Origin of the sequence: Bacillus sp. V2I10, from assembly GCF_030817055.1 — a bacterium.
Classification (GTDB): domain Bacteria; phylum Bacillota; class Bacilli; order Bacillales; family Bacillaceae; genus Bacillus_P.
Genome location: NZ_JAUSYV010000001.1, coordinates 918,961 through 976,631, shown reverse-complemented (window position 1 = coordinate 976,631; position 57,671 = coordinate 918,961). Strand labels below are relative to the sequence as shown.

Genomic DNA, 57,671 nt, shown 5'->3' with positions numbered 1-57,671 from the left:
GGCGGCTTGAAACTCCCGGATCGCATGATCTCAAGCGAATACTTGACGATTGAAAAGAAAAAGTTATCAACGAGCGGAAATTGGGCCGTTTGGGTTCCGGATATCCTTAAGGATTATCATCCGGACTCCATCCGTTATTTCTTGACCATTAATGCACCTGAGAAGCGAGATACCGATTTTTCATGGCGTGAATTCATCCGCTCTCATAACAGCGAGCTGCTCGGTGCATTTGGAAATCTCGTAAATCGGACATTTAAGTTTATCGAAAAGTCTTTTTCTTCAATAGTAAGACCAGCTGTTCTTGACCACGAAGTTGAACGGGAAATAAAGCAGCTCTATCAAACGATTAGCAGCCAAATCGAAAGCGGACAATTTAAAGCAGCTCTCGATCATCTCTTTTCTTTCATTCGTCGCATAAATAAATTTTTTGACGAGCAAAAGCCTTGGATTTCTGTTAAAGAAAACACTGCTGATTGTGAAAAAACACTCTTTACTTGCACCGTCGCCATTGCAAACTTATCTATTTTACTGCAGCCATTTCTGCCATTTTCGAGCAATGAGATTCAAGAAATAATGGGCTTTTATGCTGATGCGTGGACCTATACTCCGCTTGATTCAGTAATTGAGCTAAGCGACGTTAAACCATTATTTGAACGGATTGATTTAAGCCGGATTGAAGAGGAAGTTTCTAGATTGGGATCTTGAATCTCTCGGAAGACCAGGGCGGAGAGCTCCTGATTTTTTAGGGTATCTCATTATCTTTTGACAAGCCCGATTCGAGGGAGTTTGTCATATCAGACGAAAAAAGGCAAGATGATCAGCCTATTCCTGAAAATACACGGTTCTTTGACGTATGCAGAATTTACTTGTATTCTTTCTATTAATAAGTTCAATAGTTTATAAAATTAAGAAAAAAAGGATTTAATAGTAGGAGGAATGCTGCCTGAAGACGATAAAAATACCTTTACAGATTAAAATACTCGGGCTGGTTCTATTATTGGGATTATTATTGATCCTGCTGCTGACAGGATTTTTCAGCTATATGGAAAGCAAACAAATCGAAGAAAATAAAGGAAGAATGGCACTGGAGTTATCAAAAACTGTCGCTCTCATGCCAACCATTATCGATGCATTTCAAACTGGCAATCCTTCCGAAACGATCCAGCCTTTAGCAGAAGAGATCAGGGAACAAACAGGTGCTGAGTTTATTGTAGTAGGGAATAAAGATGGCACACGTTATTCACATCCCATGAAGTCAGAAATTGGGAGAAAAATGACGGGAGGAGATAACGATAGAGCCATTATCAAAGGGGAATTTTATGTTTCAAAAGCTAATGGTTCACTTGGCCCGTCTCTTAGAGGGAAATCTCCTATTTTTAACAAACAGGGAGAGATTATTGGTCTCGTTTCAGTAGGATTTCTATTAGAAGACATCAACCAGCAAATCATGAAGAACTTCGTTAAAGTCCTGCTTGTTTCTCTTTTTGCCCTTTTTATATCCGTTATCGGAAGTATTTTGCTGTCAAGCAATATCCGCAGGGACACTATGGGGCTCGAACCGTATGAAATTGCTGCTCTTTATAAAGAAAAAAACACTGTGCTGCATGCGGTAAAAGAGGGCATTTTAGCCATAGATAAAGATGGCTTCATTACAATGATGAATCAGCCGGCTAAGAAACTCCTTCATATTAACGGATCTGTCAGGCATATGAAAGTGGATGGACTGTTTCCTTCCGATTATCTTTATGAGGTTTTAAAACATGGTAATCCGCAAGTTGATAAAGAAATGGTTTGGAAAGATAAAACCGTTATCGTAAATACCACTCCACTCATTGATGAAAATGGGATAAGAGGAGTTGTTGCTTCTTTTCGCGACAAAACCGAAATTGAGCAGATGATAAACACCGTATCGGAAGTCAAAAGATATTCAGAAGATCTCCGTTCCCAAACACATGAATTTACCAATAAATTATACGTGTTATCTGGCCTTCTTCAGCTTGGTGAATACGATCAGGCGATTAATATGATAAAAAGTGAAACGCAGGTCCTGCAATTTCAAAATTCAGTAGTCTTTAACCAGATCAAAGATACCAAGGTACAGGCTATCCTTTTAGGGAAGCTCGGAAAAGCGTCAGAAAAGAAGCTGAAATTTGATATTGCTTCTGACAGTTATTTAGAAGAATTGCCATCACACTTTAAGCTTTCCAGCTTAATCGTTATTCTTGGCAACTTAATTGATAACGCTTTCGAAGCCGTTTATGGCGTGGAATCTCCGGCGGTTAAACTTTTCGTTACAGACATCGGAAGTGATATCATCTTTGAGATTGAGGACAATGGCAAAGGAATAAGCGAAAGAGACATTCCTCTTCTATTTGACAGAGGCTTTACATCAAAAGATGGAAATGAACCGAGGGGCTTTGGTCTATCGAATGCAGAAGAAGCTGTACAGGAAATGAACGGGATTATTGAGGTACAAAGTAATTCAGAAGCAGGGACTGTATTTACGGTGTATCTTCCTAAGAAATAGGATGGGAGCTGAGACTTGAAATGATAAAAGTAGCCATTGCGGAAGACGACTTCCGAATCGCCGATATACATGAAAAGTTTTTAGAAACATTCAACGAAATCATTGTGGTCGGAAAATCACTGAATGGAGAGCAAACTCTTCAATTACTGAAGATGAAAGAACCCGACTTACTTCTTCTAGATGTGTATTTGCCTGATATGCTGGGATCTGAGCTGCTTCCCCTCATACGTGAGATGTTTCCGAAGGTAAGCATCATTATGATAACAGCTGCAACAGATAAGGTGTTCCTCGAAAAAGCCCTGAGCTATGGAGTAGAGAATTATTTGATCAAGCCCGTAAGCAGGGAGAGATTTGACGATATCATTCAGAAATTCATAAAAAAGCACTCTCTCCTGTCTTCCGATCAACAAGTGAATCAGAAATATATCGATCTTCTTTTTAGCAAGGGGAAAAATGAAAAATCCGGAAAAGGGACAGGTTTGCCAAAAGGAATTGATGAAATCACACTTGGTAAAGTGAATGCCGTTCTTCAGGCAAAAAGAGAAGGGCTTTCTGCCGAAGAAGTGGCTAAGGAAATAGGCGCTTCCCGGATAACGGCACGCAGATACCTGGAATATCTCTCCTCTGTCAATCAATTAAAGGCGGAAGTGGTGTACGGAATTGTCGGAAGGCCTGAGAGAAAATATTATCCTGTTTAAGGGGATGATATAGAAACTTAAGGGATTCTGTTAATAGTTCAAAACGTTAACCTGTATTCATGTTAAATACAAATAAACCAGCAACTTTAAAAATTTTCATTTTCTTCCCCCTGAATCTAAAGATATAGTTATATTTCACCACCCGACTAAAGATTTGAGGAGATTTTTTAGTGTTCTTTCTTAGCTGCCCTTGCTTAACATCAATTTTTTCAAAACCAAACGATTTACTCAATAATTTATTACATTAATAAGGCGCTATCCTAGTTTTGGTATGCTCCCCTTATAGTAGACACATTTAAAAAAGCGCATTAATCTGTCTACTAGGAGGGGGTATTTTTTATGGAGAAAAAAGCAGAGACTTATGATATATCGTTTAAGAAAAAAGCGGTGGATTTATATCATCAAAAGAAGAATTATTCAGCTGTTTCCAGAGAATTAAACATTCATCGAAAAAACATACAACGGTGGGTTAAACAGTTTAGTGAAGATGGAATTGTTGGTCTTAGAGAGAAACGCGGAAGAAAAAGTGGGTCTGGTAAAGTCTCTTCATCTACTATTGAAAATCCTCAAAAGAAAATAAAGCGATTAGAAGCTGAGAACGAACTGTTAAAAAAGCTTTTAAAGATGTGAAAGGGGGAATTGATTTAGAACCTAGTAATCTATTTCAAATCATTGATGATTTATCTAATCATTCTATACAGCTACTTTGCCATCTGGCTAAAGTATCAAGAAGTGGATACTACAAGTGGGTAAAGCGTAAAGCATTACCTTCGGAAAAGCAGATAGAGGATGAGAAGCTAAAGCAGAAAATAATAGAATGTCATCAGAAATATAAGGGCATCTATGGCTATAGAAGAATACAAATTTGGTTAAAGAGGACCTATGATATTCACATTAATCACAAAAAAGTTCAACGGTTACTAAGTGAGCTAGGTATTAAAGCAATTATCAGGAAGAAACGAATTTATTACGGTAAGAAAGAACCTTATCTTATCTCGAATAATTATTTAAATAGAGCCTTTTACGCTTCTCGCCCTAATGAAAAGTGGGTAACTGATATTACGTACCTCATTTTCAATGGACAGAAACTATATTTGTCTGCCATCAAAGACCTATATAATAACGAAGTTGTTGCGTACCAAATTAGTAGACGCAATGATTATAAGCTAGTCTTGGATACTCTTAAAAAAGCCATAAAAGGAAGGAATGTAAAAGGAATCCTTCTCCATAGTGATCAAGGATACCAATACACGTCCCATAACTATAATCAGCTACTCACAAGAAATAAAATGAAAGCTAGTATGTCTAGAAAGGGCAACTGTTGGGATAACGCTAGTATGGAAAATTTCTTTAGTCATTTAAAAACAGAATGTTTTAACCTTCATACTTTTAAAACTTCACAAGAGGTTAGAAGGGCTATTAAAGACTACATTCTCTTTTATAACCACGAAAGGTTTCAAAACAAGCTAAACAACCTGACTCCTATCGAATATAGAAGTCAGGCTTCTTAACTGCGCTTATTTTTTGTGTCTACTTGACAGGGGTCAGATCAGTTTTGGATAAGCGCCCTATCGTATTATAAGTTCATCCAGAATATATATATGGTTGGCCTATTTTTAATAGGTTTAGTCCATCTTTTGTTATTTCTACTGAACCAAACTATAATTTTCATACCCCTTCCATTAGATGCCATAATTTTTTATTTAATCTAGGAGTATACATGACTAGGAAGCCAGATCGTCCAATAGTATAGACGATGAAGGCAAGCCATAGGCCATGATTATGCCAGATAGGAGTTATTGTGATTTGTATGATGATATAGATAATCATTGCGTAAATCATAGAGTTTCGAACGGGGGCAATTTCAGTTGCTCCTGTAAAGACACCGTAAATGACAAGGCCAAAACAAGCAGCAAACGGGTAGATGATGAGCCATGCTCCATACTTTGTTGAAAGTTCGATAACACTAGGTAGATTTGTAAAAAGTTCAATAATCTGTTCTTGAAATAATCCATATACGCTAGCTATGATAAAAGCCGTTATCACAGACCATTGCCTTGATAAAGTAAGTGTTTTTTTATATAATTTTTTGTCATTTGATCCTACCGCTTTGCCGACGAGAATACTAGAGGCGTTTGCGAACCCATCAAAGAAATAAGCCATTATGTAATGGATTTGAAATAATACAGCATTTGCAGCTAGAAATTCTGTACCAAACGAAGCACCTTTTGCTGTAAACATATTAATAACGACTAATAAACAAATTGTTCGAATAAACAAATCCTTGTTAACGTTAAACATCTTTTTCATAGACTGTGTATCTATAAGTGCTTGAATGGATGGTATTTTCCATTCAAAAGGTGATGCTTTCAAAACAATGAGTAATCCTAATACGAAGGCTGTAATTTCAGCCATCAAAGTGGCCGCAGCGACCCCTTTTACAGCAAAAGAAAAGACATGGACAAAAAGAATGGCCAAAATCATATTCAAAACATTCATTAACACTTGCAAAAATAAGGATTCTTTAATCTTAGCCATCCCCATTAACCATCCAAGAATAACGTAGTTCATCAATGTGAAGGGAGCTCCCCAAATTCGAATTCGAAAATATTCAACTGCAAACTTACTCACATCCGAATCAGGGGCAATCAATGTAAGAGCAGCATATTCAATCGGCCATTGTAAGAGAATAAAACATATACCTACAATTACAGCTATTAAAAATGGACGGGTTAAAGCAAGTACTCCTTGAGATGAATCGCTTGCCCCGTTAGCTTGTGCGGCAAAAGCAGATGTGCTAACCCGTAAAAAACCGAATACCCAATACAAAGTATTAAAAATAAGGGTTCCAACTGCAACACCTCCAATATATGCTGGATCAGGAAGTTGCCCGACAACGGCTGTATCGACAGCACCTAATAAAGGCGTCGTCATTGTTGAAATCGTTAGCGGGATCGCCAAAGCAAGGTACGCACGATGATTCATCCGACTTTCCTCCTTCTAAAATTTTAAGGTAAAACTAAAAACAAAAGCCCCGATTATGTGAATGAAATCGAGGCATTCGAATAAATATATGAATACTTTTAAATTAAGTTTGGCTAACCCTTGTTCTAATCGATCGAAAACATGGGTGCTCAGCAAGTATGGAACCTCTCATCTCTTTTACTACAGGATGTTCTGAAGTAAAAAACTGATTTTTTGAATCGTAAAGCTCGACTAATTCTCCTTTTTCTAGTACACCCAATATATCACTAATCGTATTGGCAGCTTTAATATCATGTGTAATAAAGAAATAAGATAGCCCGAAGTCTTCTTTTAGCTCCTTTAGTAATTCTAAAATAAGTGTTTGGTTAACCATATCTAAACTACTAACAGATTCGTCTAGGACTATCAGCTTTGGTTTGAGGGAAATCGCTCTTGCAATATTGATCCTCTGCAATTGCCCGCCGCTAAATTGGTGCGGGTATTTTTTTAAGTCGTCTTCACTCAATCCGACCCTTTCCAATAATTCAACAATGGTTCGTTTTTGTTCAGCTACTGTAAGCTTTTCATAGTTTTCTAAAGGCTCTGCAATAATACGTTCGGCTGTCATGCGGGGATTGACTGATGAGTATGAATCCTGAAAAACAGCTTGAAGATCTCGGCGGATTTTTTGACGAGTATGCTTATCTGCAGTATAAATATCATGCCCTTGAAACAGAATTTGTCCACTTTGTGGTCGTTCCAAACCAAGAATCACTTTGCCTAAAGTACTTTTACCGGCTCCACTCGTACCAAGCAATCCTAAGCATGTTCCTTCTTCAATAGAGAGGGAAATACCCGAAAGTACTTTTTTAGAACGGTCTTTCCAGTTAAAAAACGATCGGGACCCGTAGCTATGAGTTACTTCATTTACTTGTAATAAACTCATTTTTTCACCCCTTGTAAAGGCTTATCATATTTCAAGCCAAATGGATGATAGATTCATCTAAATGTAATATTGAGCGTGCATTTAATAGTTTTTTCGTATATTCATGCTTTGGCTCATCAAATAGTTGAAACACATCCGCTTTTTCTACTATTCTGCCATTTTGCATAACGGCTACTTCATCTGCCATTTCAGAAATAACTCCGAGATCATGAGATATTAATAAAATGGCTGAATCATATTCAGAGCGAATTTTATCTAAGTGGCGCAGTACTATCTTCTGATTATTTACGTCAAGTGCGGTTGTTGGTTCATCGGCAATAATAACGGCTGGATGTAAGCATGCTGCAATAGCGATCATCACCCGTTGAAGCATACCCCCACTCAGTTGAAAGGGATAGTATTTTAATAGTTTAACAGGATCTGGTAAGTTCACATGATGCATCGCCTCAATGGCAAGCTCTGCTGCTTCTTTTTTATTACAAGGTTTATGTGAGCGAATTGTTTCAATAAATTGATGGCCAATAGTAAAAACAGGCGTAAAAGCATTCATCGGATTTTGCATAATAAAGGCTATATCCTTGCCACGGATCTTACGCATTTCTTTATCGTCTAAATCGTTTAATTCACGTCCTTGTAATACTATACTACCTTCAATCGTTGTCGTTTTCCGATCAAGAAGCTGAAGAATGGACATACTTGTAACGGTTTTACCGCATCCGCTTTCTCCAACAAGACCAAGTACCCTCCCACGCTTTAGTTCAAAATTTATATCTTGGACGAGGGTGGGAGTACTATTTTTTGTTTTTACCTTTACATGTAAATCTCTAACTTGTAACACATTCGACTGTTCTGTTCCCAATAATCTCATTCCCTTTTAAAATCGACGTTTGACACCGTATCGATCTGATAAAGCTTCGCCCAATAAATTGAATGTTACAATAACGAGCATAATGATCAAACCTGGATAAAGCATTAATTCTGGATTCGTCCGAATATACGATTTTCCTTCGTGAATCATTGCTCCCCATTCAGGTGTAGGGGGTTGTACTCCTAATCCAAGAAACGACATGGCGGATATATCCATGATGGCCCAGCCCATTTCTAATGTTCCCATTACGACAAGTGGAGGGAGAACATTTGGGACAATATGATTTTTAATAATCTTCCATTGAGAAGAGCCGCTTATTTTCGCAGCAGCAATAAAGTTATGTTCTTTCAGACTAAGTACCATTCCTCGGAACATTCTCGCGTAATAGACCCATTGCACAAGCATCAGTGCTAAGATGACTTGCGGAAGTCCAGGTCCGAATATACCAACCAGTCCAAGAATAAGGATAAGATTTGGGAAAGCCATAACACCATCGCAAAATCTCATCAAAACATGATCAACCCAGCCGCCTTTATACCCAGAAAAGGTTCCAACGATTAAACCAATGGCTATTGATGAAATGAAAATGAGCATGGCAAAGCCTAATGAAATGCGTGCCCCATATAAAATGCGTGATAAGGTACATCTTCCTAAATGATCGGTCCCTAATGGGAAATTCCAGGATGGGGGCTGAAGTTTATAAGCTAAATTGACAGCAATTGGATCATTTGGTGCTATCCAGGGAGCAAATATGGCGATGATAAAAAGAATACCTAATATCATGGAACATATAGGAATCACTTTTTGACTTTTGAACATCTTACGTATACTCGTTATCATCGATGATGCCCTTCTTTCCTGGAAATGCGCGGGTCAATATACATTTGAATAAGATCAACAATTAAGTTGCTAAATATAAATAAGCTAGCTGCAATTAGCACATAGCATTGGATGACAGGTATATCACGATTAAAAATAGCTTCAATAAAATAACGGCCAAACCCGGGCCAAGAAAAAACCGCTTCAACGATAATCGTTCCAGTCAGTAGTTTTCCAAGGTTCATTCCAAGTCCAGTAATCATCGGGGAAATAGCAATCCTCAAGACATGTTTTGCCATAATGGTTTTTTCATTAATTCCCCTCGTCCGGGCAAATAGCACATATGGCTCTTGCAAATTTTCAAGAACGCTAGCGCGCAACAATCTTGTATACATCGCAATTAAGGGGAGAGCCAGCGTAACGGAAGGCAGAACAAGATGCTGCCATGTTCCAATTCCTTCAACTGGAAAAAGATCAAGTCTAACAGAAAAGAAAAAAATTAATATATAACCTAGCCAAAAAGAGGGAATGGATGCCCCGAAAAAGGAGAGAAAACGGCTAAAATGGTCAATTAGGCTATTTTTCTTTATTCCAGCAAGGAAGCCTAAAGGGACACTGACCAGCACCGCAATTACGATACTCCCTAAAGCTAGCTGGATGGTAGCTGGCATTCGGTATATAACCTCATCCCAAACAGGCTTATTCGAAACATAAGATATGCCAAAATCAAGTTGGCATATCTTCATAATAGAGTTTACATATTGAATGAGGAATGGTTGATCTAAACCAAACTCATGTCTTTTCTGAGCCAAAATCTCATCAGTCGGTTGGATATGGGCAGCTGTTAAATAAGCCTCAGCCGGATCCACCGGTGAAAGGTGAATCATTCCAGTCGTAAGAAGTGTGGCCAAAAGAAAAACTGGAATAATGGACATAATTCGTTTCAAAATATAAGTGCCCATGAAAGCCTCCTGATACTTACTGCTTGATGCTAATTCCTGTGAATGGATGTTCGTCACGATTAGCAGGGAAAGTAAAACTAGTGACATCTTTTTGATAAATCGCTGTTTTCTTAATATAAGAAATAGGAACAATAGCTCCCTGGTCTTGTATTGATTTTAAAATAGAAGAGTAAAGCTGTTGGCGATGTTTCTCATCTGTTGTTTGAGGAACCTCTGCAATCTGTTTGAGTAATTCATCTTTGTTCGGATAGGCTGAAATTGCCTCATTAAATCCAAATCCTTCAGATGCAACAATGTTTAAAAAAGTATGTGGATCATAAGGAGCACCATAGTTACTAAAGAAGTTAATGTCAAATTCATTTTCTTTAAATCTTTGAATTTGATCTGTTAGTTCAACCCCAACAATGTTTAATTTAACACCAATGGCTGCCCACTCAGATTGAAGCGTTTCTGCCATTGCTTTTTGAATCGATTCTGCTGAATCATACATCAGCTCGAATTCAAGAGACTTTCCATCTTTTTCACGAACCGTTTTCCCTTTAGGGAGCGTCCATCCTGCTTCATCTAATAACGATTTCGCTTTTTCGACATTATATCCAATTGACATTACATCAATGTCTTTCGTGTAAGGGAAATTTGTCGGTAAAATATGATCTGCTTTTTCTTCGAGCCCAGAAGTGATTCCTTCAACCATTGCTTCTTTATTAAAACCATAATGTAACGCTTGACGTACGCGTTCATCTGAAAGCTGTTCTTTCTTCGTATTTATAACAAGTTGCCTCGTTGCGACTGGTTCAGAAATGCTAGTTTCATAATTACCAGTGGATTCCAATTGTTTGAAAGCATCTAAACTGATGACACCTTCTCCATAAATAAGATCTAGCTCACCTTTTTCAAAAGCAAGTACCCTGGTTTCCGCATCGGGAATGATTTTCACTTTTATTTTTTCTACTTTTGGAAGCTCACCCCAATAATTTTCATTGCGTTTGTATATAGCATATTCATCAGCTTTATGTTCTTCCAAAATCCATGGACCTGTACCGATCGGTTCAACAACACCTTTTGAGGTATCACCATCTTCAGGGAATCCAGCTTCACCTAAGAAACGAACTGGTCGAACAACAGCTAACTCCTGAATCGTTGGATAATATGGTTCAGTTAATGTCAGTTTAAAAGTATTTTCGTCGATTACATCTGTTCGATCTATTTTCGAAATAAAACCTAACCAACTATGTAATTCAACATTATTTAAAATAGTATCAAAATTCTTTTTCACAATTTCTGCATTAAAGCTTGTTCCGTCGGAAAATTTCACATCTTGACGCAGATGAAACGTATATACTTTGCCGTCGTCAGAAATTTTCCATGATTCAGCTAGATGCGGTTTTAAATTGCCTCCATCTTGGTAGCTTACTAACGGTTCATAAACCATCGACTGAGCAAATAATTGTGAAGGATTATAAACATGAGGATTCATTTCTCCTACATCTCTCGGCCAAGTCATCATTAACATGTTGTCATGATCGCTTTTTGGCGCTGAAACATCGCTAGCTTTTGTACAACCAAGTAATATAGTTGGTAATAATAAAATAAATAAAGTTATTAATAACATTTTACGGCTATTTCTTCCATTAAACATAATGCTCTTTCCTCCAGATCGCTAATGATAATCATTTTCAATTGTAATCATTGTGCATGATACTGTCAATACAATGTCAGAAACTTTCGAAAGTAATATAATACTATTCAGCTCTTTCTGGATGACCGATATGGTCACCTTTAACTTTAACCCTTCTTCAACAATCTGGTCCTTTTACGAAATAACGGTTATTACCTTTTTAAAATAAATGTCCAAAAACCCACCCCATTTAATTTGTTAAATGGGGTGCTAAATTCATATGATTTACTGTTTTGCGCCTCTTAACTGAAACCGTTACAAGCATTTTAATCATGTATTAATCGGCTCGCAAACTAAAATTTTGCTGCAGATATTTAATCCTTTCTGTGAACTTAATGTACAAAATATAGTTTACTTACTTTAATAACTTTATTTTGTAAACGTTTTCATTTCAGAATATTTTGTTTACACTTTATTTATTAACAAAAGAGGTGAAGAGCATGCTTGCATTATTAGGATTTTTAATGATAATCACATTCATGATTTTAATTATGACAAAACGTCTAACGGCAATGATTGCACTGATGGTGGTTCCAGTTGTTTTTGCATTAATCGGCGGATTCGGAAAAGAAATTGGACCCATGGCGCTTGATGGCATAAAAAGTGTAGCACCCACAGGCATTATGATCCTATTTGCCATTCTCTTTTTCGGCATAATGATTGATGCAGGAGTATTTGATCCTATTATTTCAACCATCTTGAAAGTTGTAAAAGGAGATCCTGTAAAGATAGCCATCGGTACGGCAGTCCTCGCTTTGTTGATTTCCTTAGATGGTGATGGAACCACAACATATATAATTACGATTTCAGCCATGCTGCCTTTGTATAAACGAATTGGCATGAGGCCGCTGATATTAGCAGGGATTGCCGTATCTGCTTCAGGTGTTATGAACCTCCTTCCATGGGGAGGACCTACTGCCAGAGCCATGACGGCATTAAATCTTGAGATGTCGGATATTTTCACTCCGGTCATTCCCTCAATGGCTGGAGGAGTATTATTTGTATTATTCATGGCTTATTGCCTTGGGAAAAAAGAGCGCAAAAGAGTGGGTATACTTGAAATTGATTACAGCACAATGGCCATGCAGCAGACAGCGGCTTCTTCAGAGGAAGCTGGTATTAAAAGGCCAAAACTAATTGTCGTGAATTACCTGTTAACCATCATGCTTTTAGTGGCGCTAATCAACGAAGTCCTGCCAACTACTGTCTTGTTTATGATTGGATTTGCCATTGCTATCACGATGAATTATCCAAAATTAAGTGACCAGAAAGCGCGGATTTCAAACTATGCTGATAATGCATTATCAGTCGTTTCCATGGTGTTTGCAGCAGGTATTTTTACAGGTATTCTCTCAGGGACTAAAATGGTAGATGCCATCGCAAACACTATGATTACGCATATACCTGATGCCCTTGGTTCACATTTAGCTCTTATTACAGCAATACTTAGTGCTCCTTTTACATTTTTCATGTCCAATGATGCTTTTTACTACGGCGTTTTGCCATTGCTCGCCAAGGCAGCTGCCGGATATGGAATTGATCCTGCATTTATTGGACGTGCATCACTTCTTGGATTGCCTGTCCACCTATTAAGTCCGCTAGTACCGTCCACGTACCTATTAGTCGGAATGGTTGGAGAAGATTTCGGGGACTTGCAGCGCACCTTCCTGAAATGGGCCTGCGGATCGACTGCCGTTATGATTTTAGTAGCTCTTGCCTTATCAATTATCCCTTTTTAACTAGTAAAAAGAGCATTCAACCGTAAAAAATAGAGGAACCCCGGATGTTTTTTTATGCAGGGTTCCTCATTCTATTTAGTTTATAGAGTGCTAAAAACTAAAAACCTATCTCTGAACATCCACTCCTCAGAAATAGGTTTCTATCATCAGGCACGTTTTTCAATTCCTAAATCCCTTTTAGAAACGAGTGAATATATTTACTTTCGACTCTTGCAACCTGTTAAAAAGGTTAAGACACAGTAAGCAGCCAAACGGCTCGTCATATCCCGAAAATCGAGTGTCGGGTCAATTTCAACAATATCCATTGCTCTTACAGCTGGAACTTCTCCCAAAAATCGCATGGCTTCAATCAGCATGCGTGAATCCATCCCCCCTGGACCTATGGCAGGGCAGCCTGGTGCAAACGCCTGATCCATTACATCCATATCAAGTGATACGTAGATGACGTCAACTTCTTTCAGGAGCTCACTCACACTCTCTTGTAAAATTGAGAGGATCCCTCTTGTGTACACGTCCTGCATGGTGAAGATATGAACACCATTTTCTTTGCCATAATCGGTATATTCTTTGCCATTTGAAAAGTCACGGATGCCAATTTGATGGAGGTGTTTTCCCTGCAGTACACCTTTTTCGATCAGCTGTCTAAAAGGTGTTCCATTTGACGGTCCTCCATCTTCAAGGTTCCGCAGGTCGTGGTGCGCGTCGAACTGAATAATCCCAGCCTTTCCTTTTTCTTTTTGAAAGGCTGTGAAAATCGGCGCTGTAACAGAATGATCGCCGCCAAGAAAAATAGGAACCATTAAAGGATGTTCACCCAAAACTCCTTCCACCGTCGTTTCAATCCTCCGGTGCGATTCCGAAAGGTCTGTTACATGCATGGATATATCACCAAAGTCTATGATTCTCTCTTCTTTTAAATCTGTATTGTCCTGAACTGAGTAGGTGGTAAAAGCGTTCATCATTTTTCTTATTGTTTCAGGAGCAAAAGATGCCCCTGAATGACTGATCGATGGCTTCGATAATGGAACTCCCACTAACCCAATGCCTTCGGCAATTTCATGATCCCGTTTTTTCAATAACGTTCCCGCCCGTGAAATCCCGCGGTCTACGAATCTTGCATCATGTGAAAGAAAGGGAAGATGGCTCACAGTGATCCCCCTTTTCATATATTATGGCACCTTTCTTGATAACGGTCCCTGCGTGATTGACTCCGAAATGATAAGGGATATATTCATAGTTTCCCGCATCCCAGATGACAAGGTCCGCCTGCTTCATTGGTGCGATTATCCCCCGTTCGCCGCCTAACCCGATGGCATGGGCTGCATTAATGGTGACAGCATTCCAAATTTCTTTCACCGTCATTTTATAGATAACCGCTGCAAACGACATGATCAGCTGCAGATTCTCAGTCGGACAGCTCCCGGGATTAAAATCAGTCGCAAGAGTCACCGCCACTCCTTCCTCGAGCATCTTTCTTGCTTTGGCATGATCCGGTTTGTTCAGATAAAAAGAAGTACCGGGCAGCAGGCAGGCGATAACCCCTTTTGCAGCCAGCTGCTTAATGCCTTCATCTGAAGTTCCAACTAAATGCTCTGCACTGACGGCACTGAGCTCAGAAGCCAATTCTGCCCCTCCTAATGGATCAATTTCATCGGCATGAATTTTCACCTGAAATCCTTTTTGCTTTGCTTTTGATAAAAAAACTCTGGACTGTTCGATCGAGAAAACGCCTGTTTCACAAAAGATATCTACAAATTGGGCTAATTCTTCTTTTTCAATGACATCAAGCAGCTGAACCATTTCTTCTAAGAAAACGTCCGGATGATGCTTATGCTCGGGAGGTATGGCATGCGCACCCAAAAAGGTTGAAACAACTTCGGCTGCGTGCTCTGCGTTTAATTTTTTTGCGGTCCTAAGCTGCTTCAGCTCTGCTTCTGCGTTCAGCCCGTATCCGCTTTTCGCTTCAACCGTCGTCATTCCATATGAAAGCATCCGGTCAAGATGGCCTGCTGCTTTTTCATAAAGCTCCGCTTCACTTGCAGCCCGCGTTGCTTTTACAGTCGAAAGAATGCCGCCGCCCTGTTTCAGGATTTCCAAGTAAGGAACGCCCTGCTGCTTCAGTCCCATTTCATGCTCACGGGATCCGGCAAACACTAAATGAGTATGTGGATCAATGAGGCCAGGTGTAACAAGCTTCCCTTCACAATCCATTCTTTTTTCAGCTGTCCACTTAGCTGCTTCTTCGTTTGAGCCTATCACAGCAATTCTCCCATCAGCAATCGCAAGTGCCTTGTTTTCAAGGACGATCAGCTCATCCATGTCCTTGCCGCAGAGTGGACCTTCTTTTTCATAATCCATTGTTAAGAGCTGGCCTATATTTTCAAGTATTAGATCATATTTCATGAAAGAACCTCCCTCTATTCCTGCATTGGAATACGTACATTATGTTCTTTTGCAAAAGTCTGTGCCTCTTCGTAGCCCGCGTCTGCATGACGGATAATGCCCATCCCGGGATCAGATACGAGAACTCTTTCTAATTTACGTTTTGCTGTTTCCGTTCCGTCAGCAACAACAACCATTCCAGAATGCAGAGAATAGCCCATTCCTACTCCGCCGCCATGGTGGAAGGATACCCAGCTTGCTCCGGCTGATGTGTTAACTAGTGCATTTAACACTGCCCAATCTCCAATTGCATCGCTTCCGTCCTTCATCGCCTCTGTCTCGCGATTTGGAGAGGCAACAGAACCGCAGTCAAGGTGATCGCGTCCAATGACGATCGGTGCTTTCAGTTCTCCCGTCCGGACTAATTCATTAATGGCGAGGCCCATTTTCACCCGTTCACCGTAGCCCAGCCAGCAAATACGTGCCGGCAGTCCCTGAAAAGCAACATGCTCATGTGCCATATCAATCCAGCGCAGCAGGGCTTCATTTTCAGGAAAAAGCTCTTTAATCAGCTGATCTGTGCGGTGGATATCTGCAGGATCTCCAGATAGAGCTGCCCATCTAAAAGGACCTTTGCCCTCACAGAACAGCGGACGAATATAGGCTGGCACAAAGCCCGGAAATGCAAATGCATTTTCCACTCCTTCGTCTTTAGCTACCTGTCGAATGTTATTGCCGTAATCAAAGACGATGGTTCCGCTCTTTTGAAGCTCTAACATGCATCTTACATGCTCGGCCATTGATTTTTTGGATTTCTCAACATACAAATCCGGATGATCCTTTTTTACCTGCAGCGCTTCATCCATCGATATACCATGCGGAAAATAACCATTTAACGGGTCATGTGCGGATGTCTGGTCAGTAAGGATATCAATCTTTATGTTTTTCTTAATCACTTCATGAAGGACATCTACAGCATTTGCCACTAATCCAATCGAAAGGGCTTTGCCTTCTGACCTAGCCTCCATCGCCCACTGCACCGCTTCATCAAAAGAATGAGTCAGCCTGTCACAATACTTTGTCGAAAGTCTCTTCTCAATTCTGCTTTGATCAATATCGGCAGCAATAACAACTCCGCCGTTCATCGTTACGGCAAGAGGCTGTGCCCCTCCCATTCCGCCAAGGCCTGCCGTTAATGTAATTGTGCCTTTTAAGCTTCCGCCAAAATGCTCCTTTGCCACAGCAGAAAACGTTTCATAGGTTCCTTGAAGAATTCCCTGTGTTCCGATGTAGATCCAGCTTCCCGCTGTCATTTGCCCATACATAGTGAGGCCCTTTTGATCAAGCTCGTGGAAGTTTTCCCAATCTGCCCATTTAGGAACGAGAACAGAGTTTGAAAGCAGAACCCGCGGGGCATGTTCATGCGTTTTAAAAATCCCGACAGGCTTTCCCGATTGAATGAGAAGCGTCTCATCATGCTCCAATGATTTTAAAGATCGGACGATTCCATCCAGTGACTCCTGATTTCTCGCAGCCTTTCCAATTCCTCCATAAACAATGAGCTCCTCCGGCTTTTCTGCAACCTCAGGATCCAAGTTATTCATCAGCATGCGAAGCGCTGCCTCCTGCTCCCACCCTTTACAGTCCAATTCTGTTCCCCGTTTTGCTCCTGTGAATTTTGCTGTCATGATAAAATTTCCCCCTTTGTGTCGTTATAATCTTTTTTAAATCTCTTTACATCTGCTTTTTTCAGCCAGGCCGCAGCTGCCTCTATATCCTTTGAAAATACTCTGTCCTTCGTAATAGCCGGGACAACAGTTCTTCCATGAAAATAAAATGTTCTTGTCGTTTCGGACATTTTCTCAATTCCCCGGTAGGCTGCTGCCTCCATTGCACAAATCAATTCAATGGCAAGCACACGTCTGCAGTTTTGAATAATTTGATAGGCGTGCCTTGAGGCAATCGTACCCATGCTGACGTGATCCTCCTGATTGGCTGATGAAGGGATTGAATCAACACTCGCCGGGTGTGCAAGCGTCTTGTTTTCAGAGACAAGCGACGCAGCACAATATTGCATGATCATCGCTCCGGACTGGAGACCGGGCATTGGACTCAAAAACGGCGGCAGATCATTGAGCTGCGGATTGACAAGTCTTTCGATTCTTCGTTCCGAAATATTCGCAACCTCGGCGATGCCCACCTTCAAAAAATCCATGGCAAACGCAATTGGCTGACCGTGGAAATTCCCTCCTGACAAAACCTTTTTGCCTTCATCAAAAATCAGCGGATTATCGGTAGCTGCATTCATTTCAATTTCAAGCTTATCTCTTACGTAAGAAAGGACCTGAAGACTTGCCCCATGAACCTGCGGGATGCACCTTAAGGAATAGGCATCCTGAACTCTCAGCTCTCCCTGATGCGTCACCAGATAGCTGCCATTTAAAATCCCTCTGATTCGCTCGGCTACTTCAATTTGTTCTTTGTAGCCCCGGGCAATATGAATGTCCTCATCAAACGCATCAATGATTCCTCTCAGACCTTCAATCGTCATCGAAGCAATGTAGTCTGCCTGCAGCGCCACCGCTTCAGCTTCGATGTAATTGACAAGCCCCATTGCCGTCATTGCCTGTGTACCATTGATTAAAGCCAGACCTTCTTTAGCCTGCAGCGTAACAGGGTGAAGTCCCGCTGTCTGAAAAGCTTCTGCTGTTTGCATTTTCCGCCCCTGGTAAAAAACCTCGCCTTCACCTACAAGGACAAGTGCCATATGAGACAAAGGCGCCAAATCCCCGCTCGCGCCAAGTGAGCCCTGCTCGGGCACAACAGGATGAATTTCATGATTCAGGAGTGAAACAAGTAAAGATAATACCTCTCTGCGGACACCGGAAAAACCTTTCAATAATGCATTAAGCCTAAGCAAAAGCATCCCCCTGGAAACCTCTTCAGGAAACGGATCTCCGACACCGCATGCATGACTTCGAATCAAATTGATTTGCAGCTCTTCTGCATGTTCCGCATCAATCAGCACATCGCTGAACTTCCCAAATCCCGTCGTAATACCGTAAACGACCTTCTTCTGAGCCACTATGTTTTCAACCGCTTTTCTGCTCTTTTCGACCTTATCCCATACATAGTCAGGAATATGGATCATAGCTTTTTCATATAAAACCTTCTTTGCGGATTCAATTGTGAGTGTACTTCCCGTTAATTCGATCATAATCTGCTCCTCTTTTAATCAAAATGAAAAACAAAAAGGAGGCCATACCAATAGAAACACGTTAAACCGTGTTTTCTACCGATACAGCCCCCTGCTATCTATTAACTATGGGCGCATCTTATATATGATTAATTCCCAAACCCATTGCCTCATGCTCTGATCCTTTGACAGGAGCACCTATTGTGCCGTACAAAGCAATCGCAATCCATTCGCCTTCTGTTTCTGCCTCGTAAGGCTTCCCCCTGACAATGGCAAATCGAAGACCAACTGTGCGCAAAACACTTCCAAGCTGAACCTGCCCTCTTGTCACACCATGAAGCGCTTCCATGATGGCATGATATAAAGAGTGTGTTTCGCGGTATCCATCAGGTGATATCACACCTGAACGCTTAGCTGCAGTTTCAATGGCCGCCACTACTTTATGCGTCTCCATTGAACCCGTTTTCCCCTGGCAAAATTGAAACCCCTGCTCTGTCAGCTGTTCCCCGTAAAATTGATCGTCTTCACCGAGCAAAACGAGCTGCATGGCATTTTTCCCAATACGATGATCCGGTTGTATGTTCATATCCATTCTCACTTCATACTGAATTTTCTGATAAACTAATGTCTACCATTAGTGTATGATTGAAATGGATTTATGTCAAGATGCCTTTGGCTGTTTTTACCGATTTTCCAATGAGGAATCATCCTTTAAATTTATCATTCCATACATCTTACAACAGAGTATAATTTATTGTCGATTCCGCCATCCTTATCGCGGTAATAAAGAAAAAGGGCTGAACCATAATTGGTTTGCCCTTATCTGTCAATTTTCAGATACTTAAAATCAAGTTGCAATCGTTGTATTTTGATCGATCAGCAATGCGAAAGTTTCCTGATCGGATTTAGATGGGAGTTCATAGTCTTCCTTATACATTTCGCTCCCTTTTCCGGTGACAAGGATCCAATCTCCTGCTTCTGCCATATCCCAGGCTTTTTTTATGGCAAGTGTCCTGTCAGGGATGATTAGATCTGACGCTTTGCCGGAAGCCTCACGATATTTTTCAAGCTCTGCTTTCATATCGGTTTGATCAATTCCATTTAGATCATCTAACGTCAGAATTGTGCAGTCACTCATTTGCGATGAGACAGCCATCATTTCATCCCGTTTGCTTTCATCACGGTCTCCCCTGAATCCAAATACATGAAGGATCCGTTTTGCCCCGCAGTCACGGGCTGTTTTTAAACAGTAAGAAAACGCATCAGCTGTATGCGCGTAATCAATGACAGCCGTGGCATCATTTTGATGACTGTACATTTCGAACCGGCCCGGAATTCCCGGAAATGTTTTAAATGCATCAATCAGCCGGTCAGATTCAATCCCTATTTTTCTGCCGGTCAGATAGGCCATGGAAGCATTATAAATATTATGAAGACCCGGGATTGTCATCTGAAAATGAAGCTGTTTTCCAGACTCTGCAACTTCGAAATCTGAGCAGTGAACATCACTTTCAGAATCAAAAATAAGATCGTCCTTTTCTGTTTTTCCAAAGGTCGACACCTTAATCTTTCTCTGGTTTAACAAATCCTTAAGCTTTTCCCCCCACTCATCATGAGTGCTGATAATAGCTTGTCCGCCTTCTTTTAACTTTGAAAAAAGCTGCTGCTTCACTTCAAAATATTCTTCGATCGTATCATGATAATCCAAATGCTCATGAGCAAGATTTGTAAACAGACCGATGTCATATTCAATGCCTTCCAGCCTTTTTTGGGCTAAGCCATGTGAGGATACTTCCATAATGACAATATCATCATTGCTTTTGGCTAAAAGCCTTTGTAATTCCAGTGGATCAGGTGTTGTATTTTTCGAATCATAGGTCTGTCCATTTATTACATTGTGTACTGTTCCAAACAAGGCACAAGAATAACCTGCACATTCAAGGATATGTCTGAGCATAAAAGAAGTTGTAGTTTTCCCGTTTGTACCAGTAATTCCGATCAATATGTGTTTGGCAGACGGAAAATCATAGAAATATGCCGCCAGATTAGCCAATGAATCACGGCTATTCTTAACTCTTACATACGGTACGGTCAAATCTGTCAGATTCTGCTCTCCAATTACTGCCGCCGCACCTCTATCTATTGCATCCTGTATATAATCGTGCCCGTCACGCTGATATCCTGTAATGGCCACAAATAAATAGCCCTCTTTTATCCTAGAAGAATTTGCTTCAATTCCTTTAATATCAACAGATTCCAGTTCTTCGCTGAAGAAAGCAGAATGACCGGTCTCCTCTAACATTTTTTGTAGTTTCATGATTGAACTCCCTTGTATGATGGCATCCGTTCATATTTCGGTTATTTTATGTAACTTTAGGCAATGTTATTTGCGTGCATGAATTTGCGTTATCATATTTGTTCGTAATGATTCCTGTTTTATGAGGGAAGATGCGGGAAGAAAATGCTGGATGATTATTGTGGGGATGCCTCAAAAAGAAGGGAATTTTGACTTCTTACCTTGTTTTTATAACCTCTCGGCATTAGTATCTGACGACTTTAATCGGATTTGTGGCCGCTAATCCAATTACCTCCTTAATCTCGTATCAGATCCCTTCGAGTCCCGGTTTACAGCAAAACAAAAAAACAGCCCCGAAAACCGGGGCTGTCCAAAGGGGGGTAATCTATATTAACTATTCACAACCTCTTTCTGAGACAAGGTTACTTTTTCTGTTACCTTCTCTCCCTGGCGGTAAAATTCAATATCAATTTTATCGCCGATACTTGTTTGTGAATAGAGGAATTTTCGAAGCTCATTTGAATTTTTAATCTTCGTTCCATTCATTGCAACAATGACATCGCCTTCCTGCATTCCTGCTTCTGCAGCTGGTGAAGACGGGCTTACTCCCTGAACGAAGACTCCTTCTGTAATTTCATTCGGAAGCTGAAGTGTATTTGTACGGTATTGTTCAGGCACTTCGCTTAAGTCAAGCAGACCTACTCCTAAGAATGGACGATCAACTTTTCCTTTTTCAAGCAGTTCATCAACGATTGGCTGAAGGTCGTTGCTTGGTATAGCAAATCCTAATCCCTCAACACCATCCTGTGTGATTTTCAAGCTGTTGATGCCAATGACCTGACCGCTCATGTTCAGCAAAGGTCCACCGCTATTCCCAGGGTTAATTGCCGCATCCGTCTGTATAACATTCAATTCCCAGCTGCCTTCAGAAGTTGAGATGGGAATGGTACGGTCCGTTCCGCTTATAATCCCTTCAGTAACGGTGCGGGAGAAATCCAGTCCCAGCGGATTTCCGATCGCAACGACTCTTTCACCTGCACGAAGCTGACCTGAATCGCCGAAGTCGGCAACCGTTTTTGCAAACTTGCTGTCAATTTTAAGAACGGCTGTATCTGTCAGCGGATCAGCTCCAACAAGCTCAGCCTGCGATTTTTCTCCATCTGAATAGGAAATTTCGATACTGCTTGCTCCCTCAATTACATGGTTGTTTGTAATAATATAGGCTGTTTCTCCATCTTTTTTGAAAATAACACCGGAACCCGTGCCTGCTTCAGCATCCTGTGTTCCGCCGCCAAACCCCTGCTGCTGCTGTTTGTTTGATATCCCGACAATCGCAGGTGACAGATTTTCCACCATATCCGCAATGTCGCTCGTTTGACTGATAGGCTGTGTGTTCACAGTACTTGAGTCGTTTTCTTCTTCTGCCGTATTAGAATCAATGGAATAAGAAGGTTCCTTTGTGCTTGTCTCATCATCAAGGAAAGGCTGTACCCCAAGCACCAGCGCTCCGCCGACTACCCCGCTGATAACAGATGACATAACCGCTCTCCATCTGGACTGTTTTTTTTGAGGCTGTCCCGATCTGACCATGATCTCGCGTGAGTCCGGGTCTAATAATGGATCTTTTCGTTCTGTATCGTCGTAATATCCCATCCTGATTCCTCCTAGTGAATTTCTTTGTTAACCCTACTATAAAAAATCATTTTGGGAGAAAGATGAAAAGATTATGTGAAATTGTCAAATGATGACCTTATCCTTGATGACATTGTATAATTACGATTAAGAAGGAGCGTGAATTGAATTGTCCTACTCTATTTTTCTTGTGGAAGACGAACAGAATTTAAATGATTTGTTAACAAAATATCTGGAAAAAGAGGGCTTTAAGGTCACCTCATTTACAAATGGGGAAAAAGCGCGCCAGGCCGTTCATGAAACTCCTCACCTTTGGGTTCTCGATATCATGGTACCGGATGTTGACGGCTATCAATTAATAAAAGAAATTAAAGCGGCATCGTCAGATACTCCCGTTATTTTCATTTCTGCAAGGGATACAGATATTGACCGGGTGCTCGGACTTGAGCTTGGAAGCGATGACTATATTTCAAAGCCGTTCCTTCCCCGTGAACTTGTGATTCGCGTCCAGAAACTGCTGACCCGTGTTTATGAGAGCAGCTCAGTTAAAACAAGCGTGCAGCTTCCGCCTTATACCATTGATGAAAGTGTGCGTTCTGTCTCGCTGAATAATGAAAATCTGAATCTGACTTCTAAGGAATTTGATTTATTGCTGCTGCTTCTGCATAACAAAGGTCAGGCTTTTTCGCGCGAACAAATGATTGAGCACATTTGGGGCAGCGATTATTTTGGCACAGACCGGGTGGTTGATGATCTCGTCCGCCGGCTCCGAAAAAAAATGCCTGACTTAAAAATAGAAACCATCTACGGATATGGTTACAGGATGCTGACAGGATAATGAAAAATAAATCATTGACGTTTCAAATATGGATTGTAATCTCAGGCATTCTTCTCGTCATTTCCTTGCTGTTGATGATTATTTTCCCGACTACACTCAGGAATTTTTTCACGAACGAAATCTACACAACGATTGAAAATGAACAGCATATCCTGACGGAATACCGCCTTCAGGGAAATGTCCAAATGGATCCTCTCACCAGAAATGGAGAGAAGCTCTCTCCTGATCGTTCGGTTCAGCACATCATTCTCCCTGAGAGCGCGCCATTTTTTTACAACGAAAAAAAGTTGCCGCTTAGATTTCTTCAAGAAACGCAAACACTTGCTTCTGCTCAAAAGGACATTACGGAAGAATACTCGAGGGAAATTAATAATGAACGGCTCTTTTTTGTAATCAAGAAGGTGACAGTTGACGGCCAGCCGGCTTTTCTTCTTTCATATGCATGGGACTCTTACCGGAATGATCTTGTTTTGACTTTGTTCAAGCAGCTTGTCTTAGTCATGATCATTGTGTTCCTTTTCAGCTGGATTCCATCCATTTGGCTTGCGAAGTATCTGTCGCGTCCAATTGTTTCATTAGAAAAGGATGTTAAAAGAATTTCGAATGAAGATTGGCATGAACCGGTTGTACTTGATCGAAGTGATGAAATCGGAAAACTTGGAGAAACGATTGAATTAATGCGGAAACGACTTGTTCAAAAGGATGAAGCACAGCGCACCCTGCTGCAGAACATCTCTCATGACTTGAAAACACCGGTCATGGTAATCAGGGGATATGCGAAATCTGTAAATGACGGCATTTATCCTAAAGGTGATCTGACCAGCACGATGGATGTTATAGAGGAAGAAGCAGAACGTCTTGAGAAAAAAATTAAAGACTTGCTGTATATAACGAAACTAGATTACTTATCTTCACGCAACTCCGGCAAATCGGAAATTGAACTGAATATGACGGTTCGCGAGGTCATTGACCGCATCAAATGGTCACGCCAGGAGCTTGATTATGAAATAAAACTGGACCAGGCGGCTATTCATGGCGATGAAGAGCTGTGGATCAAGCTGCTTGAAAACTTATTTGAAAATCAGCTCAGATATGCGGATTCAATGATCGGTGTTCATCTAAAAAAAGCGGGGAATGACTTCCTTCTTAAAATATGGAACGATGGACCCCCAATTGAAGAAGACATTCTCCCTCATCTGTTTGAGCCATTTCATAAAGGCAGCAACGGCGAATTCGGGCTTGGACTCAACATCGTAAAAAGAATTGCTGAGCTTCATGACGGTACAGTTTGGGCTGTGAATGAGGATGGAATGAGTACGTTTTATGTGAAAGTGCCAAAAAGATAGCAGACGGCCTTTATGTGAGGCCGTTTTTTCATTTTCAGCAAACTGCAGGCATTTCTGAGCAGAAGTCCTTGATTTCTGTGCGATTAACCCTATTTTCTATGCGAATATAGGCGATTTCTGTGCGCATATAAAAATTTCTGTACATTCATCAAATTTTATAACAAATAAAAGAAAGAACAGCCCGCCTGCTGCTCTTTCTTTTACCACAGTTAATTAACATCTCCATAATAAATCTCCTCAGACTTCTTCCCATTTTCAAGCTCCATAATGGAATATTTTTCAAAATCCAGTCGGCCAATTGGCTAATCTTCGTTCACTTTTTGTCCCATCTTTAACAACGGCAAATTCAAGCGCTTTACACAGATATTTCCTTGTGTCCCTTGGATCGATCACATCATCAATATAATGCTTGGATGCTGCTTTGTACGGGGAGCTGTCAAAGGCCCATTGCTCGAGCAATTTCTTCCTTGCTTCAGCCTGATTGATTTCATTTTGCAGCTGCCTGCCGTATACAACATTGATGCCGACCTCAGGTCCAGTGAAATTAATTTCTGCCGTTGGCCAAGCAAAGACAAAATCAGCCCCCATTGTCGGTCCGCACATATTTCCGTATGCAGCGCCAACGCTTTTTCTGATGACAACAGAGATTTTAGGTACAGTTGACTGAGCCAGTGCCTGATTCCAGATCATGATTTTAGTCGGCATTTTATCCCGCTCAGCTTCTTGGCTTATTCTAAATCCTGGCGTGTCATGAAGGAAGATTAACGGGATATGATAGGAGTCACAAAGACATATAAAATCAGTCGCCTTATCGCACTCCTTCGGTCCTGCAGCTCCGGCAAATTTCTTTGGCTGATTTGCAACGATCCCGACAACTCTTCCGTTCATTCTTGAAAATACCGTAATCAGGCCTTCTCCATAAGTAGATTTATATTCAAAAAACTGCTGATTGTCTACGATTTCCCGAATGATCTCCTTCATATCATAGACTCTGTTTTTCTGTCCCGGCAAAATATTCAATAGGTTGCCTGCACTGCGGTACGGATCATCATTCGTCTCAATGTAACGAGGCTCCTCATCAGCATTTAACGGCATATAGCTAAAGAAGGTTTTCAGCTGCTCAATACATTGTTCTTCCGTACCGCCAAAGGAATCTGCCTGTCCTGTTTCTTCCGCATGAACCTTCCATCCTCCAAGTTCTTCCGTATTAACCTTTTGACCTGTTGCCATCGAAAGCATTCTCGGACCTGCAATAGCCATACATGTCCCTTTTTGCATCGTGACAAAATCAGAGGATACAGCCATCCATGTCGGACCTCCAAAACTGTCTCCCACTATCGCCGTCATTAAAGGCACTTGTCTTGAATGGGTTAACATTTCTTGTGGGAACAGCTTGTCGCTAATGCCATCGGAGCCCATCCCATCAGGCATCCTAAGGCCTCCTCCCTCATTCAAATTAAATAGCGGCAATCCCCGCTTCAAAGCATATTCATGTACTTTTTTAGATTTCCTTATATGAACTGCTCCTTCTGTGCCGGCAAAAACCGTTTTGTCACCAGCCATAATAACAGCAGGACGGCCATCAATTTTTGCTAGTCCAGTTATTAACCCATCCCCATAGCTTCTTTCCTCTGCACCTGGATAATCAGAGTGATTCAGCATCCCGAGTTCCAAAAAACTGTCAGGATCAGCCAACAATCGGATTCTTTCTCTTGCAGTCTGAAAGCCATTTTTGTGGAGCAAATCAATTTTTTCCTGCCCCCCGCCAAACTTGGCTTTATCTTTTCTCCTCTTCAGATCCTCAACTGCGTCATGAACGGATTCTTCACTTTATTCATTTTTTTACCCCCTCATTTTCAGGTGTTTTTAATAACCTCCTCAAAACTTTTCCTGAGCTTGTAGAAGTCAGCTCCTCTCTAAATTCAATCTCTCTGGGGCATTTGTAGGCAGCCATATGTTTTTTAGACCATTTAAAGATTTCTTCTTCTGTCACTTTTTCTCTCTCATTTGGTTTCAGCACAATAAATGCTTTAACGCTTTCGCCCCTGACAGAATCCGGGATACCGATGACTGCACTTTGCATAACCAGGGCGGCAAAGTGCACGAATATCCTGTTGAACTGTTTGACCGTATAATGGCTGTGGATTTGCGCGGAACATTTCTATGCAGCAAATTTTTGATTCCGCTTATGCTTGAAAATGGCGGTTCCATTATAAACACCTCCTCAATGTCCGGCCGTGCAGCGGATCTTGACCGTTCAGGGTACAACGCTGCAAAAGGCGGCATCACAAACTTTACAAGAGCTATGGCCATCGATTATGCCCGGAATGGAATTCGGGTGAATTCTTTATCTCCAGGGACAATTGAAACACCCTTAATTGATACACTTGCAGGCAGAAAAGAAGAAGAAATAGGACAGAAATTCAGAGATGCTAATAAGTGGATGACGCCACTGGGCAGATTAGGAAGTCCAAAAGAAATAGCGACTGTAGCTCTCTTCCTGGCATCTGATGACAGCTCTTATGTGACGGGAGAAGATATTACGGCAGATGGTGGAATTATGGCCTACACCTGGCCGGGAAAAATGCTGATAGAAGAAAAATGGAAGAAAGAAACGGAATAACACCGGTACTCCTGCTTTTAGGAGTACTTTTTTTCCGCCTGTATTCTCTGTAATTCCCATCAGTGCTACAATATAGGAAATTGACACTACACAGCCAGGAGGTCACGCCTTGAAACTGCCGACATGCACGTCTTGCCATTATAAATTCACCTGGAAAAAAACGCTTTTAACCACGCTGAAATTTACAAGAATTCTAACATGCCCTAAATGCGGAACAAGCTTGTATCCAACCCCTAAATCAAGAACAAAGGGAACACTCTTAATCGCAATCCCAATCGTTGCTGCGAGTTTTATCAGTTCCATGGCGGGTGCTGATGCTGCAGTAAGAATAACAGCCATTATTCTTGCAGGAATTCTATCCGTCCTGCTGTCGCCTTACTACTATGAATACATAGAAGAAGATAAGTCATTGTGGTAAATAAAAGGGGTTCTGAACAATACCATTCACATAGTAATTAGCAGGACTTTTCTGCCGTTAAATCCTGCTGATTACTGTGTTATTTCCATTTTCATTTTTTACTGCACGATTCATTGCTTAATAGAACGGTCACTATGCGCTGCATACCTCACCGTTTGTTGAACAGAAGTATTTAACTTTGTTGATTTTGTATATATCTTTAACGAGCCGCCACTAACACCAAATACTTCTCCTTTGTGCTTCCATCCATATTTTTCATAATATCCTTCCAAGTCCGTGCTTAAATAGAGATTTTCATATCCTTTCCTGCATGTTTCTTCTATGGCATGCTTAAGCAGGCGGGAACCAATTTCTTTTCCTCTATGCTCTGGAAGTACATATAAACAAGCAAGCCACGGATATATATCCTGACGACTGTTAAGATCATTTCTAATTAATGCAAACGTCCCCACTATACAATCATCTATTAACGCGATGTAGAACCTTGGTATTTCATCTTCAGTTTTACATGAATGAATCATACAATCTTGATAAAACTTATAATTGTGTTCGTTTCCCCACTCTTCCCAAAAAACAGTCACTGCCTTGTCAAATAAGTCTATCCGCTGTTGTATTTCAACTATTTCCAAAAACTATCTCTCCCCTCAATTCCTTATCTCAAAGGACCTATTTAGGGTGACCTCCATCAAATGTTCCCATATAGATAGACGGCTCTCGATTTTAGAAGCGCCCTTTTATGAACATCATTTAATAAAATTGTATTTCAGATTATCACTTTCTTGTTATAAAATTTCAAGATAAACAGTGACACCGTCATTAATACTTATTCCGCCCGCGGCCCAATCATATCGAGCGGATTCACATACTTATCAAATTCCTGTTCGGTCAGCAATTGAAGCTTTAAAGCAGCTTCTTTCAGAGTGCTTCCATCTTTATGGGCCTCTTTCGCTATTTTTGCTGCATTTGCATAACCAATATGAGGATTCAAAGCTGTTACAAGCATCAAAGATTCATTTAAATATTTATCTATTACATCCAAATTCGGCTTGATGCCAATCGCACAATGGTCATTAAAGGAGTGAATCGAGTCCGCAAGCAATCTGACCGATTGCAGGAAATTATACATAATAACCGGCTTGAACACATTCAGTTCAAAATTTCCCTGACTTGCTGCAAATCCGATCGTGGCATCGTTCCCCATCACTTGTGCTGCCACCATCGTAATGGCTTCACTTTGGGTTGGGTTCACTTTTCCGGGCATAATGGAGCTTCCCGGTTCATTTTCAGGTATGGTGATTTCGCCGATTCCGCACCTTGGACCGCTTGCAAGCCATCTTACATCATTTGCAATCTTCATTAAATCTGCTGCAAGTCCTTTTAAGGCCCCATGAACAAAGACAATCTCATCATGACTGGTCAGGGCGTGAAACTTGTTTTCTGATGTGCGGAATTTTGTTGCAGTATACAGACTGATCTCTTCAGCTACGAGTCTCCCAAAATCAGGATGGGCATTGATCCCCGTGCCAACCGCTGTACCTCCTATTGCAAGATCCCGCATTTTTTCTACAGATAACAGAATCATATCTTTCGATTTTTGCAGCATATGAACCCAGCCGCTTATTTCCTGGCCCAATGTGAGCGGGGTAGCATCCTGAAGATGTGTTCTGCCGATCTTGACGATATCTTCATTTTCTTTGGATTTGTTTACAAGTGTTAAATAGAGCTTATCAATTGCCGGAATCAATGAATCAAAAACGGAGAGCACTCCTGATACATGCATAGCTGTCGGAAACGTATCGTTCGAGCTTTGTCCCATGTTGACATCATCATTGGGATGAATGACTTGATCAGACTCATTTAACAGCGTGTTTCCCCTGTTTGCAATCACTTCATTTACATTCATGTTGCTTTGCGTTCCGCTTCCTGTCTGCCATACAGCCAGAGGAAAGTGTTCATCAAGCTTTCGGCTGAGGATATCATCACATACTTTCACAATCACTCTCTCTTTTTCAGCGCTTAGCTTTCCTAATCTGCCATTCACTTTAGCTGCGCTTCTTTTTAGAATAGCGAATGCGTCAATCAGCTCCTGAGGCATTCTTTCCGTACCGATTTTAAAGTTTTCTTTGCTTCGCTGTGTCTGAGCCCCCCAAAACTTATCTGCAGGAACTTTAATTTCACCCATCGTATCTCTTTCGATTCGAAATTCCACTTTCTCCACCTCCGCATTTTTATCCTTACCCTTTTATTCAAGAAAAGTTCATATAAACCTTTTTAACACACCTATTCTTCCGCTGTTTTTTTGATAAAATATAGAAAAACGGCGGTGGAAATATAATGAATTTTTTTAAGCTGGTTATGTTCGATTTGGACGGAACTCTAAACGGATCCCGGAACAGGAATTATTCATTCGATTGAATACGCATTGAAAGCACTGAATGTGAAAATGCCCTCACCCGCTGTTTTAAAAGACTTTATTGGCCCTCCGCTTCAGGTGTCGTTTCAAAAGCATTTAGATTTTGATCGTGCTATGGCAGAGCAGGCCACCTGCTTTTACCGGGAATATTTCATCCAAAAAGGGATGTATGAAAATAAGGTTTATCCCGGAATCAGCAGTCTCCTTGAAGACTCGCACCGTAAAAAGATACGGCTTGCAGTTGCTACTTCAAAACCAGCCTTTTTTGCAGAAAAAATTCTGAAGCATTTCAAAATGGATTCCTATTTTGATCAAATAGCCGGCAGCAACCTTGATGGCATACTTATCGCCAAGTCAGACATCATCGCAGAAGTTCTGAAGCATTATCCTGCCAACCCGAAATCAGAGATCGTCATGATAGGCGACCGTGAGCAGGATATCATTGGAGCTAGAGAAAATAACATTGCTTCAATTGGAGTTTTATACGGGTATGGTTCAAAAAAAAACTGAGTTCAGCTGCACCGGATTTTCTGGCGCCATCAGTGGCCGAACTAAAGAAAACCTTGCTGCACCAAGGAAATTCAAAGCTTAATCAAACGTTTGTTTAACTATTAATGAGGTGATAGAATGGGAGACTTCTTCGTACTGACAGCGGCATTGCTGCTCTTAATTTTTGTTTTAGACACGCTTGCAAAATTGAAGGTTTCAAGTAAGGACAAGAACGAAAACATTCTTAAACTATATTTAGGGTTTTTAATCCTTATTGCTATTTCCGTTATTCCCTATAAATTGTGGAAGCTCACAGGCAGCCATCATAGTCCTGACGGCATGATCGTAACGGCAGGTGCTGCTCTTGCCATGATTGTTTTCGTTATCCGTTTTTATTCCCGCAGAGTTAAAAATCATGCATGAGGATCGATAAAATGATATACAGATTCTGCAGTGAAGGCTGCCGGGACATACCTATGTCGATATTGAACGGATGATTGAACAGTTTACAATGAAAACCGGAGCTAGAATTTGAAGGATTATTTAAGAAATGAAAAACTTCAGCAAACGCTGAAGTTTTTTTATAGTCCTTCTATCCGGTTAAATTCCCGCAAGAGTCTCAGCTTTTCAAGCGTAATCCAGCCCTTCCACTCTTCTTTGGCAAGAAGCCAAACATCATCATATTGCCCCCATGACCAGGCTGGTGCAAAGCTGCCGTCATCGGTTTGCTGTTCATTGATGAAATCAAGATTCTGTTCCAAGCTTTCAGCGAATAATGGATAATACCTGGAGCTTGGTGACTGAATCACACCCGTCGGCTGGAGTCCGTATCCTATCCAGTCTTCTGGATTTTGGATGATACATTTGGTAACAAATTCATCCAGATGAACGGTCATTTCACGGCGGGATACGTGCGGCGCTTTTTCAGCAAGTCTTAGATAGCAAAGCAATTCATGAAATTCATATTCCTTTAGGCCATGAAGATGGCTGATCGCATAATCTGTCAATTCAGACAGCATGCTTTCTGGTATCAATCTTTTATATTCATAAAAATAACCAAGTATTTCAGCATTTGGATTTCCCCAATCTGCCCCAGCCTTTTGATAATTCCACCAGGGTGCCCTCGGTGCAGATTCTACTTCAGGAGGCACTTTTTCCCATCCATGAAGTTCTAGCTGAAAGGTCTGAATGAAATAAGCCATAACTTTTTTTAGACTATCGTCTTCCTCATCCGCGTTTACTCTGGATAGATATTGCATGCCAATCGTCGAGGCAAGTGCTGATGATTCTGAACATCTGAAATCCGGCTCAAGTCCATTCCCGAAGCCGCCATCTTCATTTTGATATGTTTTAAGCTCCATTAGCACATCTGCTTTATAGCCGTTCTCAAATTCGAAAAGATATAAAGCGCGGTCAATCTTTCGCGCTTTTTCAAGCATAAATTTCCGTGCTTTAAGAAATTGCCCCTTTGTAAACAGCTTCATAACCTCAAGCCCCCGCTATTTTTTCAGTCTAATGATCACCTTTGTGCCTTTGCCAAGTTCGCTTTCCATTTTGAGTTCTCCATTATGCTCGGTAATGATTTTGTTGCTGATCGTAAGACCAAGTCCAATGCCTTTTTCTTTTGTTGTAAAGAAAGGCGTTCCGAGTTTTTCCAGCCGCTTTTCATCAATACCTGTCCCATTATCCTCAAACGTCAGCTGGTAAAATAAATCATCCTTGTTTTCTCCTCTTATTTTAAGGCTGCCGCCGTCCGGCATAGCTTCTATGGCATTTTTCATAACATTGATGAAAACTTGTTTCATTTGATTTTTTTCACATTCTATTTTTGCGGCATCCGATTCAAACTTAAGATCGATAGCCACATTCCTGAGGGCAGCCTCTGGATTTAATAAAATCATCGTGTCTTTAAGAAGCTGGACAATATTTGTGCATTCTTTCAGATGAATAGCCTGAGGCCTTGCAAGTGCCATAAATTCATTGACGATCTGCTCAATTCTGCTTAATTCATCGATGATGACATTCTGATATTTTATATCTTTCTCATCCCTGTCTTTTTCAGTCAGCAGCTTAAAGAATCCCTTGATGGATGTAAGCGGATTTCTGATTTCATGGGCAACACCCGCTGCAAGCTCCCCTAATACAGTAAGCTTTTCATAGTTGCGGATATATTCCTCCACTTTTCTTTTTTCAGTAATATCCCTTGATATAAAAACAATGCTCTCTGGGTCCCCATGCTGATTTAAGACAGCCATTCCTTTTCCCTCAAACAAAACAGCCTGTCCTGTATGACTGATCTTGTGATAAGGGATTGTGACAGGTCCTTTTGTGGTAAAAAGGGTGTGTATAATCTCTTCTGCTTTAGCATGATCATCAACAAGAATATATTTGAAGACATTTTGCCCAATCATACGCTCAGGTTCATATCCCAGGACTTTTTTATAAGAGGGCGATGCGTATTTATAATTCCCTTTAAGATCGACTACACATATTAAGTCGTTGCTGTGTTCTAAAATGATCCGGTACTTGCTTTCGCTTTTTCTCAGTTTTTCTTCTGTTTGCTTCCGCTGTGTAATGTTTCTTGAAATAACGATCGCATGTTTTAAGGATTCATTTTCAGTGACAGGAATTCCATGCGACTCAAGCCATATATAAGTATGATCCTTGCATAAATAACGATATTCAACCGTCAGATGTCTATTTTCCTTGAGCATTTTATAAAATTGGCCGGCAATCCGCTCCCTGTCCTCCGGATGCACGAATTGAAAAGGAGTGTTTCCGACTGCTTCTGACATATCATACCCAAGCACTTCTTTGTAAGACGGAGATACATAGGTAAAAAGTCCGTTTTCATCCAGAAGCCCAACGATATCAAGTATGTTTTCAGTAATCAGACGGAACTTTTTTATCGTTTCCTCGTGTTCTTTTTCAAGCTTTTTCTTATTTGTGACATCTCTTATAATCAACTGGGTGGATTGCCTGTCCCCCCATACGTTTGGCAGCATTGTCACTTCTACGGTTATGGGCAATCCTCGTCTGGTATACCAGTTCTGTTCCATTGAACACGGTGTGTAGCCATTTTTTGTATCGGTAATCCGCTGCTCGATTATCTCTCTATGCTGAGGATCAATTGAATTCCAGATGGGTTTTCCAATCAGTTCCTCCTTGCAGGTGAACTCTAACAGATTCATTGCAGAAGGATTAATATATGTCCACTTTCGGTTTTCGTGAATTAAAAATGCGGTTGGAGAGTTCTCAAGCTGATTAAGATAGACTTCCATTAAGCCATCGAGTTTTTCCTGAGAAAGGACTTTCTCTTCATGAGCCTGTTCCAGATTCTTCATCGCGGTCCATCCCTCCTCCAAGTACATACATATCCTTAATATAACAAAAATTCAATTAATAAGGTACTATCCTTGTGGCGAATAAATAAAAAGCCCGTATCTTATGATCAATACGGAATGTGTTCCTATTTTTCTTGAGATTTCTCCAATCTCCACATATTTAACGACAACACTTCCATCTAGTATCCTAGTCTAATTAAATTGAGATTTTTATCGAGATTTTCTACAAAACTTTCATGAGAGCCGTGAACGACCTTTTCGTTATGGGGCTGTTCAACAGCCCTGCCCTCATGCTGCGTTGCATCAATGGCATAGATATAATCTAAATCATCTACTAAAAATAAACATGCTCCCTTTGATAGTAAATGAATAGCTTCATGGATATCTTTCGTTTTAGCTACGGAAGCAACCTGTACAACATCTTCTGCCTCACCTGACTGTGCATGCTGCAGAGGCGCAATAATATCTTTATTGATTTTCTCAGTCTTGATTAGCGGTACAAGATACAGCAATAACCCTTGCTTCCCTTTGAATAGAATCTTTCTTTGGCCTAAATCATCTGTATGATCCAAATGAGTCAGGATTTTTGCGATATTAACATTAAAATGAGAAGAAACAGGTATATTAGTATCTTTTGGAGGTGCCGTATTCTTTGGCTGCTGTGCCGTTTGCTTTGATTGTTTTTTTTCTTAATAAAGAAAACATACACTTACCCCTCCGTTAGAATCTGTATTAAGTAGTTTCTTAGTATATTGGTAAAAGTATGTATCTGAAATACTTTTGAAAAAAGAAATTGGACTGAAATCAGGTACAATGAACCACATCATTGTTTCTCGATCATCTTCAAAATGTATAAATGTGAAAATTATCACTTGCAAGCTTGCCAATTTACCTGCTATATTGCTAACAAATGAATATTTTTTATTCTGCTGGGGGAGTCCATGATGCTGGACTGAGAGAAGAAAGCAATTCTTTGACCCTTTGAACCTGATCTGGATGATACCAGCGTAGGGAAGCGGTGTGGCGTAGGCCGTTTTTTTGGCTTTTTACACATACTGTTCCAAGGGTTCTGTTCATTAACAGAACCCTTTTTCTATTTCTTTCGCGGGTGCAGATCAAATCTCTACTAAACGATACGAGGAGGAGTTAAGATTGGATTTCGCATTCACTAAACAGTTTGATGGCAGCAAAAAGATGTACAAAACAGGATCAAGAGAGGATATTCGTGTTCCATTTCGGAAAATTGAATTGTCACAGGATAATGAACCTGTGCTTGTTTATGATACGAGTGGTCCTTATACGGATCAATCAGCTGCCATTGATATTAAAAAAGGTTTACCTGAAGTCAGAAGAAACTGGATTTTTGAACGGAATGATGTGGAAGAATATTCAGGGCGCAAAGTTAAGCCTGAGGATAACGGCCGCCAAGGGGATATCACTTCAAATGAAAACGTCTTTACTGGCGATAGAAATGTACTGCGGGCAAAAAAGAATGCCAATGTCACTCAGCTTCATTACGCCAGAAAAGGAATTATTACACCTGAGATGGAGTTTATAGCCATTCGTGAAAACATGGACCCTGAATTCATTAGAAGTGAAGTTGCGGCCGGCAGAGCTATTATACCTGCAAACATCAATCATAGAGAAAGTGAACCTATGATCATAGGCAAACATTTTCATGTCAAAATTAATGCAAATATAGGCAACTCAGCAGTAACCTCATCTATTGAAGAAGAAGTTGAAAAAATGACATGGGCAATCAAATGGGGTGCTGACAACATCATGGATTTATCGACAGGCAAGGATATTCACACCACCCGGGAATGGATTATCAGAAATTCTCCAGTACCAGTTGGAACGGTGCCCATCTACCAGGCGCTTGAAAAAGTAAAAGGCATTGCTGAGGATTTAACCTGGGAAGTGTACAGAGATACCTTAATAGAACAGGCGGAACAAGGGGTCGATTACTTTACAATCCATGCAGGTGTTTTGCTGAGGTACATCCCTCTTACAATTAAAAGAACAACCGGGATTGTATCAAGAGGAGGATCCATTCTTGCAGGATGGTGCTTAGCTCACCACGAAGAAAACTTTCTCTATACTCATTTTGAGGAGATTTGCGAGATTTCAAAACAATATGATATTTCCATTTCATTAGGCGATGGCCTGCGTCCTGGATCGATTGCAGATGCAAATGATGAAGCCCAATTTGCAGAACTAGAGACCCTTGGAGAACTTACAAAAATCGCATGGAAGCATGATGTTCAGGTGATGATCGAAGGTCCAGGCCATGTGCCGATGCACATGATACGGGAAAATGTAGAAAAGCAGCAGGAAATTTGCCATGAGGCACCATTTTACACCCTTGGACCATTAACGACAGATATCGCACCTGGTTATGATCATATCACTTCAGCTATTGGTGCAGCGATGATCGGCTGGTTCGGTACCGCGATGCTTTGCTATGTGACGCCGAAAGAGCATTTAGGATTGCCTAATAAAGATGATGTTCGCGATGGAGTCATAGCCTATAAGATTGCTGCGCACGCCGCTGATCTCGCCAAAGGACATCCAAATGCACAGTATAGAGACGATGCCCTGTCTAAGGCGAGATTTGAATTCCGCTGGGAAGATCAATTTAATCTATCCCTTGATCCTGATCGGGCAAAGGAATATCATGATGAAACGTTACCTGCCGAAGGAGCTAAAACCGCTCATTTCTGCTCGATGTGCGGACCAAAGTTCTGCTCGATGAGAATTTCCCACGATTTAAGAAATACTGTGAAAGAACAGGAAATTGAAGAAGGACTGAAGCAAAAGTCAAAAGAATTTGTTGAAAACGGTTCAGCTATTTATCAGTAGGACGATATAGGCTGTGAACGTTCTGCCGATTCATTGAATCATTTTAGGACCGAACCTTGTATTACTTTCCAAACCGGTCCATTTACTGTCCAGAATGTCCGTAATACTGGCGAAAAACAGGAAAATACTTTCTAATTTGAATTAAATACTTTCTTTTTTACACAAATCTCCTAATCCATAAAAAAACAGCGGAATGCATGCATTCCGCTGTTTTCATCTATTACTGCATCGCCTGCAAACCAGCCTGGTTCAAGAAGTTCCATGGCTTGTTGTAATGAGGCTGGAAGAAGAAGTCGACAAAGCCAAGCTCATCAATCGTCATACGATTTTGGATGCAGACAGATAAAGTGTTGATTGATTGAGTCAGATCCGCTTTTGACATCACTTGTGCACCGACAATTCTTCTTGTCTCTTCTTCATAAACAACTTTTAAAATGACAGGTTCATAGGATGGCATAAACTCAGGGCGATCGTTTTCTAAGATTGTGATACTTTTCACATTCATATCCATAAGAGAAGCAGCTGTTTCTGTCATGCCTGTTGAAGCGATATTATTTTCATAAATTTTAATGCCTGATGTACCTTGAGTCCCCATATATTTAATCGTTTTCTTCACTAAGTTTTTAGCAACTAATGTTCCCATCCGGACGGCATTTGTAGCTAATGGAATATAAGCATGCTTCCCGGTTGGATTATAGAGAATCGCACAGCTGTCGCCTGCTGCAAAAATATCTTCATTGCTAGTTTGCATATACTCATTTACGATTAAAGCGCCATTATCCAGCATATCAACTTGCCCTTGAAGCAAATCTGTATTCGGCTTAAATCCTATGCAAAGAACAACTAGATCTGTCTCGTACTCGCCTTTGGTTGTTACTACTTTTGAAACATTGCCTTTTTCGCCTTCGAATTTGCTGACTGTTTCACCCAGAGCAAGAGTAATGCCGCGATTTTCAAATTCATCTTCAATGACTTCTGTATATTCCGGATCTAGATATTTACTTAAAATACGGTCTGAACTGTCTATTAAAGTAACTTCTTTTCCGTATGATTCAAACGCTTCTACAAGCTCAATCCCAATATAGCCTGCCCCAACTACTGTGATTTTCTGGGCATCCTTCGCTTTTTCGATTATATTATTTGCGTGGTTAAAGTTTTTTGAAAGCACGATATTATTTAACTGAATTCCCGCAAGCGGAGGCACGATCGGCCATGAACCTGTTGTCATCACTAATTTATCATACGTATCTTCGAACGTTTCCCCTGTTTCGAGGTTTTCAGCTGTCAGTGTTTTCGCTTCTGAATCAATAGAAGTTACAGCATGCTTCATTTTCATCGTAACTCCCATGTTCTCAAGTTCTTGAGGTGAAGAGTAAAATAAGCCCTGTGCGTCCTGAACAACTCCTCCTACATATAATGCGATGCCGCAAGATAAGAATGAAACATTATCATTTTTTTCATAAACGGTAATTTTTGCTTCCGGATAAAGCTTCGTCATATTTGAAACTGCTGCTGTTCCAGCATGTGTACATCCAATCACTGCAATTTTCATAAGTGTTAGTTCCTCCCTTTAGAATTGTTTGTGAACAATTTCACATTATATTGTGAAGTAATTCACATACATTGCTTAATTCATATTATATTCCCTTATTTTTAAAAACGCAAGAAATATTGTGAAGTTTTTCACATAAAGGTTTTTCCCTATTTATACCTATTCAGTCCAATAGTCATGGTAAAATTTTTACAATACTCTGAAAAATCGAACGCGGGGTTTTTTAAATGAAATCAACAATAGAAATCTGCAGGCATATCCTTTTTTTCTCTTAATTGTTCTATCTCTCATTCTAGTCGTTCTATTTCCAAGAGATGTTGAAATAAGAGCTGAAGGCAGAGCACAGACTGTCATATTCGACTATCAATTTTCATGGTCTGACTATCAAGAAAACATAACATCCTTTTTCAGCGGTCTTTATGAGGAAAAAAGCTTTGGACTGACCAAATATGAACGGAATGTGGAAGAAGAATTGAAACTGTATTTTTCAAGAAGCTTAAAAATCATTGTTACAGCTCTCATCCTGAGCTTGTTTTTCGGAATTTTGAAAGGAGTTTATGATGCCACGCACCCAAATCCGCTCGGGATTCTATCTATTTTTGTCACACAGGTTTTTGTTCAGACTACCTATGGATATGGCGAACTGCAAAATACAAGCCTGAATTGGTCTACACTTCTCGGCATGGCGAGATCAGATATATTAAGAGGCTTCTGGATTCCATTTTTCCCTGCACTCTCCCTGACATTTCTGATTTCTCCTTTAACATTATCAGTGAAGGTCTCAGACAGCATTTCAGCCGTGCTTAAACGATATAATAATAGCAGATGCCTGACTGCAGGGACAGTCAGGCATCTTTTTATATTTGGTCTTTATCAAACCATCCCTTCCGTTTAAACCAAATAAACATCATGAAACTTAGAAAGCCCATTCCGCCAAGCACATAAAAATAACCGTACTCCCACCTGAGTTCAGGCATGTTCTCAAAATTCATTCCATATACCCCTGCTATAAATGTCAGCGGCATAAAGATTGTTGTAATCACAGTCAGCGTCATCATCACAGTATTTGCACGATAAGAGTTGACTGAGATATAATTTTCTCTTATTTCAGCCGTGAAATCCATATTGGCGGAAATCAGCTCGGACAGCTTTATTAGATGGTCATATACATTCATGAAATACGTTCTTTCACTCTTTGGGATACACAGTCTTTCTGAATTTAATAGCCGGTAAAGCAAATCTCTCATTGGAAAAATGGTCCGCTTTAGCTTAAGCAACCCTGAACGCGTTTCAAAAACCTGCTTCATTATCTGCTTTATTCTGTATTCCCCGCTCTCAAGCGCATTCAGTGTCTCTTCCATTTCTGTTATCCGCGGAAAATAGAAATCAACCAGTTTATCTAACAATTCATAAAAGACATAATTGGGTGTAAGAGATTTCACATGATTTACTTGCTTTATTTTTTCATAAAGAAGCTCTGTTTCTTCTGACTGATGTAAATGAAAGGTCACAATGTACTTATCAGACAAGAAAACATCCAGTTCCTCGGCCTCCATTGTTTCTTTATTGATAGAATGGAGAACGAAGAAATGATACCCGTCATAATAGTCAAGCTTTGGCCGCTGCAAAAAATGAAAACAGTCCTCAATTGCAAGAGGATGAAAATTAAAAAGATCCTTTAACAATTTCCCTTCCCAATCTTTTTCAGGGTAAATATCAAGCCAGACCATTTTATATGAATCGATTGAAAAATTCTTTAAATCGACTGAATGAATGAGACTGCCGCTATGATCGACTGCCATCGTCTTAATCAAAATGTTCCATCTCCTTTAAATTGACACATCCCGCTTCGTAAAAGCAGCCCAGGCTGCTGCAAAAAAGATGCACAAATAAATACATAAAACAGCAATTGAAAAGCCCATTGTTGTTCCCTCGAATAACGGCCTGTTCCCTTCAAGATGCTGCTTGAGGCTGGTGTTGGCAAACAAGATGTATTTTCCCCACTCAAGGTTATAATGAGCAAGCAGCTGGACGAAGGTTTTACCTGAAAACGTGATGAACATCGATAGTCCTATAGCAAGAGAGCTGTTTCTGAATACCGCAGAAATCATAAAAGCGAACGTTGATATCATGATCATCTCAATCAAAACGGTAAGATAGTTCAGGCTGATGCCTTTCATTAACTCTGTATCGCCCGTTCCGCCGGCTGTCCCAAAGAAAAGCAGTCCGAGTAAAACAGACAGGGTAAAATAGAAGAGTAAAAAGTACAATCCGAACAATACAGAAGTGATGTATTTCGACAGGAGAATTTTCGTGCGGACTACAGGGCGGATGAGCAGGAACTTAATGGTTCCCCACGTAAATTCATTTGCCACAATAGCTCCAGCGATTACAAGTGAAAAAAAGGGCATAACAAATAAGAAGCCTGTAGTCAGCGATACATACCCCAGTACATTTTCATCTGTTCCTGCGCCGGAAAACATTCGTTTTGATATGACTGCCATTAAAATACTGATTACAGCAAGTGTAATAAAAAGGACATTGGTGCTTTTCTGAAAAAGCAATTTCATATGCTCGATTTTAATTAACTTCATCATGAAGCATTTCCTCCGTAAGCTCGATAAAGGAGTCTTCCAATGACTTATAAACAGGCTGTATGGAATAGACATCTATCTTTCCTTGCACGAGAATTTGATTAATCTTTGGGATATCTTCTTTCTTAATGAATAGAGAGATGCCGTTATTGTATATGGATGCGGAGTATTCAGGCTTTAAAATTTGCAAAGCGCGTTCTCCCTCAGATAATTCAAACTGCACCTTAAGGAGTTCATCCTTCTGACTTCCAATCTCATTTACTGCAGCGATTTGCCCCCTTCTAATAATGGCGGCTCTTGTACACAGCTCCTCTACTTCTTTGAGAAGATGAGATGCAATGATAACGGAGACATTCTCTTTTTCGCAAAGATCTCTTAAATAGGTTCTAAGCTCCCTGATGCCTGATGGATCTAGTCCGTTTGTGGGTTCATCCAGGATAAGCAGCTTAGGTTTATGTAAAATGGCCTGTGCAATTCCAAGGCGCTGTCTCATCCCAAGCGAGTACGTTTCCACTTTGGCGTGAATCGCATCCTTCAAATGAACAAGACCGACAACATTTTCAATCCTCTTTTTACTGATATCTCCATGCATATCAGCAAAGTGCGAAAGGTTCTGATAACCAGTCATAAATGGATAAAATTCCGGGTTTTCTACAATGGCTCCCGCATGTGAAATTGCTTTTTCAAACTCGCTGTGCACAGAGTGCCGATTGATTCTGATTTCTCCGGAATCAATCTTAATAAGTCCAAGGATCGCCCTGATTAATGTCGTTTTTCCAGAACCATTGGGACCAAGCAGTCCGAATATTTCTCCTTCATATACATCTAAGGAAATTTGATGAAGCAGCTGCTTTTGCCCAATCGACTTGTCCAGATTTTTTACGCTAAGAATGACCTTCTCCATGAAGCATTCCTCCTCATATCAACAGTATATACCGTACTATGAAGATTCGGAAAGAAGGATGGCAGGGAACGGCAAATAAGAAAAGCGCATGCGACCGTTTCCGACAGATAATAATCCGGCAGATAAGTCCGGGTTTGACTTTTTTGACTGATTTGTTCTGGCCAAGAAGTTGGGTAATAGGGCAGGACATCCATTCACAAAATTATTACCCATTTAATCAAAATAGTATTTGCTGATGAATATTAAAAACTAAAAAGGGAGCACGCTTGGTCATCGAAATGACAAAAGCACGCTCCCTGTTCTAAACTTTATCTCAACTAAGCTCTTCTCTGTTTCACTTTTAAGCGTTTATGCTTTTAAGTGATAAAGTAACTATCTTAATAATATCTCTCTTTTTAAATAGCGTCAAGGTCTTTTAATATAAATATCTACTGAAAAGAGACTCGCGCAAGCTTTGAGTCTCTTTAAGATTACATTTGATCATTCTTTTTTGCAGATGCTGTTTTCCTCAGAGAATTCACGTTTTCCTGCACCTTCGTGCTGTAAGTGAAATCGCCATAGCAGTAAGGATAGCGGAAGTTCCCTTTATCTCCTCCGCAGTTGTAGATATCCGGCTGTTTTTTTACCTGTATCATCGAAAATTCTTTTGCAAGGTCCTCGCTGTGCTTTCCGCCATTTTTTACAATAAAGTCAATGTAGCCAGTTCCCATATTATAAGCCTGAATGACTGTCAGCTCGTCCACATTTCGTTCTTTTCCGTACTGTAAGCTTTTTTGAAAATATTTGACGCCGTGCTCAATGCTTTTAGCCGGGTCTTCAATGGTATTCCTCGGAAGCCCGGCAGATTCAGAGGCCTGCATTGGGTCACCGCCAACTCCTTTACTCTCTTGCTGCATTAAAGCAAGAACAAGCGGTGTATATTCTTCAAGCTGGTACTCCGCAAGTTCCTTTGAAATCAGCGGCTCATACTTCTTCACATTTTCAAATGCGTCACTTGGATAGATAACCGGCTGTATCGTTTCTTCTGAATAAAAGATGGTCAGAATAAAAAAACCAAAAAACACAACTAAAAGAAAACCAATACTATTTTTAAGGAATTTTATCATGTTTTATTCTCCGTTTCCCTTTTCCCTTGTATCTATCATTATAATGATTCTAGCAATCTCATCAACAGAGAGCATGCTTCCATCTTCTAATCATCCTAAGAATAAGGTAGAATGGGAGGGAAAGATACGGTCTGCAGTCTTTCTATCCATAAGGCCAGAGACTTAGTTGAAACTTTTTTGAACTTACCTTCGTCTTAACTCTATGAAACTTCTTGACCATTAAAGTGAGGGATTAAACATGTTTGAAATAAAACAAATTGAAGCAGAACATACATACACCTTAAGACAAAAAGTACTTATGCCTGATCACGCTGCCCAGGAATGCGGATATACCCGTGATAAAAAGAAAGAAACACTCCATATTGGCGCTTTTAAGGAAGAAAAGCTAATTGGAACGGCATCTTTTTTCAAGGAAACACATGAAAAACTTAAGCAGAAAAATGGCTACCGTATGCGTGGACTTGCAATTGACCCTGATCACCGCAATCAGCTCCGCGGGCAGACTTTGTTATTATTCGCTGAAAATAAACTGACCCAGCTGGATGCATCCATGCTTTGGTGCACAACAAGCGTGAATAATGTTGAGTACTATCAGCACTTGGGGTTCAAAGAAACGGAACACCGTTTTCACTTGCCTTCTAAAGGGCTTAATGTTTTGATGGTTAAACCATTGTAGAACCGCCTCTGGCGGTTTTTTTTGTTGCATGCTCGGCAGCTCAATTTTCATCAAAGTTAACCTGATTCGGAGAATTTTATTAGCGATTTTTCCAGTATTATTAGCGGTTTTTAACGATTATTTAGCCGAATCTGAAGTCCATTTAGATTTCGGCTATTTTTCATTAGCTGAAGTTCTCTTTAACTAGCCAAATACAGCTCTTTTAGCCATTTCATCTAAGAAAAAAGCCCGCAGCATTCTACCGCTGCAGGCTTCACTTCATTTTACTTCTTTGTTTTCGATTGTCAGCTGTTTTGTATAATCCGCGTTTTTCAGCCACTCATATACTGCCTGAGAAAGATTTTTCTCAATAATCCGGTCAGCGGCAGTCGGACGTGAGCTCATGCATTGAGATTCATCAAATAACAGCTCTTTAAAATCAAGGTCCATCTGCTGCAGCAGGAATGCTCCCAGCTGTTCTGGCTGAATGGATTCATTAATAATCAAGAAAGAGTAGGTCACTCCTTTTTGATCTTTCTCTCTTAAATAATCTGCAGCGTGCATCCACACAGATTCTCCTCCGGTAACAACCAGCCCATCCACAGCGGCCGCCGAATCGCGCATTAAATCAGAAAGTTCTTCTCCAGGGAGCTGAACACAGCACACTCTCTGCTTCATATATAAAAGAGAACTGATCGTGTCTTTTACTTTCAGCACATTTGTTACAACTTCATTCAAAGCTGTATCGTATCCTAAAGAGCGGTCAGATAAAATGGAAATTGGAAGAAAGAGCAATTTCACTTGTGCAAAAGACAGCACGTCAACAGCCTTCTTGCTTCCGCCAAATACAATCACTGCGTCATATGCTTCGATGGCTTTAATAAAACTTTCCTTATTCTCAATAAGCGTTTTCTCTGATACAGAGCGAATCCAGTTTTCCAAAGCTTCTGCCTTCAGTTCTGATGAAGCCGTCAGCCATTCAAGTCCTTCTATTACGCTGTTTGTTTCAGAGGCGAACTTTGTTATGTCCTGGGTGATAGACTTCGTTTCATTTATTGTATCGATGCCGAGAACTCCGATGCGCATGCTATCCCTCTTTCTTTTCTATATATGCTTTTGCTGAAAAGCCGCTATGCTTGCGTACTCCTCTTTCAGAAGTCGTGAAAGGCGAATATAGATTGGTGTTAATTCTTTATAAACCTCAACATGTTCTGGGTTCGGCTTGTGGTGGTGGGTACCGCCGACCATATCTGATACTACATCAAGAGAATCAACATGTCCAAGTCCATATAAACCAAGAAGCGCCGCACCTAAGCAAGAGCTCTCAAAGCTTTCTGGAACTGAAACCTCCTGATCAAAAATATCCGCCATCATTTGGCGCCATAATTCTGAACGAGCGAATCCGCCTGTAGCCTGAATACTTTTCGGCTCGCCGATCAGCTCTTCAAGTGCAAGCAGCACAGTATATAAGTTAAAAATAACGCCTTCTAATACAGAGCGTATCATATGTTCTTTTTTATGGTGAAGTGAAAGCCCGAAGAAGGAACCTCTCGCGTTTGCATCCCATAAAGGAGCACGTTCGCCGGCCAGATACGGATGAAAGAGCAAACCGTCAGAGCCTGGCTTTACAAGTGATGCAATCTCAGTCAGCACTTCGTATGGATCTTTGCCTAAACGCTTGGCTGTTTCCATTTCAGAAGAGCCTAATTGATCGCGCACCCATCTGAAGATCATTCCGCCATTATTAACAGGACCGCCGATTACCCATTTATCATCAGTCAGGGCATAGCAAAAGATACGTCCTTTTGGATCTGTCACCGGCTTGTCGGTAACTGTCCGAATCGCGCCGCTCGTACCGATTGTAACAGCAACAACGCCAGGCTGTATTGCATTCACTCCAAGATTTGACAAAACTCCATCACTTGCGCCAACTACAAACGGAACCTCTGCAGGAATTCCCATCTCTGCTGCATAAACAGCATCTAGTCCCGTTAAAGAAAATGTTGTATTCACAGGTTCTGAAAGATGTTCTGCCGTAATTCCTGCAACTTCAAGCGCTTCTTTATCCCAATCTAATGACTCCAGGTTAAACAATCCTGTTGCTGAAGCAATTGAATAGTCGATAACAAAGCGCTTAAACAGCTTGTGGAAAACGTACTCTTTAATGGAAATAAATTTAAACGTTTTCAAAAATAAGTCTGTTTGTTCATTTCGGATCCACGTTATCTTAGACAGCGGGGACATCGGGTGAATAGGTGTCCCTGTGCGTAAATAAATCTCATGGCCATTCATTTCTTTTGCTATTTTTTCTGCCCACTTGGCACTGCGGTTATCTGCCCAAGTCATGCAATTTGAAAGAGGTACCCCGTCCCGGTCAACAGCGATGACACTGTGCATCGCAGAACTGAAAGACACGCACAGCAGATCAGCCGGGTCCACTTTGCTGATTACTTCCTTAATTGTTTTGATCACAGCTTGAAAGATCTCGTGCGGATTTTGTTCTGCTGTTTCAGGGTTTGGAGAATATAGCGGATACTCCACTCCAAATGTTGAAACGATTGTTCCGTCTGTTTTAAATAAAACGGATTTTGTGCTTGTTGTGCCAATATCGACTCCGATAACAAATTTCTGATTCAAGGTGACTCCTCCTTACATTGCGCCAAAATCTAGAAAATACAAAAGCGCAGGCGCCTTGGTCAGCTCCGACAGTCAGATAAGGCTCTGCCAGAAAAGTCAGGTTTTGACTTTTTGGCGATCCATTCAGACCGAGGAGTGAGGCGCCGGAGCTAGGGCGCAAATTAAATTAATTTAATAAGCTGGACCTATTCATGATTTAAATTTTCTAAACAACGAAAAAGAAGATGCTTGTTGTTAAGCCTCTTCCCTTCTCATTTTAATGCCTAAACGTGTTAGTCTTTATTTATAACAGCATGTCCGCCAAACTCATTGCGCAGCGCAGCCACTACTTTTCCGGAGAAAGTATCTTCATCAAGCGAGCGGTATCTCATCATTAAGGATAAAGCGATAATTGGCGTAGCAGTCTGAAGGTCTAATGCTTCCTCAACTGTCCATTTTCCTTCGCCGGATGAATGCATAACTCCCTTGATACCATCTAGTCTTGAGTCTTTTGAAAATGCATTTTGAGACAGCTCCATTAACCATGATCGAATAACAGAACCGTTGTTCCACACTCGTGCTACCTGCTCATAGTCAAAGTCAAATTGACTCTTCTCGAGCACTTCAAAGCCTTCTGCAATAGATTGCATCATTCCGTATTCAATGCCGTTATGAACCATTTTCAAATAGTGGCCGCTTCCCATAGCGCCGGCATATAAATAGCCATTTTCAACACAGATATCTTTAAACAGAGGTTCGATTGAAGCAAACACTTCTTTTTCTCCGCCGATCATTGTGCAGGCTCCATTTCTTGCGCCTTCCATTCCTCCACTTGTTCCTACATCAAAGAAATGAATGCCAAGTTCCTTTAATTCGTTTCCGCGGCGAATGGATTCTTTGTAATTTGAGTTTCCGCCGTCGATCACGATATCTCCAGGTGCAAGAAGATCCTTTAATTCAGATAGTACATTTTCTGTAATAACGCCTGCAGGCACCATCATCCAAACCGTTCTTGGAGATGGAAGCTTAGAAACTAGATCTTCAATTGAAGGTGAGCCTGCCGCACCCCTATTAGCAATTTTATTTACAGCATCTGAATCAATATCAAATGCAACAACCTCATGTTTATGATCTATTAAATTAAGTGAAAGATTATATCCCATTTTCCCTAAACCAATTAAACCTACTTGCATGTTTTAAAACTCCTTTATATCTTGTTTTTGTCCTATTCCTATTATACGAAAATTTTTTTCTTCTGCAATCGTTTTCAAGAAATTTTTTTTCATATTCTTTTTATGCTATACTTTTTTTCGAAGGATAAAAAGTATTTAAGATTCCGTATTCATGTCTAGCTGAAGCGCCTGACTCCCCGGCCAGAACGTCAGCCAAAAAAGTCAAACCCGGACTTTTCTGGCTGATCCTTATCTGCCTGCAGGAGCTGACCAAGGCGCTTCCGCTTTTCTTAGTAAATGTAAGCGAGGTCATATTCTATGGGGCAAAACTGTTTAGGAAGTATTCGTTCTCATTATGCAAGGTTAAGTCAAAAAGAAAAAAAGATTGCTAATTATATTTTGGAGAACCCGAAAGAAATTATTCATAGTACGATTAACGAAGTGGCCGATAATCTCGGCGTTGCAGAAGCGACTGTTTTCCGGTTTTGTAAGCGCATAGATTTTAAAGGGTACCAGGCCATGAAAATTGCGCTTGCCTCTGAAATCATGAGTCCGATTCAGCAAATCCTCGAGGAAATTAATGAAAATGACAATGAAAAGGCTGTCGCTGAAAAAGTTTTTCATTCAAATATCAGAACACTCGAAAACACACTTCAGATATTGGATTTTTCCTCCATAAAAAAAGCTTCCGGCATTCTCACAAACGCGAATCACGTTAATTTTTATGGAACGGGAGGATCGGCCATCATAGCTATGGATGCCTATCATAAGTTTATACGTACTGGCATTTCGGCCTATGCGTTCATCGATTCGCACTTTCAGCTGATGTCGGCTTCCCAGCTGACAGACCGTGATGTTGCTGTCGTAATTTCTCACTCAGGAACGAACAAGGACACTATTAAGGTGATGAATACGGCTAAAAAAAATGGGGCAAAAACCATTGGCATTACTGGTTTTCCAAAATCACCGATCGGTCAAAATGCAGATGTCACTCTCTTTACAAGCTCTGAGGAAACGGAATACCGGTCAGAAGCGCTCGCTTCAAGAATTGGCCAGCTCAGTCTGATTGATGCTCTTTATGTAAACATGATGATTTCAAACAAAGATGACGCCAAAAAATCATTGGAAAAAGTTCGTGACGCCATTTCGGAAACACGCGTATAAGAAAAGCGGAAGCGCCTTGATCAGCTCCGAAAGGCAGATAAGGATCCGACGGAAAAGTCCGGGTTTGACTTTTTTGGCGGAGCCGTTTGACCGAGGAGTTAGGCACTGGAGCTAGACATCAATGTGCTAATATATATTAACTCCTATAATTTAACAAGAGAGCCTCGGTTCTCTTTTTTTTCCGGCTTTGGAAAATAAAATATTTTTTCATAAATGTATTGATTTTAAAAAATATTTTTCATATAATCGGAATCACTAGTTGAAAGTGCTTTCAAATTTTTGAACAAGAAAGGATTTTATAAATGCTATTACTCATCGTCTTCGCAGCAATCGTTGCCCTTCTACTGCTCATAACTGTGGCAAAGCTGAATCCTTTTGTCGCATTAATTGTAACCGCTATCGGTGTTGGTCTTGCGACTGGAATGCCGCTTATATCTACTAATCCCGAGGTGCCTGGCATCATTGATTCGATCAAAGCCGGCATGGGAAATACGTTAGGATTTCTTGCAATCGTTCTTGCACTAGGTACAATGCTTGGCAAAATGATGGCAGAATCAGGCGGTGCCGAGCGCATTGCCAATACTCTGATTGCAAAATTCGGAGAAAAAAATGTTCACTGGGCGATGATGTTTGTTGCTTTCATCGTTGGGATACCCGTTTTCTTCCAGGTTGGGTTCGTTCTCTTAATCCCGCTTGTTTTCACAATTGCACGCCGTACTGGAGTTTCTTTAGTCAGCCTTGGGGTTCCGCTTGTAGCTGGTTTATCTGTTGTGCACGGCTTAGTGCCTCCGCATCCAGCCGCAATGGCAGCTGTTGGAATATTCAAAGCTGACGTAGGCATCACGATTCTTTACTCGATTATTGTTGGTCTTCCGACTGCGATTTTAGCAGGTCCTGTTTACGGTAAATGGATTGGTAAACGCATCCACAAAACGGTTCCAAAGGAAATTGGTGATCAGCTGACAGAACAAAAAGATGAAAACGAGCTTCCTGGCTTTTTAAATACTGTTATCACGGTTTTAATCCCTGTTTTCTTAATGCTTTCTGCTTCGATTGCAGAGCTGTTTTTATCAAAAGAAAGCACAGCATTTGAAGTTTTCCGATTCCTTGGAGATCCTGTAGTTGCTCTATTAATTGCAACCGTTTACTCATTCTTCAGTCTTGGCTTCTTCCGCGGCATGAACCGTGATAAAATCTTGAAACTGACAAACGATTGCTTGGCTCCTACTGCTACGATTCTATTAGTTATCGGTGCAGGCGGTGCGTTTAATAAAGTTCTTCTCGATTCAGGCATTGGTGATTACATTGCACAGCTTGCGCAGGAATCGAATGTTTCTCCGATTCTCCTTGCTTGGGGAATTGCTGCGATGATTCGCGTTGCAACTGGTTCTGCCACTGTTTCCATGATGACAGCAGCAGGTATCGTTGCTCCAATTGCAGCAGTAGTTCCGGGTGTAAACCTTGAGCTTCTTGTATTAGCAACAGGCGCTGGCTCACTCATTCTTTCTCACGTTAATGATTCAGGTTTCTGGATGATTAAAGAGTATTTTGGGATGACTGTTAAAGAAACGCTTCAAACGTGGACAGTGCTTGAGACTATCATTTCAGTTGCGGCACTTGTGTTTATCTTATTGCTAAGTATGTTTGTATAAGAAGAAAAATCCTCAAGCGATTGCTTGAGGATTTTTTTATGGTCTGATTTTAATTAGTTGAATCACAGTCTTATCAATGATCTGTTTTCCGCGAAAATAACTGACTGAATAGCCGGCGGCTGCTATTGATAGGGAGACAAGCAAATAAATCATCCAGTACAGATGCGTGCCTGCATGATATATGCTAAGCACAAACGCTCCTGTGAACCATAAGATAATATGCAGGAGATGCTGAAGCTTGTATCGCTTTCGCTCAGTAATTGCCTCAATAAAAAAAACCGTATAGATGACAGCTAGCATGGCATAAATAAAAGAAACAACAACGAGCATAACAATCACGCCTAATCACGCTCCTTTAAACTCCTCTACATTTTCTCACAATTGATGAATTCTATAAAGAAGTTTTCCCAATAGTTACCCAGGTAACTTTTCTAGAATTTTATGTTATAATTACCTAGGTAACTAATTTCCGAGGAGAAATAATATGTCAGAAATTGATCAGAATATTTTCCACTCCATTCAGCAGCTTTCAAGGCAGCTTACAAAACGGCTGAACGAGGTTTTACAGCCCCATGGCCTGTTCAGTGCACAATGGACCGTTTTATTCACCTTAAAAAAATATGGAACACTTACACAGACAGAGCTCTGTGACTACCTCTCAATTGAAGCTCCGCCAATGACCCGGACGATTCAGAGACTTGTGAAGCAAGGGTATGTTCTTCAAATCCCAGGTTCTGATAAACGGACAAAGCATATAAAGCTTACAGATAAAGCAATAAATGATTATGCACTATGGGAAAAATCCGTATTAGAAATGGAGAATGACTTACTTAAAGCAATTCCTGATGACATGCAAGATCCTCTCCGGACATACATCCAGCAGTGGCTTCAGCACATAAGAAATTCAGAACGGGGATGAAAGTATGAAAGAACAAAAACTATGGACAAAAGATTTTCTCTCTATATCTTTAAGCAGCTTTTTTCTGTTTTTAACGTTTTACTATTTGCTTGTTACACTTCCAATCTATTCTCTTCATGATTTGAACGGCAAGCCATCACAAGCAGGACTGATCGTGACAATTTTTCTTATGGCAGCGATTGTCATCCGCCCTTTTGCAGGAAAGTGGATTGAGCTCTACGGAAAAAGGATTGTGCTGATATCCTCTCTTTCTATCTTTGCTTTAGGATCTCTTCTCTACTATTTTACAAATACTATGAACGGGCTGTATCTTCTCCGCTTTTTTCATGGGATTGGATTTGGAATGGCTACAACAGCAGCAGGGGCGATTGTTGCAGATATTATTCCAGAATCCAGGCGCGGGGAAGGAATGGGCTATTATGCGATGTCAATGAACCTTGCAATGGTCATCGGTCCGTTTCTCGGACTTACTGCAATGGAACAATGGGGAACAGCAGCGATGTTCGGCATCTGTATCTTCACTGCCTTTTTCTCTCTGTTCTCCGGTCTTATCATCAAGCTGCCAAAGCCTGTAAAAACAAGCAGCAAAGTGGTGCCTTCAATCGATAACAAAGGCTTGAAAGGACTATTTGAACCAACAGCCATTTCGATTGCTATTGTTGCAGGTTTATTTGCCCTTGTCTATGCTTCCATTCTTTCGTTTGTTTCGGTTTATGCGAAAGAAATTGGCTTAATTGAAGCAGCAAGCTACTTCTTTGTAGTTTATGCTATCGTTATGCTAATTGCACGGCCCTTCACTGGAAGATGGTTTGATCAATACGGGGCAAATGTCATCATTTATCCGGCGATTGTTTGCTTTGCATCTGGCATGGTGCTTCTAAGCATGGCAGATACATCATTAAGCTTTTTACTGTCGGCAGCTCTTATTGGCTTAGGATGGGGAACATTGTTTCCAAGCTTTCAAACGATTGCCATTCAATCTGCGGAACCTAAAAGAAGAGGGCTTGCCACTGCTACCTTCTTATCCATTTTTGATATCGGAATCGGCATTGGCTCCTTCCTTGTAGGTGTCATCACGACAAAAATTGAATTTAGTTCCCTGTATTTCTTCAGTTCATTTTTCATCTTGGGAGGCCTTGCTGTTTATTATGCTCTGCATGGTAAAAAAATAAGTCTGAAAAACAAGAATGAAAGCAGTGAACCGCTGTTGAAAGCGAATGGCTGATCTAAAAACCCCTGATTATAATCAGGGGTTTTTTCTTTTGAAGACCCTCTATTATCAATAATACTAATAAATATTATAATTTATATTTATTTTACTAATAGTTATGAAGTTGATAAAGTTATCTTAAGAACAAATTTCTTAGGAAGTGTACATCATGTTGAACAGTCAAACAAAGCTAAAACATCAGCGGTTGCCTTTTATGCAAGGGATTTTGCTGACATTCATATTTGCAGCTATTGCTTCTTATATAGCAAGTTTCTCCTTATTTTCCGTTATAGGACCCCTTATCATCGCCATGATTCTGGGAATGTTGTGGAGAGCTTCTGCCGGAATAAGTGAGACAGTGCTTAAAGGAGCCTCTTTTTCAAGTAAAAAGCTATTGCGCCTCGGCATCATTTTTCTCGGAATGAGATTAAACCTGACAGTTCTCTATCAAGCTGGAATTAACGTGTTTATCCTTTCCTTCATCGTAATCCTCTTTACCATACCCCTGGTATATGCTCTTTCCCGCTTTCTCAAAGTGGATAAGAAAATCAGTATACTCACCGCATGTGGAACCGCAATTTGCGGGGCTGCAGCAGTTGCGGCAATTGCCCCATTGGTTAAGGCAAATGATGAGGAGACTGCTGTAAGTGCAGGAACCATTGCCATTTTAGGCACGGCCTTTACCCTGCTGTACACCTTTTTATATTCTTTTATAAATCTAACACCCTATGGTTTCGGTGCTTTTTCCGGAGGAACGCTGCATGAGGTCGCACATGTCGTAGCTGCGGCATCGATTGGAGGAACCGAATCAGAAGATTTAGCCATTATCGTAAAATTAACCCGTGTCGCCCTGCTTGTACCCGCTGCTCTGATAGTCGGAATCCTTTTTAGAGAAAAAAAGCCAGAAGGTGCTCCCTCTTCCCTGCCTATTCCTTGGTTTATTCTAGGATTCCTTTTCATGAGCGGGTTAAAAACAGCTGGAATTGCTTCAGAGGAAACGGCCTCTTTCCTTGTCTCTTTTTCCTATCTATTAATTGGAATGGCCATGGCTGGACTTGGATTAAACGTAAACTTAAAGACTTTTAAAAAGCTTGGCTCTAAGCCGTTGATTGCCGGTTTGACAGGGTCTGTGCTGCTGTCTGCTGCCGGGTATGGGTTAGTTCTATTGCTTGGGCTTAATTAAAAAAAGGAGGACCGGTCAATTACGATCGGTCCTTCGTACTAATGAGCTATTAATGCCTTAACCCGCTTCTCAAGCAGCTCTGTCCCTCCATACCCAGTCAGCACACTCGCAATTTCGCCATTCCTATCCACAAAAAAGGTTGTAGGCACCGCCGCTACTCTAAATAATGAAGAAGCTTCCCCAGTCTTATCAAGCAAAACAGGAAATGAAAATCCATAGTCTTTAGCGAACATATACGCTCCTTCTTCTGAATCCTGATTGGTCATATTGACCGCATAAATCTTCACATGACCTTTATATTTCTCAGCAAGCTTCACTAAATCAGGTGCTTCCATTTTGCAGGGACCGCACCAGGATGCCCAGAAATTCAGAACAATGGGCTGATCGTAGGGGGGTTTTATTTCATGTTCTTTCTGATTGATATCCGAAAGCTTAAGTTCAGGTGCTTTTGCTGCAGCAGATTGTTCCAGCGGGATACAAAGACTAAGCAGTACAGCAAGCAGAATTATTCGTGCCATCTATATCACTTTCCTTTTTTTATCCTTATCATTCTCCTTTAAGAATGGACATATTCCTGTGAGACGAGCGTACATATGAATTAAGATGTTTTTGAAAGGAGCGGCTGGTGTTGCTGTCTAAAACAAGTTCACAAATTTTCACCCTCTTTTTTCTTGTCCTCCTGATTGGAACGATGGCCTATTTAGATTCATTTCAGGCAAGAAATATTGAAACAGGATCCTTTCCTATGGCTGCTGAAGAAGAAGCAGAGACTGCGGCAAAGGAGCAGCCGCTTTTTACAGTGTACGAGGATAAGAAAATCGCATCAGAAGAGAAAGATGGATATTGGGTAGAAACGTATCAGGAGTTTGAAATCCTTAAAGATGCAGATGGAAAAACGGTTGAAGTGAAACCGACAGAGAACTACAGTTACTTAAAATATAGAGTAGATTAAATGACAAAAAAGCTGATCTGTATGAAGATCAGCTTTTTCATTTTGAAAGCAGGATATATCCTTTATTATACAGCTTTCCGCTCTGCTGAAATTTAGACGGGAATGAAAGAAAAATTTCAGAAGCTGAATCAGTTTTTTCATAGTGAAGATTTCAACTTGGAAGAGTATAAACAAATGAACGCTGATCTGCTTAGTCAAAAAGCAGAAGGTAGCGAGCATCTGGTGTTTACTGAGGCTGAGCGCAAGGAGCTGTTTATGCATCTGGCAGCATTCCTGTAATGAAGAAAAATGGGGTTTGAACAAAAAATAAACCTCTTGGTAAGATATGAGTGTCCAGTGCTTGCCGGCAAAAAGGACGAACTCAAATAACCAGGAGGCTGTTCAAATGAATTATAACCAAAATAAAAAGATTGCTCAAATAACTTCTCAAACACTAATTGTAGGTGTAGATATTGCGAAGTACAAGCATGTAGCTCGTGCTCAAGACTTTAGAGGCCTAGAGTTTGGTGCACCTTGTCATTTTGAAAATACCAAATCACATTTTAATCTTTTTTTAGGCTGGATAAAACATTTGATGGAACAACACGGCATGGATAAGGTGATTATTGGAATGGAGCCGACAGGTCATTATTGGCTCAACCTCGCTCATTTTCTTAAAGAAGAGGAGATAAAGTTTGTCGTGGTAAATCCTATGCATGTGAAGAAATCTAAAGAATTAGATGATAATTCTCCAACCAAAAATGATGTGAAGGACGCTAAAGTCATTGCACAGCTAGTCAAAGATGGGAGATATGCCGAACCTAATATTCCACAAGGAGTTTATGCAGAACTTCGTGTGGCAAGGAAAATACGCGATCTCTTATTTGTTGACTTACAAGCTGTGCAGGGGCAAATTCATAACTGGTTAGATCGATATTTCCCTGAATTCCTTACAGTGTTTAAGGATTGGGAAGGAAAAGCAGCACTACAATTATTAAAGTTAAACGTATTACCACATGAGTTAGAGATAGTCTCGGAACAAGAGATCCTCATTCACCTCAGAAAAGCTGTAAAACGTGCGGTTGGACTCAGTAAAATTCAAGAACTTAAACGAGTAGCCAAAGACTCTATCGGTATTCGTGAAGGTTCAAGGATGGCTAAATTAGAGCTTCGCACTTTACTAGACAAGTATGAGTTAATAAATGAAAAGTTCGAAGAACTAGAATCTGATATTGATGGACTCCTTGAACGGATACCAGGTGTTCAACAAATGTTGGCCATCACAGGAATCGGCAAGGACACTGTAGCTGGCTTCTTTTCTGAAGTAGGGAATTTAAGTTACTATTCTCACCCTCGACAAATCATCAAGTTAGCTGGGTTGAGTTTAAAGGAGAACACCTCTGGAAAGCACAAAGGGCATACGAAGATTACAAAGAGAGGCAGGAAGACACTAAGGGCTCTCCTCTTCCGAGTAGCGATGCCTTTGGTAGCTAAGAACACTGCTTTTAAAGCTTTACATGAGTATTTTACAACACGTAAAAATAATCCTCTAAAGAAAATGCAATCGCTGATAGCGATATGTAATAAGCTGATACGAATTCTTTTTACGATTGGTACAAAACAATGTGAATTTAGTGAAGATAGAATGTTGAAGGATATTCCTCATATGGCTCCTTTACTGGCAGCTTAGGGTTCATTAGTTAATATTCAAAAGGTTTTATTTAGGATTATTATTTAGACATTTGAAGCACGGATTAGTCAGTAAAACAATTAAAGTAAGGACTTTGATCCTGTCGGGCAGCATCACTGACATCCACCTCATGGAAAGGTTGGACGAAGGAATTTTGGAGCGTAGACTCTGTGAGACATGGGAGGGTTGACCTCCATGAGACATGTGGACATCCACCAGTGCAACCATACTTTAACTAGATAACCACTTTTTGGATAGGAGTGGTTAGGCAGTTAAGGACTTTTTTTCTCTAACGCACCAAAAATATCCTTATTTTCAACTTACATCCATAACTTTGATGTCTAATTAAAATAAATCTAGATGAAATCTTAAGAAAAAGCTAGAAATCCAGAGTTATTCCTTTCTTTATAGAGGGAGGATTAATTGAAGAAATAAAAACCATTGAAACATCAGCACTTATGAAATTGAAGGAAGCTCTTCAATCAAAGAAATGGGAGGATTATCTATCTTGAAGCATACACTCGTTATTCACGCACCGATAGGATTTGTTTTTGAACAGCTTTCCTCACCGGCCGCTCGCGAGACATGGACAAAAGAAATAGAAAAGATCCAATACGAACAGCCCTCAGCAGAGAAGAGTGAGGGAGCATCATTTATTCAAGTGCAAAGAGAAGGTGTGATGCGAACTTCTTTTCAAGGAAAAAATGGTGCGGTTGCCGAACCGGAAACTTATACGTATTCCCTTGAAAGCAAAGCGTTTAAAATGGTGATTTCCTATCACCTTGAAGATGTACAGGGCGACACTCAGGTCACTCAAACCTATGAGACCATCTATTTATCGAAGCTTGCAAAAATCTTGGGCAAGCTATCAAGCAAGCTGACTGAGAAACTGGCACTTTCCCTGCTGCAGCAGTTAAAAAGACATTGTGAAACAAAAAAAAGAAGCTGATGCCTCCGCACCAGCTTCCTTATTATTTCCCTCCAGTAAAGGAAATCCCCTTTATAAAATAACGATTGAAGAACGCATAAATCAGCAGGACAGGCAATGTAAACACCATTGAAGCTGCCATAATGTAGTTCCAATAGCTGACAAACTGTCCTTTGAACGTATTCAGACCGAGCGGCAGTGTGAACATTTCAATATCCGTCATGACAATCAGCGGTCTCATAAAATCGTTCCAGAAGCCCATGAATACGAAGATTGCCTGTGCAGCAAGAGCCGGTCGTGCAAGCGGAAGAACAATTTTAAAGAACGTGCCCAGCCTGCTGAGGCCATCCATTTC

General features: G+C 40.6%; 54 protein-coding genes, 1 pseudogene and 1 riboswitch (2 of these 56 only partly in view). Of the genes and pseudogenes, 24 read left to right on the top strand and 31 right to left on the bottom strand.

Going from position 1 to position 57,671, the window contains the following annotated elements; all coding sequences use genetic code 11:
• The 5 genes from metG to QFZ72_RS04935 all read left to right on the top strand — a co-directional run.
• Window positions 1-705, top strand: the end of a protein-coding gene (gene metG, locus QFZ72_RS04955; RefSeq protein WP_307430203.1) for a methionine--tRNA ligase. 924 nt of this gene lie to the left of the window's left edge; 705 of the gene's 1,629 nt are visible here — the last part of the coding sequence; its start codon lies beyond the left edge, outside the window; the stop codon is at window positions 703-705.
• A gap of 292 nt (window positions 706-997) precedes the next feature.
• Entirely contained in the window at window positions 998-2,527 is a 1,530-nt protein-coding gene (locus QFZ72_RS04950) for an ATP-binding protein (protein WP_307430199.1), read from the top strand.
• Window positions 2,528-2,547: 20 nt separating this feature from the next.
• Entirely contained in the window at window positions 2,548-3,225 is a 678-nt protein-coding gene (locus tag QFZ72_RS04945) for a response regulator (protein ID WP_307430196.1), read from the top strand.
• A gap of 339 nt (window positions 3,226-3,564) precedes the next feature.
• On the top strand, window positions 3,565-3,855 hold the full coding sequence (locus QFZ72_RS04940; protein ID WP_307430193.1) for a helix-turn-helix domain-containing protein: 291 nt from the start codon (window positions 3,565-3,567) through the stop codon (window positions 3,853-3,855).
• Window positions 3,852-4,736, top strand: coding sequence for an IS3 family transposase (locus QFZ72_RS04935; protein ID WP_307430190.1), 885 nt, complete (start codon window positions 3,852-3,854; stop codon window positions 4,734-4,736). Before QFZ72_RS04940 ends, QFZ72_RS04935 begins: the two co-directional genes overlap by 4 nt.
• A 157-nt stretch (window positions 4,737-4,893) precedes the next feature.
• Here the strand turns inward: QFZ72_RS04935 and QFZ72_RS04930 are convergent, their stop codons facing one another.
• The 6 genes from QFZ72_RS04930 to nikA all read right to left on the bottom strand — a co-directional run bounded on the left by QFZ72_RS04930 (window position 4,894) and on the right by nikA (window position 11,423).
• On the bottom strand, window positions 4,894-6,210 hold the full coding sequence (locus QFZ72_RS04930; protein WP_307430187.1) for an MATE family efflux transporter: 1,317 nt from the start codon (window positions 6,208-6,210) through the stop codon (window positions 4,894-4,896).
• A 103-nt stretch (window positions 6,211-6,313) separates the two neighbouring features.
• Complete coding sequence (nikE, locus tag QFZ72_RS04925) at window positions 6,314-7,135, bottom strand: nickel import ATP-binding protein NikE (RefSeq protein ID WP_307430184.1); 822 nt, start codon at window positions 7,133-7,135, stop codon at window positions 6,314-6,316.
• Between the two features lie 31 nt (window positions 7,136-7,166).
• On the bottom strand, window positions 7,167-7,994 hold the full coding sequence (nikD, locus tag QFZ72_RS04920; RefSeq protein ID WP_307430181.1) for a nickel import ATP-binding protein NikD: 828 nt from the start codon (window positions 7,992-7,994) through the stop codon (window positions 7,167-7,169).
• A gap of 15 nt (window positions 7,995-8,009) precedes the next feature.
• On the bottom strand, window positions 8,010-8,843 hold the full coding sequence (nikC, locus tag QFZ72_RS04915) for a nickel ABC transporter permease subunit NikC (RefSeq protein ID WP_307430178.1): 834 nt from the start codon (window positions 8,841-8,843) through the stop codon (window positions 8,010-8,012).
• Window positions 8,840-9,784: a nickel ABC transporter permease subunit NikB gene (nikB, locus tag QFZ72_RS04910; protein ID WP_307430175.1), complete on the bottom strand. Its 945-nt coding sequence runs from the start codon at window positions 9,782-9,784 to the stop codon at window positions 8,840-8,842. The genes nikC and nikB overlap by 4 nt, the downstream gene beginning before the upstream one ends.
• A gap of 16 nt (window positions 9,785-9,800) precedes the next feature.
• On the bottom strand, window positions 9,801-11,423 hold the full coding sequence (gene nikA / locus QFZ72_RS04905; protein WP_307430174.1) for a nickel ABC transporter substrate-binding protein: 1,623 nt from the start codon (window positions 11,421-11,423) through the stop codon (window positions 9,801-9,803).
• Between the two features lie 440 nt (window positions 11,424-11,863).
• On the opposite strand from nikA, the gene QFZ72_RS04900 reads away from it, so the two are divergent.
• Complete coding sequence (locus tag QFZ72_RS04900) at window positions 11,864-13,201, top strand: CitMHS family transporter (protein WP_373464425.1); 1,338 nt, start codon at window positions 11,864-11,866, stop codon at window positions 13,199-13,201.
• A 197-nt stretch (window positions 13,202-13,398) separates the two neighbouring features.
• Here QFZ72_RS04900 and hutG read toward each other — a convergent pair whose 3' ends face one another.
• The 7 genes from hutG to QFZ72_RS04865 all read right to left on the bottom strand — a co-directional run bounded on the left by hutG (window position 13,399) and on the right by QFZ72_RS04865 (window position 22,728).
• Entirely contained in the window at window positions 13,399-14,349 is a 951-nt protein-coding gene (gene hutG, locus QFZ72_RS04895) for a formimidoylglutamase (RefSeq protein WP_307430171.1), read from the bottom strand.
• On the bottom strand, window positions 14,321-15,604 hold the full coding sequence (gene hutI / locus QFZ72_RS04890; RefSeq protein ID WP_307430169.1) for an imidazolonepropionase: 1,284 nt from the start codon (window positions 15,602-15,604) through the stop codon (window positions 14,321-14,323). Before hutI ends, hutG begins: the two co-directional genes overlap by 29 nt.
• Window positions 15,605-15,618: 14 nt before the next feature.
• On the bottom strand, window positions 15,619-17,271 hold the full coding sequence (hutU, locus tag QFZ72_RS04885; protein WP_307430166.1) for a urocanate hydratase: 1,653 nt from the start codon (window positions 17,269-17,271) through the stop codon (window positions 15,619-15,621).
• Entirely contained in the window at window positions 17,268-18,800 is a 1,533-nt protein-coding gene (hutH, locus tag QFZ72_RS04880) for a histidine ammonia-lyase (protein WP_307430163.1), read from the bottom strand. The genes hutU and hutH overlap by 4 nt, the downstream gene beginning before the upstream one ends.
• Before the next feature lie 118 nt (window positions 18,801-18,918).
• The gene (gene hutP / locus QFZ72_RS04875; protein WP_307430160.1) at window positions 18,919-19,365 is read right to left on the bottom strand and encodes a histidine utilization transcription antiterminator HutP; all 447 of its coding nucleotides are present in this window, start codon (window positions 19,363-19,365) and stop codon (window positions 18,919-18,921) included.
• Between the two features lie 261 nt (window positions 19,366-19,626).
• On the bottom strand, window positions 19,627-21,096 hold the full coding sequence (locus QFZ72_RS04870) for a UDP-N-acetylmuramoyl-L-alanyl-D-glutamate--2,6-diaminopimelate ligase (RefSeq protein ID WP_307430157.1): 1,470 nt from the start codon (window positions 21,094-21,096) through the stop codon (window positions 19,627-19,629).
• Window positions 21,097-21,465: 369 nt separating this feature from the next.
• Window positions 21,466-22,728, bottom strand: coding sequence for a S1C family serine protease (locus tag QFZ72_RS04865; protein ID WP_307430154.1), 1,263 nt, complete (start codon window positions 22,726-22,728; stop codon window positions 21,466-21,468).
• A gap of 148 nt (window positions 22,729-22,876) precedes the next feature.
• Between QFZ72_RS04865 and QFZ72_RS04860 the strand changes: the two genes are divergently transcribed.
• Both QFZ72_RS04860 and QFZ72_RS04855 read left to right on the top strand, forming a co-directional pair.
• Window positions 22,877-23,545: a response regulator transcription factor gene (locus QFZ72_RS04860; RefSeq protein ID WP_307430151.1), complete on the top strand. Its 669-nt coding sequence runs from the start codon at window positions 22,877-22,879 to the stop codon at window positions 23,543-23,545.
• Complete coding sequence (locus QFZ72_RS04855; protein WP_307430149.1) at window positions 23,545-24,891, top strand: sensor histidine kinase; 1,347 nt, start codon at window positions 23,545-23,547, stop codon at window positions 24,889-24,891. The genes QFZ72_RS04860 and QFZ72_RS04855 overlap by 1 nt, the downstream gene beginning before the upstream one ends.
• A gap of 279 nt (window positions 24,892-25,170) precedes the next feature.
• On the opposite strand, the gene QFZ72_RS04850 is transcribed toward QFZ72_RS04855, so the two are convergent.
• Window positions 25,171-26,688: an acyl-CoA carboxylase subunit beta gene (locus tag QFZ72_RS04850; protein ID WP_373464658.1), complete on the bottom strand. Its 1,518-nt coding sequence runs from the start codon at window positions 26,686-26,688 to the stop codon at window positions 25,171-25,173.
• A gap of 37 nt (window positions 26,689-26,725) precedes the next feature.
• Window positions 26,726-26,974 carry an AMP-binding enzyme gene (locus tag QFZ72_RS04845; protein WP_307430144.1) on the bottom strand — a complete coding sequence of 83 codons (249 nt, stop codon included), beginning with the start codon at window positions 26,972-26,974 and terminating at the stop codon, window positions 26,726-26,728.
• On the opposite strand from QFZ72_RS04845, the pseudogene QFZ72_RS04840 reads away from it, so the two are divergent.
• Window positions 26,927-27,514, top strand: a pseudogene (locus QFZ72_RS04840) (SDR family oxidoreductase); the annotation flags it as partial. The gene QFZ72_RS04845 and the pseudogene QFZ72_RS04840 sit on opposite strands and share 48 nt — an antisense overlap.
• A gap of 109 nt (window positions 27,515-27,623) precedes the next feature.
• Window positions 27,624-27,932: a TIGR04104 family putative zinc finger protein gene (locus QFZ72_RS04835; protein ID WP_307430141.1), complete on the top strand. Its 309-nt coding sequence runs from the start codon at window positions 27,624-27,626 to the stop codon at window positions 27,930-27,932.
• Window positions 27,933-28,042: 110 nt separating this feature from the next.
• Here QFZ72_RS04835 and QFZ72_RS04830 read toward each other — a convergent pair whose 3' ends face one another.
• Together QFZ72_RS04830 and fumC are read right to left on the bottom strand one after the other, a co-directional pair.
• Window positions 28,043-28,561 (bottom strand): GNAT family N-acetyltransferase, encoded by a 519-nt coding sequence (locus QFZ72_RS04830; RefSeq protein WP_307430137.1) that lies wholly within the window; start codon window positions 28,559-28,561, stop codon window positions 28,043-28,045.
• A 194-nt stretch (window positions 28,562-28,755) separates the two neighbouring features.
• On the bottom strand, window positions 28,756-30,141 hold the full coding sequence (gene fumC / locus QFZ72_RS04825; RefSeq protein WP_307430134.1) for a class II fumarate hydratase: 1,386 nt from the start codon (window positions 30,139-30,141) through the stop codon (window positions 28,756-28,758).
• Window positions 30,142-30,330: 189 nt separating this feature from the next.
• Here fumC and QFZ72_RS04820 point away from each other — a divergent pair, with 189 nt between their 5' ends.
• Both QFZ72_RS04820 and QFZ72_RS04815 read left to right on the top strand, forming a co-directional pair.
• A complete protein-coding gene (locus QFZ72_RS04820) occupies window positions 30,331-30,855 on the top strand; it encodes an HAD hydrolase-like protein (RefSeq protein WP_307439585.1) in 525 nt (174 codons plus the stop codon).
• 117 nt (window positions 30,856-30,972) lie between these two features.
• Complete coding sequence (locus tag QFZ72_RS04815) at window positions 30,973-31,257, top strand: hypothetical protein (RefSeq protein ID WP_307430131.1); 285 nt, start codon at window positions 30,973-30,975, stop codon at window positions 31,255-31,257.
• Between the two features lie 158 nt (window positions 31,258-31,415).
• Here the strand turns inward: QFZ72_RS04815 and QFZ72_RS04810 are convergent, their stop codons facing one another.
• From QFZ72_RS04810 to QFZ72_RS04800, 3 genes are all read right to left on the bottom strand, one after another.
• Window positions 31,416-32,318, bottom strand: coding sequence for a hypothetical protein (locus QFZ72_RS04810; RefSeq protein ID WP_307430128.1), 903 nt, complete (start codon window positions 32,316-32,318; stop codon window positions 31,416-31,418).
• Between the two features lie 15 nt (window positions 32,319-32,333).
• Window positions 32,334-34,178 (bottom strand): PAS domain S-box protein, encoded by a 1,845-nt coding sequence (locus tag QFZ72_RS04805; RefSeq protein WP_307430125.1) that lies wholly within the window; start codon window positions 34,176-34,178, stop codon window positions 32,334-32,336.
• 179 nt (window positions 34,179-34,357) lie between these two features.
• Complete coding sequence (locus QFZ72_RS04800) at window positions 34,358-34,750, bottom strand: spore germination protein (RefSeq protein ID WP_307430122.1); 393 nt, start codon at window positions 34,748-34,750, stop codon at window positions 34,358-34,360.
• 349 nt (window positions 34,751-35,099) lie between these two features.
• Window positions 35,100-35,209: riboswitch (TPP riboswitch) on the top strand.
• Between the two features lie 121 nt (window positions 35,210-35,330).
• On the opposite strand from QFZ72_RS04800, the gene thiC reads away from it, so the two are divergent.
• Complete coding sequence (gene thiC, locus QFZ72_RS04795) at window positions 35,331-37,040, top strand: phosphomethylpyrimidine synthase ThiC (protein WP_307430119.1); 1,710 nt, start codon at window positions 35,331-35,333, stop codon at window positions 37,038-37,040.
• Between the two features lie 220 nt (window positions 37,041-37,260).
• Here thiC and QFZ72_RS04790 read toward each other — a convergent pair whose 3' ends face one another.
• A complete protein-coding gene (locus tag QFZ72_RS04790; RefSeq protein WP_307430115.1) occupies window positions 37,261-38,592 on the bottom strand; it encodes an FAD-dependent oxidoreductase in 1,332 nt (443 codons plus the stop codon).
• 472 nt (window positions 38,593-39,064) lie between these two features.
• Here QFZ72_RS04790 and QFZ72_RS04785 point away from each other — a divergent pair, with 472 nt between their 5' ends.
• A complete protein-coding gene (locus QFZ72_RS04785; RefSeq protein WP_307430113.1) occupies window positions 39,065-39,487 on the top strand; it encodes a hypothetical protein in 423 nt (140 codons plus the stop codon).
• Here QFZ72_RS04785 and corA read toward each other — a convergent pair.
• From corA to QFZ72_RS04765, 4 genes are all read right to left on the bottom strand, one after another.
• Window positions 39,450-40,406: a magnesium/cobalt transporter CorA gene (gene corA, locus QFZ72_RS04780; RefSeq protein ID WP_307430111.1), complete on the bottom strand. Its 957-nt coding sequence runs from the start codon at window positions 40,404-40,406 to the stop codon at window positions 39,450-39,452. The two genes, QFZ72_RS04785 and corA, sit on opposite strands and share 38 nt — an antisense overlap.
• 15 nt (window positions 40,407-40,421) lie before the next feature.
• Window positions 40,422-41,189, bottom strand: a complete 768-nt coding sequence (locus tag QFZ72_RS04775) for an ABC transporter permease (RefSeq protein ID WP_307430108.1) — start codon at window positions 41,187-41,189, stop codon at window positions 40,422-40,424.
• A complete protein-coding gene (locus QFZ72_RS04770; protein ID WP_307430105.1) occupies window positions 41,173-42,090 on the bottom strand; it encodes an ABC transporter ATP-binding protein in 918 nt (305 codons plus the stop codon). Before QFZ72_RS04770 ends, QFZ72_RS04775 begins: the two co-directional genes overlap by 17 nt.
• Window positions 42,091-42,560: 470 nt before the next feature.
• The gene (locus QFZ72_RS04765; protein WP_307430102.1) at window positions 42,561-43,196 is read right to left on the bottom strand and encodes a lysozyme family protein; all 636 of its coding nucleotides are present in this window, start codon (window positions 43,194-43,196) and stop codon (window positions 42,561-42,563) included.
• Between the two features lie 238 nt (window positions 43,197-43,434).
• Here QFZ72_RS04765 and QFZ72_RS04760 point away from each other — a divergent pair, with 238 nt between their 5' ends.
• Complete coding sequence (locus tag QFZ72_RS04760) at window positions 43,435-43,872, top strand: GNAT family N-acetyltransferase (protein ID WP_307430098.1); 438 nt, start codon at window positions 43,435-43,437, stop codon at window positions 43,870-43,872.
• 258 nt (window positions 43,873-44,130) lie between these two features.
• Here QFZ72_RS04760 and QFZ72_RS04755 read toward each other — a convergent pair whose 3' ends face one another.
• The 3 genes from QFZ72_RS04755 to gnd all read right to left on the bottom strand — a co-directional run bounded on the left by QFZ72_RS04755 (window position 44,131) and on the right by gnd (window position 47,660).
• Window positions 44,131-44,937 carry a 6-phosphofructokinase gene (locus tag QFZ72_RS04755; protein WP_307430095.1) on the bottom strand — a complete coding sequence of 269 codons (807 nt, stop codon included), beginning with the start codon at window positions 44,935-44,937 and terminating at the stop codon, window positions 44,131-44,133.
• Window positions 44,938-44,955: 18 nt separating this feature from the next.
• On the bottom strand, window positions 44,956-46,488 hold the full coding sequence (gene gntK, locus QFZ72_RS04750) for a gluconokinase (protein WP_307430092.1): 1,533 nt from the start codon (window positions 46,486-46,488) through the stop codon (window positions 44,956-44,958).
• Between the two features lie 272 nt (window positions 46,489-46,760).
• Window positions 46,761-47,660 (bottom strand): phosphogluconate dehydrogenase (NAD(+)-dependent, decarboxylating), encoded by a 900-nt coding sequence (gnd, locus tag QFZ72_RS04745; RefSeq protein ID WP_307430090.1) that lies wholly within the window; start codon window positions 47,658-47,660, stop codon window positions 46,761-46,763.
• Between the two features lie 297 nt (window positions 47,661-47,957).
• Between gnd and QFZ72_RS04740 the strand changes: the two genes are divergently transcribed.
• Both QFZ72_RS04740 and QFZ72_RS04735 read left to right on the top strand, forming a co-directional pair.
• Complete coding sequence (locus QFZ72_RS04740) at window positions 47,958-48,803, top strand: MurR/RpiR family transcriptional regulator (RefSeq protein WP_307430087.1); 846 nt, start codon at window positions 47,958-47,960, stop codon at window positions 48,801-48,803.
• Window positions 48,804-49,105: 302 nt separating this feature from the next.
• Entirely contained in the window at window positions 49,106-50,455 is a 1,350-nt protein-coding gene (locus QFZ72_RS04735; protein ID WP_307430083.1) for a GntP family permease, read from the top strand.
• 36 nt (window positions 50,456-50,491) lie between these two features.
• Here the strand turns inward: QFZ72_RS04735 and QFZ72_RS04730 are convergent, their stop codons facing one another.
• On the bottom strand, window positions 50,492-50,794 hold the full coding sequence (locus tag QFZ72_RS04730) for a hypothetical protein (RefSeq protein WP_307430080.1): 303 nt from the start codon (window positions 50,792-50,794) through the stop codon (window positions 50,492-50,494).
• A gap of 145 nt (window positions 50,795-50,939) precedes the next feature.
• Between QFZ72_RS04730 and QFZ72_RS04725 the strand changes: the two genes are divergently transcribed.
• The 3 genes from QFZ72_RS04725 (at window position 50,940) to QFZ72_RS04715 (ending at window position 53,767) form a co-directional block, all read left to right on the top strand.
• A complete protein-coding gene (locus QFZ72_RS04725; RefSeq protein ID WP_307430076.1) occupies window positions 50,940-51,374 on the top strand; it encodes a MarR family winged helix-turn-helix transcriptional regulator in 435 nt (144 codons plus the stop codon).
• Window positions 51,375-51,378: 4 nt separating this feature from the next.
• A complete protein-coding gene (locus tag QFZ72_RS04720; RefSeq protein WP_307430074.1) occupies window positions 51,379-52,599 on the top strand; it encodes an MFS transporter in 1,221 nt (406 codons plus the stop codon).
• 154 nt (window positions 52,600-52,753) lie between these two features.
• Window positions 52,754-53,767 (top strand): YeiH family protein, encoded by a 1,014-nt coding sequence (locus QFZ72_RS04715; protein ID WP_307430071.1) that lies wholly within the window; start codon window positions 52,754-52,756, stop codon window positions 53,765-53,767.
• Window positions 53,768-53,805: 38 nt separating this feature from the next.
• Here the strand turns inward: QFZ72_RS04715 and QFZ72_RS04710 are convergent, their stop codons facing one another.
• Window positions 53,806-54,285 carry a TlpA family protein disulfide reductase gene (locus QFZ72_RS04710; protein WP_307430068.1) on the bottom strand — a complete coding sequence of 160 codons (480 nt, stop codon included), beginning with the start codon at window positions 54,283-54,285 and terminating at the stop codon, window positions 53,806-53,808.
• Between the two features lie 110 nt (window positions 54,286-54,395).
• On the opposite strand from QFZ72_RS04710, the gene QFZ72_RS04705 reads away from it, so the two are divergent.
• From QFZ72_RS04705 to QFZ72_RS04690, 4 genes are all read left to right on the top strand, one after another.
• Window positions 54,396-54,719 carry a hypothetical protein gene (locus tag QFZ72_RS04705; RefSeq protein WP_307430065.1) on the top strand — a complete coding sequence of 108 codons (324 nt, stop codon included), beginning with the start codon at window positions 54,396-54,398 and terminating at the stop codon, window positions 54,717-54,719.
• Between the two features lie 156 nt (window positions 54,720-54,875).
• Entirely contained in the window at window positions 54,876-54,998 is a 123-nt protein-coding gene (locus QFZ72_RS04700) for a hypothetical protein (RefSeq protein WP_307430063.1), read from the top strand.
• Between the two features lie 106 nt (window positions 54,999-55,104).
• Window positions 55,105-56,388 (top strand): IS110 family RNA-guided transposase, encoded by a 1,284-nt coding sequence (locus QFZ72_RS04695; protein WP_307430061.1) that lies wholly within the window; start codon window positions 55,105-55,107, stop codon window positions 56,386-56,388.
• Between the two features lie 508 nt (window positions 56,389-56,896).
• Window positions 56,897-57,337, top strand: coding sequence for an SRPBCC family protein (locus QFZ72_RS04690; protein WP_307430058.1), 441 nt, complete (start codon window positions 56,897-56,899; stop codon window positions 57,335-57,337).
• Window positions 57,338-57,359: 22 nt separating this feature from the next.
• Here QFZ72_RS04690 and QFZ72_RS04685 read toward each other — a convergent pair whose 3' ends face one another.
• Window positions 57,360-57,671, bottom strand: the final stretch of a protein-coding gene (locus QFZ72_RS04685; RefSeq protein WP_307430054.1) for a carbohydrate ABC transporter permease. The gene runs 516 nt beyond the window's last position; only the last 312 of its 828 coding nucleotides appear in the window; its start codon lies off the right edge, out of view — the gene reads right to left on this strand; it ends in the stop codon at window positions 57,360-57,362.

Excerpts from the sequence above, each read along its gene's own strand:
- QFZ72_RS04815 (WP_307430131.1), top strand. The coding sequence starts at position 30,973 with ATGGGAGACTTCTTCGTACTGACAGCGGCATTGCTGCTCTTAATTTTT.
- QFZ72_RS04755 (WP_307430095.1), bottom strand. The coding sequence starts at position 44,937 with ATGCGCATCGGAGTTCTCGGCATCGATACAATAAATGAAACGAAGTCT.
- hutI (WP_307430169.1), bottom strand. The coding sequence starts at position 15,604 with ATGAAATATGATCTAATACTTGAAAATATAGGCCAGCTCTTAACAATG.
- gnd (WP_307430090.1), bottom strand. The coding sequence starts at position 47,660 with ATGCAAGTAGGTTTAATTGGTTTAGGGAAAATGGGATATAATCTTTCA.
- QFZ72_RS04805 (WP_307430125.1), bottom strand. The coding sequence starts at position 34,178 with ATGAAGAATCTGGAACAGGCTCATGAAGAGAAAGTCCTTTCTCAGGAA.
- QFZ72_RS04715 (WP_307430071.1), top strand. The coding sequence starts at position 52,754 with ATGTTGAACAGTCAAACAAAGCTAAAACATCAGCGGTTGCCTTTTATG.
- nikE (WP_307430184.1), bottom strand. The coding sequence starts at position 7,135 with ATGAGTTTATTACAAGTAAATGAAGTAACTCATAGCTACGGGTCCCGA.
- QFZ72_RS04740 (WP_307430087.1), top strand. The coding sequence starts at position 47,958 with ATGGGGCAAAACTGTTTAGGAAGTATTCGTTCTCATTATGCAAGGTTA.
- QFZ72_RS04930 (WP_307430187.1), bottom strand. The coding sequence starts at position 6,210 with ATGAATCATCGTGCGTACCTTGCTTTGGCGATCCCGCTAACGATTTCA.
- nikC (WP_307430178.1), bottom strand. The coding sequence starts at position 8,843 with ATGATAACGAGTATACGTAAGATGTTCAAAAGTCAAAAAGTGATTCCT.
- QFZ72_RS04720 (WP_307430074.1), top strand. The coding sequence starts at position 51,379 with ATGAAAGAACAAAAACTATGGACAAAAGATTTTCTCTCTATATCTTTA.
- QFZ72_RS04855 (WP_307430149.1), top strand. The coding sequence starts at position 23,545 with ATGAAAAATAAATCATTGACGTTTCAAATATGGATTGTAATCTCAGGC.
- QFZ72_RS04765 (WP_307430102.1), bottom strand. The coding sequence starts at position 43,196 with ATGATAAAATTCCTTAAAAATAGTATTGGTTTTCTTTTAGTTGTGTTT.
- QFZ72_RS04695 (WP_307430061.1), top strand. The coding sequence starts at position 55,105 with ATGAATTATAACCAAAATAAAAAGATTGCTCAAATAACTTCTCAAACA.
- QFZ72_RS04775 (WP_307430108.1), bottom strand. The coding sequence starts at position 41,189 with ATGATGAAGTTAATTAAAATCGAGCATATGAAATTGCTTTTTCAGAAA.
- QFZ72_RS04945 (WP_307430196.1), top strand. The coding sequence starts at position 2,548 with ATGATAAAAGTAGCCATTGCGGAAGACGACTTCCGAATCGCCGATATA.
- QFZ72_RS04735 (WP_307430083.1), top strand. The coding sequence starts at position 49,106 with ATGCTATTACTCATCGTCTTCGCAGCAATCGTTGCCCTTCTACTGCTC.
- QFZ72_RS04845 (WP_307430144.1), bottom strand. The coding sequence starts at position 26,974 with ATGCAAAGTGCAGTCATCGGTATCCCGGATTCTGTCAGGGGCGAAAGC.
- hutU (WP_307430166.1), bottom strand. The coding sequence starts at position 17,271 with ATGACAGCAAAATTCACAGGAGCAAAACGGGGAACAGAATTGGACTGT.
- QFZ72_RS04790 (WP_307430115.1), bottom strand. The coding sequence starts at position 38,592 with ATGAAAATTGCAGTGATTGGATGTACACATGCTGGAACAGCAGCAGTT.
- nikB (WP_307430175.1), bottom strand. The coding sequence starts at position 9,784 with ATGGGCACTTATATTTTGAAACGAATTATGTCCATTATTCCAGTTTTT.
- QFZ72_RS04865 (WP_307430154.1), bottom strand. The coding sequence starts at position 22,728 with ATGGGATATTACGACGATACAGAACGAAAAGATCCATTATTAGACCCG.
- QFZ72_RS04940 (WP_307430193.1), top strand. The coding sequence starts at position 3,565 with ATGGAGAAAAAAGCAGAGACTTATGATATATCGTTTAAGAAAAAAGCG.
- QFZ72_RS04870 (WP_307430157.1), bottom strand. The coding sequence starts at position 21,096 with ATGAAACTACAAAAAATGTTAGAGGAGACCGGTCATTCTGCTTTCTTC.
- QFZ72_RS04810 (WP_307430128.1), bottom strand. The coding sequence starts at position 32,318 with ATGAAGCTGTTTACAAAGGGGCAATTTCTTAAAGCACGGAAATTTATG.
- QFZ72_RS04770 (WP_307430105.1), bottom strand. The coding sequence starts at position 42,090 with ATGGAGAAGGTCATTCTTAGCGTAAAAAATCTGGACAAGTCGATTGGG.
- QFZ72_RS04710 (WP_307430068.1), bottom strand. The coding sequence starts at position 54,285 with ATGGCACGAATAATTCTGCTTGCTGTACTGCTTAGTCTTTGTATCCCG.
- nikA (WP_307430174.1), bottom strand. The coding sequence starts at position 11,423 with ATGTTTAATGGAAGAAATAGCCGTAAAATGTTATTAATAACTTTATTT.
- QFZ72_RS04760 (WP_307430098.1), top strand. The coding sequence starts at position 43,435 with ATGTTTGAAATAAAACAAATTGAAGCAGAACATACATACACCTTAAGA.
- hutH (WP_307430163.1), bottom strand. The coding sequence starts at position 18,800 with ATGATCGAATTAACGGGAAGTACACTCACAATTGAATCCGCAAAGAAG.
- QFZ72_RS04725 (WP_307430076.1), top strand. The coding sequence starts at position 50,940 with ATGTCAGAAATTGATCAGAATATTTTCCACTCCATTCAGCAGCTTTCA.
- hutP (WP_307430160.1), bottom strand. The coding sequence starts at position 19,365 with ATGAACATACAACCGGATCATCGTATTGGGAAAAATGCCATGCAGCTC.